The organism is Myxococcus dinghuensis, assembly GCF_024198235.1.
GTDB classification, from domain to species: Bacteria; Myxococcota; Myxococcia; order Myxococcales; family Myxococcaceae; genus Myxococcus; species Myxococcus dinghuensis.
In genome coordinates this window covers 113,383-171,053 of record NZ_JAKCFB010000009.1, presented here as the reverse complement: position 1 = coordinate 171,053, position 57,671 = coordinate 113,383, and the positions used below count along the sequence as shown (strand labels likewise).

The following is a 57,671-nucleotide window of genomic DNA, read 5'->3' as shown; positions in this document are numbered from 1 at the left end:
TCCACGGAGTGCCCCACCACCCCGTCCAGCGCGCCGCCCTCCGTGAACTCCACCGAGCCCGCGAGCGTGTAGAGCAACGCCACGCCCGCCAGGAGCAGCGTGGCGCCGCTCAGCGTGTAGCGCAGGTAGACGTTCCCGGCCCGCAGGGCCTCCGGCGTCCCGCGGTGGATGACCAGCGGGTACGTCGACAGCGTGAGCATCTCGTAGAACAGGAAGAAGGTGACGAGGTTGCCCGCCATCGCGATGCCCATCGTCGACGCGACACACAGCGAGAAGAAGCCGAAGAAGCGGCTGCGGTGCGGCGTGCCCTCCAGGTAGCCCACCGCGTAGATGGTGGTGACGAACCACAGCACCGCGGACAGGATGATGAAGAGCAGGCTGAAGGTGTCCGCGCGCAACACCAGGTCCGCCTTGGGCAGGAAGGGCAGGCGCGTCTCGTAGTGCCGCCCCCGGAACACGCCCCACGCCATGGCGGCGGTGAACAGCAGCTTCGTCCCCGCGGCGGTGAGGTTGAGCGTGGTGCGCAGGACGCGCTGCTCCTCGGCGAGCAGGAAGATGACCAGCCCCGGCAACAGCGAGCTGAGCAACACCGCCAGCGGCAGCCACGTGTTCATCGCGCCGTCCCCACCGCCAGCAGCTCCAGCGGAAACCACGGCACCAGCCCCAACACCAGCGCGATGAGCGCCAGCGCCAGGGGGGCCAGCTCGTTGCCCAGCGGGATGGAGCGGACCGTCACTCCCGGCGGCAACGGGAGGAACGAGCCCCGGAGGATGCGGAAGACATAGGCCGACGCCAGCAGCCCCCCCAACAGGAGCACCAGCCCCCACCACCACTGCCCCGTCCAGATGGACTCCTCCAGGAGGATCCACTTGGCGATGAACCCCCCGCTGGGCGGCATGCCGATGAGGCTGATGCCCCCCAACGCCATGGCGAGGAAGGTGAAGGGCATCCGGTACGCCAGCCCCTGCACGCCCCCCAGCTCGGTGATGCCCACCGCCTGGTGGATGTTGCCCACCGCCACGAACATGGAGGCCTTCGCGGCGGCGTGGGAGACGACCAGGTACACCGCCCCGGTGCGCGCCCCCAGCGTGGCCATGGGGAAGAGCAGGAACATGTAACCAATCTGCGCCACGCTCGAGTACGCGACGACGCGCTTGAGCTGCGACTGGCTCAGCGCCAGCAGGGAGCCCCACAGCACCGCCGCCGCGCCCAGCACGCCCAGGAACTGGCCCACCTGCCAGTCGAGGATGGGCGTGAAGACCTCCAGCCACAGCCTCAACAGCACGTAGTACGAGCCCTTGGAGATGAGCGCGGACAGGAGCGCCGTGACGGGCGTGGGCGCGCCCGTGTACGTCGGCGGCAACCAGACGTGGAGCGGGAACAGCGGCGTCTTGAGACACAGCCCCAGCGTCATGACGCCCGCCGCCACCCACGCCACCGGCCCCGGGGTGATGCGTTGCCCCAACAGCCCCAGGTCCAACGCGGAGTAGAGGCCATACAGGAGCGCCACGCCCAGCAGGTACAGCAGCGAGCCGGGCAGCGCGAAGAGCAGGTAGCGCAGCCCCGCGTCGAGCCCCGGCCGGTCGCGTCGCACCGCGATGAGGGCCACGGAGGCCAGCGTCACCAGCTCCAACGTGACGTAGAGGTTGAAGGCGTCCGCGGACAGCACCAGCGCGTTGAGCGCGCACCAGACGAAGAGCCACAGCGGCAGGAACTCGCGGTCCTCCCGGTCCCCCAGGTGGTCCAGGGCGTGGACGCTGATGAGCGGTCCCACCACGCCGATGGTGAGCAGCATCAGCACGGCCAGCCCGTCCGCGCGCCACTCGATGCCCAACGGCGGTCCCCAGCCCCCGATGGCCTGGCGGAGCACGCCTCGGGTGGCCACCTCCCAGGTGAGCACCGCGGACGCGGTGAACGTCGCCACCGACGCGACGCCGGCCACGACGCGCACGCCCTTGCGCCCCACCAGCAGCGCGAGCACCGCGCCCAGCAGGGGAAGGATGACCGGCCACGCCATCCAGGCCGTGGGGCTCATGCGGAGCCGCCTCCCGCCTCCGGGTCGGAGGCCCCGGTCGACTCCGCCTTCGCCGTCGCGTCGATGCGGGCAATCCTCCGGGCCAGGGCCACGCCCAGGGCCGTGGCGCTGACCGACACCACGATGCCCGTGAGCACCAGCGCGTGGGGCACCGGGTCCGGCGCGCCGGTGGGCTCCCGCCGCGCCAGCGCCACCAGCACCAGCAGCACGCCGGAGCCCGCGATGTTCGAGGCGAGGATGCGTTTGACCGGATGCTCGTGGGAGAACAGCCCCACCAGCCCGACGCTGAACATCGCCACGCCCGACAGCGCGTACACGGCCCACGGGTTCATGACGGCTCCTTCCCCGAGCGCTCCGCCCGCGCCGGCCGCATGCCGGGGAAGAACATCCACAGCACCATGGCGATGGAGACCGTCAGCGCCAGCTCGACGACGAAGATGACCGTGCCCGCCTGCGCCTCCCGGTACTCCAGCAGCGCCCTCCCGGAGAAGAGCGGGGCCACCGCCGCGCCGATGAACAGGAGGGGCCCGGTGAGCAGCGCCCACCGCACGCGCCACGAGGACATCCGGGGTGTCCCCAGCCGCGTGGTGAGCAGGGCCACCACGCCGCCCCCCGCCAGGATGGCGCCGGCCTGGAACGCGCCTCCCGGCCCGTGCTCGCCCACCCACACGAGGTAGCCGGCGACCAGCAGCAGCGCGGGGGTCATCATCCGGAACAGCTCTCCCGTCAGCGGGTCGCGCGAGGGCTCCGGCGTCGTCCGCTCGCTGCGCGGATTCACCGCGCGGGCCCCCAGCACCGCCACCAGCAGGACGGCGATCTCCAGCAACGTGTCGTAGCCCCGGTAGTTGAGGAGCACCGCGGTGACCGGGTGCTCCACCCCACTCTCCGCCAGGTGCGCGTCCACCTCGCGGGTGAGCCCCGGGTCGTCCGAGGGTAACGAGAGCACCGCCCAGCCCAGCATCCCCGTCAGCGCGGCCATCGCCACCACCGCCCAGGGCCTGTGCCGGGCGCGCGCGGCGACGTCCGGTGGCCGCTCGTCCGTCCAGCTCAGCGTGTGCATCAACAAGGCGCCGGTGAGGCCCGTGCCCACCGCCGCCTCGACCAACGAGATGTCGGGCGCGTCCAGCCGCGCCCACGCGAGCGCGGACAGCAGGCCCATCGCCACGAAGAGCACGACCGACTGGGACAGCGACTCCGTGCGCAGCACGAGCCACGCCAGCAGGGGCAGGCACAGGGCCAGGCACGCGTCGAGGAGGGCCGCCGTCATGGCTCGCGGCGCCCCGTCCACGGCGCGGCGCCACGGCGCAGCGCCGCGCGCGCGATGAGCTGGCAGGTGAAGGCGCTGGAGATGAGCACGAAGAGCCAGACGAGCAGCAGCTCGAGCGCCGTCGCCCAGGAGCCCGACTGGAGCGCCAGCCCCACCACCACCAACCCCAGGCCCAGGTTGTCCACCTTGGTGAGGGCGTGCAGCCGACAGTAGACGTCCGGGAAGCGCAGCACGCCCACCGTGCCCGCCAGGCAGAAGAAGGCCCCGGCGACCATGAACACCGCGCAGACCCCATCCCAGAGGCTCATCGCCGCTCCTGCTCCGGGGAGGGGCCGCTCCCCACCGCGAAGCGCACGAAGGCCACGACGGTGACGGGCGCCAGCAGCGCGAACACCAGCGCGACGTCGCGCAGCGCGGCCTGCCCTGGGTCCGCGGCGAGCAGCACGAGGACGCCCACCCCCGTCGTGCCGAACAACTGCGCCACGATGAAGCGGTCGGTGAGCGTGGGGCCCCGGACGACACGCACCAGCCCCGCGAGGATGTTGAGGAGCAGGAAGAACGCCAGCGCCATCCGCAGCTCAGGCATGGGCGGCCTCCCGGGGAGGCAGCCTCAGCCCGAACAGGCGCGAGACGCGCAGCTCCAGGTCGTCCAGCTCGCGATGGAGCCCCTCGCCCCGGTCCACCAGGGCGTGGACCACCAGCTCGTCCCCGAGCACGTCCGCGTTGAGCGTCCCGGGCATCAGGCTGAGGGTGATGCGGAACAACGTCTGCGGCGTCCCCGCCGGCAGCCGCATGCGGTAGCGGATGAAGACCGGGGAGATGGGCATGCTCGGCAGGAGCGCGCGCCGGGCCACGTCCACCCCGCCCTGCACCGAGCCGGAGAAGAAGAAGAGGGCGAAGCGCAGCACCTCCACCAGGGACCACCCGCCCTGGCGCGGGGGACTCAGGATGAAGCTCACCGTCGCCACCACCGCCACGACGGGCACGCCGAACACGTAGCTGGACGGGTCGCCGTCACACAGGGCCCACCACGCCAGCCCCAGGAGCACGACCCTCACCCACGCGCTCCGCCACGCCCCGGGCCTCGGCCCCGCCCCACCCTCTCGCGCTGTGCCGCGTTCCCGTTGTTCCACGCGCGAGGACCCTAGTGCCCGAGCGCCACCCCGGCCTCCGCGCCGTGCGGGCCCGCGTTCTTCAGCGGACGCTTGCCCGCCCCGCGCCGCGAGCGACGGTTGGATTCAAGGCGAACCTCCCTCGACTTGGGGAGGCGCATGGACCCCCACCGGGGGTTCAGCCGGCATGGCGCGCACCGCTACCTTGGCTCGGCACGCAGCACCTCACCTGGAGCCGAGGACCATGAGCATCGTCACGACCAAGGACGGCACGCGCATCTTCTACAAGGACTGGGGCTCCGGACAGCCCGTGGTCTTCAGCCACGGCTGGCCGCTGAGCTCGGACAGCTGGGACGAGCAGCTCTACTTCCTCGCCTCCCGGGGCTACCGCGCCATCGCCCACGACCGTCGCGGCCACGGCCGCTCCAGCCAGCCGTGGAACGGGCACGACATGGACACCTACGCGGACGACCTGGCCGCGGTGATGGACGCGCTGGACCTGAAGAACGCCGTGCTGGTCGGCTTCTCCACCGGCGGAGGCGAGGTGGCCCGCTACCTCGCCCGGCACGGCTCCAAGCGCGTGGCCAAGGCGGTGCTCGTGGGCGCCGTGACGCCGCTGATGCTCAAGACGGCGTCCAACCCCGGCGGCCTGCCCGTCGAGGTGTTCGACGGCATCCGCGCCGGCGTGCTGGCGGACCGCTCGCAGTTCTTCCAGGAGCTGACCACGCCCTTCTTCGGCGCCAACCGCGAGGGCGCGAAGGTGTCCCAGGGCGCCCGCGACGCGTTCTGGTACTCCGGCATGCAGGTGGGCCTGAAGGCCGCCTACGACTGCATCCAGGCCTTCTCCGCCACGGACCAGACGGAGGACCTGAAGAAGTTCGACGTCCCCACGCTCATCATCCACGGCGACGACGACCAGATCGTCCCCATCGGCGCCGCCGGCCAGCAGGCCGCGAAGCTCGTCAAGGACGCCACGCTGAAGGTGTACCCCGGCGCGCCGCACGGCCTCACCGTCACGCACCGCGAGCAGTTCAACGCGGACCTGCTCGCGTTCCTGAAGGCCTGAGCCGCCGCCGTCTCCGTCGTCAGGGCGCCCGCGCTCCAGGGGCGCCCACCGCGATGACCTGGGTCGTGGACGCGCTCACGCCCCGGGCATCCGTCGCGGTGAGCGTGACGGTGTAGCGCCCCGGGTCCAGGTAGCGGTGCTCCAGGTAGCCCGCCTCCACCGTCGTGCCGTCACCCAGGTCCCACCGGAAGCGTTGAATCCACCCACCCGGTTCGGTGGTGGTGCTGGTCGTCCCGTCGAGGAAGACGTCGTGCGGGGCCTGCTCCCCCACGAAGGGCCCGCCGGTGATGCGCGGCACCAGCCGGGAGCCCTCGCCCTCCGAGGGTCCGCGCAACAGCCGCACCGTCGAAGCGCCCTGGTCCACGACGAGCACGTCGCCGTTGGCGAGCGCGGCCACGCCCGTGGGCAGACTGAAGGTGGCCTGCTCCGCCGCGCCGTCCCTCGCGCCGTGCACACCCGCGCCCGCGTACGTGCGCACCTGTCCTCCGACGACGGCGCGGATGCGCTCGTTTCCCGTGTCCGCGACGAGCAGCCGCCCGTCGACATACGCCGCCCCCAGCACGGGCATGAAGAGCGCGCCGCCGCCGCTGCCATCCGAGGACCCGCCCGTCGTCCCGCCCGCCACCGTGGAGGTGGTGGAGGCCGCGTCCAGCGCCACCCGGCGGATGAGGCGGTTGCCCGTGTCCACCACCCACAGCGCCCCGCCGCCCGCCGCCACCGCCGTGGGCCGCTTGAGCCGCGCCTGGCTCGCCGGTCCGTTGGTGCTGCCCGCGCCGTTCGCGCCGATGAGCGTGGACACCTGCCCCTGCGGAGCGATGCGCGCCAGCCGGTGGTTGAACGTGTCCGCCACGTACAGGTCCGCCCCCTGGAAGGCGAGCCCCGAGGGCGTCTGGAAGCGCGCCGCCGTGCCCGCCCCGTCCGCCCGGCCCTGGCGCCCCTCCCGCGAGCCGGCGAACGTGGAGACGGTCCACCGTCCGTCCCGGGCGATGCGCACGACGCGGTGGTTGCCCGTGTCCGCCACGAAGAGGGTGCCGTCCGGCGCGATGGCGATTCCCTGCGGCGAGCGCAGCGGCGTCGTCGCGCCGGGCCCCTCGCCCACGCCCGCCGCGCCCGTCCCCGCGACGGTGGTGACGGTGCGCGCCGCGTCGTTGGCCATCATCCGCACCACGTGATTGCCCGTGTCGGTGATGAAGACGTTCCCCGCCGCGTCCACCGCCACGCCCACCGGCCGGCGGAACCGCGCGGCCGTCGCCGGCCCGTTCTGGAGTCCCTCCTGGAACGCGCGGCCCGCGATGGTGGAGACGCCGCCGGCCTGTCCCGCGCGGTCCACGGGGCGAGGCACCTCCGCCCCGAAGGTGTCGCCCGCGCCGGTCGGCGTCAGCCCCGCCTTCTTCATCACGTTGTCGGCGATGCGCTGCACGCGCAGGTCCGCGAACTGGGGGTGGGACAGGCCGAAGGACCAGGCGATGCCCCCGCTGGAGAACACGAACGCGCCGGAGGGCGCGGTGTACAGCCCCGCGGTGTGCCAGTTCGGCTCGCCCTTGTTGCTGATGGCCGGAGACTGCGCGAGCGCGACGAAGCCCGGAGGCGTGCGCCCGTTCGTCCACGCGCGGTCGATTTCATAGCCCACGATGGAGAGGAGGGAGTCCCCCTCCGCGAGCCCCGTCCCCTCGAAGGGCCAGGCGGTGGGGCTGCGCACCACGAAGGGCTGGTTGATGATGCCCCACGCGTCGGACATCACCCCGGCGAGCGCGTTCTCCGGCTCGTCCATCAGCGCGTTGCGCCAGCGCACCGTCATCAAGGGCGTGCCCGCGCGCGGGTCCTCCCGGGGCGCCTCGTCCTTGAAGCAGACCTGCCGCCGCCGCGCCGCGCCCGTCCCCGAGGACTCCAGCCGGATGAGCCAGCAGCTCGTGTCCCCCGCGAAGAACGCCAGGTTCACCCCCGACGCGAGCGCCGCCTCCACCGCGTCGCGCGCCGGGCGCGACCAGTACTCGTCATGGCCCACCGCGACGAACAGCTTCTGCCCCGTCAGCAGCGAGGGGTCGCGGTCCACGTCGACGTTGGTGACGTACGTCAGGTCGTAGCCCTTCGCCTCCGCCCACATCACGAAGTAGTGCGGGTAGTAGAAGTACTCGCCCGCGCCGTTGCCGTCCGAATAGGGCCGGTCGAACGAGACGACCTTCGCGTGCCCGCCGGACAGGCCCAGCGAGGTCGTGTAGAGGCTCTCCCCGCCCCAGTCGTTGTAGGCCTGGAAGGTGGTGACGGAGAGCTGCACCACCGCCACGCCCTTGCGCTCGTCGGCGCGCAACACGAAGAGCACGTAGGCCTGGCGCCCGTCGTCGCGAATCAGCTTCACCAGGTACACGCCGCTGGGCCACGACGCCTGCGTCGCGACGGTGAAGCTCGTGGGCCAGCGGCACTCCACCCGCCCCGTCGTCCGGTCCGCCACCGGCGTGGGCTGCGGCCCGATGGAGACGGGCCCTCCCGACGCCATCTTCCGGGAGCCCGTCCCGCCGTAGTAGCCCATGCGGTACAGCTCCCAACGCACGGGCCGGACGCTGTCCGTCCGCACGTGGATGTCGATGGACTCCCCGTGCTGGATGCTCGCCTGGCCGGCGTACCCTTCCAACTGGGGTGAGACCGCGGGCTGGCTCAACCGCCACTCGGACGTGCCCGGGTGTCCGTTCTCGCTCGCGACCGGGTTGGCGCCCATCATGCCCCGCCCCTCGTCAGGATGACCGACCTGCCCATGTGGATGTCCTCCCCGGACGTTGTCATGGACGGCGAGGCGACCTTCACCACGCGCCGGCACGAATTGGGCGGCGCTCGACAGACCCACGCCCACTCCGTGACGCAGGGAACACCCTCGATGTCGTCCATCGCCCGGTGCCTGGGCCGCGAGGCGCGCGGCGTCCTTCCACCCACGGGTTCTCCACGACAGCCCCGGGTCGGACACGGCCCGCGTGTGCGCGAGAGTGGTCCGGCGTGTGTGACGGATTCCGGTCGCTTCCCGGGCAGCCGGGCGGTTCGACTGATATCGCGTGGACGATGCACTAGACTCGGGGCTCACGTGGAGCAGTCGGGGGCGCACCACGCCATCGCGAGACCAAGTCATGACCCGGACGGTTCTCAACCGAAACAATGTGCAGGTCGTCGGCAACGGGGAGGACGTCCTCGTGCTCGCCCACGGCTTCGGCGCCAACCAGAAGGTGTGGAAGAACCAGGTGCGCGCGTTCGAGTCCACGCACCGCATCATCCTGTTCGACCACGTGGGCGCGACGGGCTCCGACCTGGAGTCCTACAGCCCCCACCGCTACGCGAGCCTGGAGAGCTACGCGCTGGACCTGGTCGAGGTGCTGGAGGCGGTCGACGCGCGGGACGTGTCCTATGTCGGGCACTCCATGAGCGCGATGATTGGCCTGGTCGCCGGCGTCCTGCGGCCGGAGCTGTTCCGCACGATGGTGTTCATCAGCGCCTCGCCCCGGTACATGAACGCCCCCAACTACCGGGGCGGCTTCGACCGGCACGAAATCGACGCGCTGTACGAGACGGTGGAGCAGCACTTCGAGGCCTGGGCGAGCGGCTTCGCCAAGGCGGCGGCGGGCCCGTCCGCCGCGCGTGAGCACGCGGACACCTTCGCCGAGTCGCTCATGGCCCTGCGGCCCGACATCGCCAGCGGGCTGGTGCGGATCCTCTTCGAGTCCGACTTCCGCGAGCAGGTCCCCCGGCTCACCGTCCCCACGTGCGTCGTCCAGCCCCTGGACGACTTCGCGGTCCCCACCAGCGTGGGCGAGTACCTGGCGAGGACGCTCCGCCACGGGAGCATCGAGTACGTGCCCAACCAGGGCCACCTGCCCCACGTGACGGCTCCGGACGAAATCAACGCTATCCTCGCCAGGGCACTCACGGCATCATGACGGCCTGGGAGACGGCGGGCTCGGAAGCCGACGGGCCCCCCGGACTGGCGTCCCAGACCTCCGCGATGACGGACTTGATGGTCTCCGTGGTACGGGCCCTCGCGGTCCGCGATGGCTCGCAACTGGAGCGCGTCCTGGAGGCCGTGCGCCGCCACTGTGGCGCGCAGCTCGCCGTCAGCCTGCGCCGCATCGACGCGGTCACCGTCATCGAACAGGCCGGCACCCCCGCCCAACGTCCCCACCTCGCCCACCTGGGCGAGGCGCTCTTCCGGGGCGCGCTGGGGGGCTCGGACTGGCGCTTCTTCGACCCCGAGCCACGCGGCGGCGAGCTGCCGGAGCTGCTCCGGGGCGCCGGGGCCCTCCTGCCCTGGCAGTCCATCGACGAGCGCCGGGGCGGCATCCTCCTCATCCGCGACGGCGCGCGCCCCTTCTCCCACGAGGAGCGCGTGGAGCTCCAGGCGCTCGCGGGGCTGCTCGTCACCACCGCCCGCGAGCGCGACCTGGAGGGCGCCACGGAGGTGCTGCGCGCCCGCGTGGACGCCATCTCCCATGCCCTGCCCTGCGGCCTCGTCTTCCTGGAGCAGAACCGCCTGGAGACGTGGGTGAACCGCCCGGGCGCGCTGCTGCTCGGCCTGCAGGAGGGACAGGTCCCCGCGCACCTCATGGCCCCGGCCATGGCCGCGTTGCGCGCCCGCGCGGTGAACCGCGAGCAGATCGAAGCCTGGCTGGCGCGGATGTTCGACGGGAACCCGCCGGAGCTGCGCGACATGCTCTGGCGCTTCGAGTCCCCCCACCGCGTCCTGTCCGTGTCGTGCGTGCCGGCGCGCAGGGGCGCGGCGCGCGGGAGGCTGTGGGCCTTCCTGGACGTCACCGAGGCCCAGGACGCGCAGGCCGCCCTGGAGGAGAAGAACTCGGCCCTGGCCGCCGCCCGCGCCGAGGCGGACGCCGCCAACGCGGCCAAGTCCAGCTTCCTGGCCAACATGAGCCACGAAATCCGCACGCCCATGAACGGCGTGCTCGGCATGGCGCAACTGCTGCGGGAGACGGGCCTCACCGAGGAGCAGCGCGAGTGCGTGGAGGTCATCCACACCAGCGGCGACGCGCTGCTGCGCCTCATCAACGACCTGCTCGACTTCTCCAAGATCGAAGCGGGTGCGTTCGAGCTCGACGACCAGCCCTTCTCCCTGCGCCAGATGCTCAAGGAGTGCCTGACGCTGCTGTCGCCCCAGGCGGTGGCGCGCGGGCTGTACCTCCAGCACCAGGTGGACGCGGACGTGCGCGACGCGCTGCTGGGCGACAAGATGCGCCTGCGGCAGGTGCTGGTGAACCTGGTGGGCAACGCCCTGAAGTTCACGCACGACGGCGGCGTCAGCGTCCAGGTGTCGCGCGGCGAGCCCCACGCCGGCCCGGGCGGCGCCGAGCCCCTGCGCATCCACATCCGCGACACCGGCATCGGCATCCCCGCGGAGCGGATGGACCGGCTGTTCCGCTCGTTCAGCCAGGTGGATGCCTCCACCAGTCGCCACTACGGCGGCACCGGCCTGGGGCTCGCCATCAGCCTGCGGCTGGCGCAGTTGATGGGCGGCACCATCCGCGTCGAGAGCACCGTGGGCCAGGGCAGCACCTTCACGCTGGAGGTGCGGCTCGCCGAGGGGCCCTCGCTCCAGGGCCACGTCATGCCGGAGCTGGACGTCACCCTGGGCTCGCGCCACCCGCTGCGCGTGCTGCTGGTGGAGGACAACCCCATCAACCAGAAGGTGGGTCTGCGCCTGTTCCGCAAGCTGGGCTACGAGGCCCACGTGGTGGGCAACGGCCTGGAGGCCTTGAACACCCTGGAGCGCGAGCCCCATGACGTCGTCTTCATGGACGTCCACATGCCCCACATGGACGGCCTGGAGGCCACCCGGCGCATCCGCGGCGACGGGCAGCGCTACGGCCAGCCCCGCATCATCGCGATGACGGCGAGCGCCATCCGCGAGGACCAGGAGCGCTGCCTCCAGGTGGGCATGGACGACTTCGTCACCAAGCCCGTGGACGCCTTCCTGCTCATGGCCGCGCTGGAGCGCGCCGCCGGCCACCGGGACGCGCGCGCGGCGCCCGCGCCGGAGGGGGCTCCCGCGGAGGCCCCACCCTCCACGCCCGTGCTGGACCGGGGCGCGCTCGAGAAGCTCGAGGTGCTCACCGGAGGCGAGCGACACGAGCTGGGCGCCCTGGTGCGCGACTTCCTGAAGAACACCGGCAAGCACCTGGACGCCTTCCAGGCCGCGGTGGAGACGGGGGACACGGCCGCGCTCGCGCGCCATGCCCACAGCCTGCGCTCCAGCGCCGCCCTCTTCGGCGCCAGCCGCCTGGCCCGCGCGTGCGCGCACCTGGAGGAGATGGCCCAGCGAGAACCCATGGAGCGGTTGACGGGGAAGGTGGCGTCCGCGACCAGGGACCACGAGGAGGCCCGGCTCGCGCTCGAGGCCGCCGTGCCGGAGGCGCTCGGCGCCGCCCCCGAGCCACCCCGGGACTGAAGGCCGCCGCTCCCCTCACCCCGCCACGCGCGCCTCCGGCCGGGACGCCAGCTCCCGGAGCAGCGAGAGGAAGTCGCGCGCCAGGTGCTCCACCTCCTCGCGGCCGAAGAGCGCGGACGCGTACTCGAAGGCCCCCCGGACACATCCGGGCTCCTCCCGCAGCAGCAGCGACAGGTCGAAGCGCGCGGCGCCGGGCAACGACGCATCCGGCGTGTCCGTCTCCAGCACGCAGGACAAGCCGGGGATGGACAGGTCGGGCGTGGCCGAGCGCTCGAACAGGCACGCGGCCTGGACCAGGGGCGCGCCCCCGGCCCACGTGCCCGTCACCCCGTCGACCACCTCGTCGAAAGGCAACCGCTGGTGCCCCAGGGCCTCCAACGTCGTGACGAGCTGGCGCGACAGGAGCTCGTGGAACGACGGGTTGCCGGACAGGTCACACCGCAGCGCCACCAGGTTGGAGAGCAGGCCCACCACGTCGCGCACCGCGCGCCGCTCGCGGTTGGCCACGCCCGCGCCCAGCACCAGGTCGGATTGACCGCAGCGGCGGTACAGCAGCGCGGCGAACACGGTCGACAGGACGACGAACAGCGTCGCGTCCGCGCGCGTCGCCACGGTCCGCGCGGCGGCGACCAGCTCCGCGGGCAGCTCGAAGCCGACCGTGCCTCCCTCGGGCGACGGGGCCGCGCGACCTCCCCGGGAGGACAGCGTCAGGGGCCGCGCGCCCACGAGGCGCCGACGCCAGTACGCGCGCTGCAGCGTCGCGGCCTCGCTCGCGAGCCAGGCTTGCTGGTGTCGGGCCACGTCGCCCGGCTGGCACCCGGGCGCGGCCAGGGGGGGAGGGATGCCCGCGCGGAAGACGCGGTACAGCAGCGCCACCTCCCGGGCGAACACCGCCCGCGACGTGTCGTCCGTGACGAGCCGGTGCTGCGTCACCAGGAGGACGTGCGCCTGCGCCCCCACGCGCACGAGCGTCGTGCGCAGGAGGGGCCCCCGCCGCGGGTCGAAGGGCGTTCGCGCCAGCGCCTCGTCCAGCCGGCGGAACGCCTCGGACGCGGGCGCGCCCCCGCTCCCGGCGGGGCGCAGGTCGACGAGCGGCACCTCGGGCTGGAGCGAGGGCGACACGCGCTGCACCAGGCGGCCCTCGCGCTCGTCGAAGGTCGTCCGTAGCGCCTCGTGGCGGCGGACGACCTCGTGGAGGGCGCGCCGCAGCGCCTCCACGTCGAGCGGGCCGTCGAAGCGCAGGCGGAAGTGGACATGGTGGAGCGCGCGCCCCGGGAACCGCTGCTCGGCGCGCCACAGCCGCCACTGCTCGCGCGACGCGGGCGGGTCCCCGTCACGTGGAAGCCCGCTCCACTCCTCCCGGGAGAGGGCCGCTGCGGACAGCAGGCCCCCCTCCACGGCCAGCCTCCGCGCCAGGGCGGAGATGGTGCGCTGGTGCCAGAGCGCGGCGGCGTCCAGCGACAGGCCCAGCCACTGCGCCAGGTCATGGGCCAGGGCCACCGCGCCCAGCGAGTCGAGCCCCTGCTCCACCAGGGGCCGGCGCGCGTCGATGGCGTGGGGCGGCCGTCGCCAGAAGTCCGCCAACCACTCCACCACCCACTCCTCGATGGCCTCGGGATGGGCGGGCATGCGCGCGTCGGACAGCGCCGACGTGAGGCGCGTCAGGCCCTCACCCGGTACGTCCCGCTCGTCGCGTTTGGAGTTCACGCCATCCGTCCCGGCACTCGAGCCCGTCCAGGGACGTAGTAGGTGTCCGCGGGGAATCGCGGCGTCAACGAAGGGGCCCGAGCCGCCCGCGCCCGGACGTGTACGGGACAACGCGCATGCCCGGACGCGGTCCGGCCGACGACGTTCGGGCTGGCCCCACGTCCGGGTCGGACGACGGCGGAAGGACACTTCAGGGGTTCAGCGGCACCATCCACAGCTGGTAGGCCACCGTGTCGTCGAAGGCCGTGAAGTACATCCGGTCCCCCACGCGCGTGTAGTGGAGGGGATAGGTGTTGGGCACGCCGGGGCGCAGGTCCCTCAAGAGGCGGGTGCCCGTCGTCGTCCCATCCGTCACCCAGGGCTCGACGCCCGTCTCGTCGGAGTGCGAGGCGAAGAACACGTACTGCTCGTCCGCGGCGACCAGCGGCGAGGCGTACTCGTCGGAGACGCTCAGGGGCCGGCGCAGCATCTTCGTCCCCGCCCCCGTGCCGTCCGTCACCCACAACTGCGTGTCGCGCGGCGTGGCGCCGGAGCTGCCGATGTACAACTCGAAGAAGAGCCGGGCGCCGGCGCGCGCCGTGGTGGCGATGAGCGGAGCGGCCTCGCCCATGCTCGCGTAGGGATTGGGCAGCGTGGCGACCTCGACCGGCGTGGACAGGCCATCCATGCGCAGCGTGTAGAGCGTCAGCAGCTGCGTCACCGGCTCGACGAGCGAGAAGTAGAGCTTGTCGCCCACCGCGGTCAGCAGCCGGGGCTGGCGGCCATCCGCGGGGAGGGTGAACAGGTTGCGCGTCCCGTCGCTGGAGCCATCCGTCCCCCAGATGGACGTCGTGCCCTCCGCGTCGAACATGCTGAAGAAGGCCATGTCCCCCGCCTCCCCCATCTCCATCGGGACGTAGCCGCCGTCCTCCGACGGGAAGGAGGCGACGACGCGCGTGCCCGTGAGGGTGCCGTCCGTGCGCCACGCCTGGACGCTCCCATCGGTGTCCACCACGAAGAAGAGCAGCCCCCCGCCCACCCGCACCGTGCGCCACTCCACGGCCCCACCCGGCACCAGGGGCACCACGCGCTGCGTCCCCGCCGTCGAGCCGTCGCTGCGCCACAGCTCCGTGTGGGCCACCTCCGGAGGCGCCGCGGGGATTTGACGGAAGAACACCAGCGAGTCTCCCAGGACGGTGAGGCCCGTCAGGTTGGAGCTCGCCGGCCCCGGCGTCAGGTCCGCCACCCGCCGGGTCCCCTCGCGGGTGCCGTCCGTCACCCACAGCTCGTTGCCCGCCGGCGCGTCCCCCGCGGTGAAGAACAATTGCGAGCCGGTGCTGGCCAACTGGGTCACCCGGGCATCCGCCCCGGGCAGTTGCCCCGCGGGGAAGGTCTTCAACGAGTACGTCCCCACGGACGTCCCGTCACTCGTCCAGATCGCCCGGGCGCCAATCTCGAAGTTGGCCGCGAAGAGCAGCCGCCCCTGGAAGGGCGTCAGCTCCGCGGGCCCCGGCGCGAGACGCGGCGGAAGCTGCGTCTGGGGAAAGAACGCCTTGACCCTGCGAGGCGACCCCGGCCGCAGCGCCGGATGCCCCGAGCGGGCCGGTCCCGCCTCCGGGTGCGGGGCCTCGTCCATGGGAGCCTCTCCACACCCCGCCACCAGCCCCCCCACCCACGCCATTGCCAGCCACGCCAGTCCCCGCATCAACATGCACCCCGCCGAAGAGCTTCGCGCCAGGGTAGGAAGCGCCTCCCTCGCGGACCACCCGCCCTGGGGGCCAGTGAGAGGGATGGCTGGACGGACAGCGGCGGACGCGCCCGGACGGGCCCTTCCGTCGCGTCGCCCGGGCATGATGGAGTCGCCCCATGCTCGAAATCGCCGCCGTCATCGCCCTCTTCAAGAAGCTCGCGGAGCTCGCGCAGCAGCGACAGCGCGGCCGCGGCTGGGCGGCGCTCGGCGTGGCGTTCTGGTTCTTCGGCGAGCTGACGGGCTCCGTCATGGGCTCGCTGTTCGAGCTGGGCTTCGGCGCCTACCTGCTCGGAATCGCCGTCGCGGGCACGGGCGCCTTCATGGCCTACGCCATCGTCCAGGCGCTCCCCATGGGACAGGTGGCGCCGCCACCTCCGCCCGCCGGCTGACCGCGCGGCGGCTCACGCGAACAGGAAGACGCCCCAGAAGCCGAGGGCCGCCAGCGCCACGAGGATGGCCACCACGTCCAGCCGCCGCGCCGCGCGGCCTCGCGACGCCCCCTTCGCCAGGTCGATGCCCGCCAGGACGATGGCCACCAGCGCCAGCGGCACGCACGCCAGGGACAGGAAGCCCAGGATGCCCGCGCCCACCGCCAGCCACGACCCGTCGCCCCGCGCCACCCGTCCCACGCAGTCCGGGCACAGCCACTGCCCCTCCCACGGCGACGCGCAGACCCCACAGGTGAACGTGCCACACCGCGGGCACGGCGCGCCCGCCGGGTTCCCGGGGTCGCGAGGGCACTGCACTTCGGGCGAGGACACGGTCAACGGGAGCACTCCAGTCCGGGCGGGTCGCGCCATGGTAGCCCGCCGCCCCCGTCCCCACATGCAGGGAGCCTCGTCTCGGGGCGCCGCGGGGCCCGGACAAGGCGTGTGTCCCGAGGCCCGCCCCGGCCGGGAGGAGGGACCCTCCGCACATGTTTGGCGTTGCACATATCCGCCGCCCGCTCGCATGCCGAGACGCGTCATGGGGCTCTGCTAGAGTGCCGGGCCTTCAGAGGTCTCCCCTGCGGACACGTTTCACGAGACACACCCTCGGAGCCCTGGGTTCGGCTGCCCTGCTCTTCCTGTTGCCCTGGGCCATCTACGCGGGCGCCATCTCCCATCACTATGGCCTGCGTGACGACTACTCCATCCTGCGCGAGGCGCGGGAGGAGCCGGGGAAGATCCTCCGCGTCTGTGGGGCCATGGGCCGCCCGCTGTACGGCTGGCTCCTGGAGCGCTCCACGCGCGAGGCGGAGGACATCCAGGGGCTGTCCGGCATGCGGGCGATGTCGGTGGCGGGCCTGGGGCTGCTGTCCGTGGCGGTGTTCCTGGTGCTGCGGCGCGAGGGCTGGCGGGGCCTGCCCGCCACGCTGCTCGCGGCGCTGCTGGGCGTGATTCCCTCCGCGCAGGTCGTCGCCAGTTGGAGCATCTGCTGGCCGCAGCCGGTGGCCATGCTGTGCGCCGTGGCCGCGTTCGCGCTCGCGCGGCGGGGCCTGGAGGCGGCGCCGGAGGAGGCCGCGTGGCGGCGCCGGGCGTGGTGCCTGGGCGGCGTGGTGGCGCTGGGCGCGTCCACGCTCATCTATCAGGCCAGCGCGCCGTTCTTCGTGGTGCTGCTGGCGGCGGCGCTGGTGGCGCGTGTGTTCCCGGACCCGCGCGCGGTGGCGCGCACGGGGCTGCGCTACCTCCTCGTCATGGGCGGCGGCCTGGGGCTCGCCTACGCCGTCACCCGGCTGACCTTCGCGCTGGGCGTGTTCACGCCCTCGCCGCGCATGGCGTTCGAGCGGCACCTGCTGGACAAGACGGACTGGTTCGTCACCCGCGTGCTGCCCAACGCGCTGGCGCTCATCGAGCTCAACGACACGGACGCGGCGCCCTCCGGCGGCTACTGGCCCATGGTGGGCTTCACGCTGCTGCTGGTGGCCGCGGGGCTCTTCGTCGAGTGGCGGCGCGCCGGGCGCGTGGGGCTCCTCACCTGGCTGGGGGCCCTGGGTGGACTGTCCGCCGCCGCCTTCTGCGTCAGCTTCCTCGCCGGGGAGCGCTGGCCCACCTACCGCACCCTCTACGCGCTCACCGGCGTGTGGTGCGTGTTCTTCGTCGCGGCGGCGGTGCGCCTGGGGGACACCTGGCCCCGGACCGGTCCCCGCGTGGCGGCGGTGCTGCTCACGTCGTTCGTGGCCCTGGGCGCGCTGCTGGCCCACCAGCAATCCCAGGAGCTGTTCGTCCAGCCGCAGCTGCGGGAGCTGGCGCTGATGCGCGAGGGCGCTGACGCCGTCGTCCCGTCCCGCCAGTCGCGCGTGTTCGTCCTCACCGCCCGGCAGGCGGACTCCTCCGCGTCCCAGCGCTACCTGGACGAGTTCGGCTCCGTCTCCGTGGACACGGAGTGGGTGGCCAAGGAGCTGTTCCAGGCCCTGGTGCGCGAGCGCTTCCCCCAGGAGCGGGACGTGCGCCGCTTCTACCGCTTCGCCGCCGGGCCCGTCCTGCCGGAGCGGCGCGCCTACGACGTGCTCGTCGACATGCGCCAGCAGCGGCCCGCCCCGTCACGCCCCATCCAGCTCGCCCGCTAGCACGCCGCGCGCGGGCAGGCTGTCACCCCGGGGGCGCTGAAACGGTGTTCCCCGTTGACGGCGGGGAGCAAGGCCGGGCATGCACTCGGTCCGTGCCATCCTACGCGAAGATTTTCGAGAACAATCGCCGCTGGGCCGCCGAGAAGACCCAAGGCGATCCCCGCTACTTCGAGCGCCTGTCCGCGGAGCACAACCCGGAGTACCTCTACATCGGCTGTTCGGACAGCCGGGTGCCCGCGAACGAAATCATGGGCGTGGAGCCCGGGGACGTCTTCGTCCACCGCAACGTGGCGAACCTGGTCAACAACGTCGACCTGAACGTCATGTCGGTCATCAACTACGCCGTGCGCCACCTCGCGGTGAAGCGCATCATCGTCTGCGGCCACTACGGCTGTCAGGGCGTGAAGGCCGCCATGCAGCCCCGGGACCTGGGCATCCTCAACCCGTGGCTGCGCAACGTGCGCGACGTGTACCGCCTGCACAAGGCGGAGCTGGACGCGCTCACGGACCCGGAGGCGCGCTACGCCCGGCTGGTGGAGCTCAACGTCACCGAGCAGTGCATCAGCATCATCAAGACGGCGGCCGTGCAGCGCAGCTACGTGGACAAGGGCTTCCCCACGGTGCACGGCTGGGTCTTCGACATGCGCACGGGCCTGCTCGAGGACCTGGAGCTGGACTTCCCCAAGCTGCTGCGCGACGTCCAGGAGGTCTACAACCTCACGGAGAAGGACTCCATCTTCTAGCGGGGCGCCCGCGCGCGTGGGCTCACTCCTGTCGCAGCGCGACGATGGGGTCCACGCGCGCCACGCGCAGCGCCGGCACGTAGCTGGCGACCAGCGCCACCGCGCCGAGCAGCGCCGCCACGCCCAGGTAGGTCAGCGGGTCGGACGGGACGATGCCGTACACCATGCCGGTCAGCATCCGGCTGACCCCGAGCGCCAGCACCAGCCCAATGACGAGCCCGTAGGACGTCAGCCGCAGGTACTGCCGCATCACCAGGAGCATCAGCTCCCCGGTGCGCGCGCCCAGCGCCATGCGGATGCCGAACTCGCGCGTGCGGTGGCTCACCGCGTGGGCGATGACGCCCGACAGCCCCACCGCCGCCAGCAAGAGCGCCAGCACCGCGAAGCTGGTGGTCACCAGCATGAAGAAGCGCGGCTGCGCCAGCGCCCCGCCCACCAGCGCCTCCAGGGTGCGCACGTTGCCCAGCGGCAGGCTCGAGTCCAGCGCCTTCACCTCCTCGCGCACCTGTCCGGCCAACCGCAGCGGGTCGTCCTGGGTGCGCAGCACCACCGTCATCCGGCTGCCGAGCGCCTGCGCGAAGGGCACGTAGACCTGGGGGAACGCGTCCTTCTCGATGCCCTCGTGGCGCACGTCGCCGACGATGCCGACGACGCGACCGCCGAAGCGGCCCTTGCCGTAGCTCGCGCTGATCTCCACCTCGCGCCCCAGCGGGTCCTCGCCGGGCCAGTAGCGCCGGGCCGCCTCCTCGCTGATGACCACGGCGCGGTGCCCCGGCGCGGCCGAGTCCCCCGCCTCCAGCAGCCGCCCGCGCACCAGCCGCATGCGCAGCGTCTGGGCGTAGCCGGGCGTGACGATGTGGACCTGGGACAGCCAGCCCTCGCCCAGCGCGGGCTCCGGCAGGGCCAGGTCGCGCAGGCCCGACGTCATGTTGCTGCCGCTCAGCGGCAACCCCTGGACGGCCCCCACCGCCTCCACGCCGGGCAGCGCGCCCAGCCGCTCCAGCAGGGTCGCGTAGAACTGCTCCGTCGCGGGTCCCGCCCACGGGTAGGTGGACTCCGGCAGCTCCAGCTCGAACGACAGCACCCCGTCCGCGCGGAAGCCCGGGTCCGAATCCTTCAGCTTCTGGAAGCTCTTGAGCAGCAGCCCGCCGCCCACGAGCAGCACCACCGCCAGCGCCGTCTCCGCGACGATGAGCACGTGGCGCGCGCGTCCGCCGCCGCGCGTGCTGCCCTTGGCGCCCACCTCGCGCAGGCTGGTGGCCGGGTTCTCCCGCGACGCCTGGAGCGCCGGCAGCAGGCCGAAGAGCAGCGCGGTGAAGAGCCCCAGCGCGCAGGTGAAGAGGAGCACGCGCCCGTCGATGGACACCCGCTCCAGGCCGGGGATGTTGCGCGGCGCCAGCGCCAGGAGCACGTCCAGCAGCCACCCGGCGAACAGCATGCCGAGCAGCGCCCCCAGCCCCGCGAGCACGCCACTCTCGACGAGCAACTGGCGCACGACCTGGCCCCGGCTGGCCCCCAGCGCCATGCGCACCGACAGCTCGCCCCGGCGCCCCACCGCGCGCGCCAGCAGCAGGTTGGACAGGTTGGCGCAGGCGATGAGCAGCACCAGCCCCACCGCCCCCAGCAGCACGAACAGCGCCGGGCGCACGTTGCCCACCAGCGCGTCCCGCAGCGGCACCAGGCTGGCGGAGACACCGGTGTTGGTGGTGGGGTGCTCGGCCTCCAACTGCCGGGCAACCGCCACCACGTCCGCGTACGCCGCCTCCAACGTCACGCCGGGCCGGAGCCGGGCGTAGGTGCGCCAGCCGTGGGCGCCACGGCTGTCCTCGCTGGAGAAGTCCGCGTCGATGACGACCGGCGCCCAGAGCTGGGAGCCCTGGGGGAAGTCGAAGCCCTCGCGCCCCACGCCCACCACGGTGCGGTTCTCGCCGCCCAGTTGGACGGTGCGGCCGAGGATGCCCGGGTCCGCGTCGAAGCGCCGCTGCCACAGGCCGTGGGACAGCACGATGACGCGCTCGGCGCCCGGCTGGGAGTCCGCTGGCGTCAGCCCCCGCCCCAGCCGCACCGGCGCGCCCAGCACCTCGAAGAACCCCGGCGTGGTCCACGCGCCCGACAGCCGCTCCGGCTCCACGCCGGGGCTGCCCAGGCTCTGCTGGTGGTGACGCACCGCCGTCATGCCGGAGAAGCTGCGGCTGCGCTCCTGGAAGTCCATGAAGTCCGGGGACGACGTGGGCATCTCCTTCGCCTCGCCCTCCGGGCTGTACAGCCGCACCAACCGCTCGGCGTCATCCATGGGCAGCGGGCGGAGGAGCACCGCGTCCACCACGCTGAAGATGGCGCTGTTCGCGCCCACCCCGAGCGCCAGCGTCAGCACGGCGACCAGGGTGAATCCCGGGCTGCCGCGCAGCTTGCGCAGCGCGAGGCGGAAGTCCTGAGCGAGACTCATCGTGTGGTCCTCCAGGCCGTCATCCCGTGACGGTGCCCGCGGGTGCACGGGCGCGGGGCTTCTTCGAGCAAGGTGGATGCCACGCCGCGCGGCCCCGCCCCCCACTCTGGAGAGCGCCCGCGACCCACGCCTGGACCCGCCCCGTCATTCCCACAACCGCGCAAGGCACGCCCGGAACTGGGATGCGCCGACCTCGAAACCACCGGACCCACGAGGGCGATGCCGACTCGCCCATGTCACGAGAAAACCCACACCCCCGAGAACCGCGCTGCTTCCGCCGTGCCTCTCCTCGGCACCGGGTCGGACTCGCCAGCGTCCTGACCTGTCGAGCGCCCGTGGCCCGAGCCAGCTCCGGCACGCTCGAAATCGAGGTGCCGCTCCAGCAGGCCCCCCCGGATTGCACGCGACGGCCGGCACCTGGGCACGCACCTCTCCCTCCTACCCAGGCCCCGGGGGGTAGGGGGCCGTTGGAGCTGGCTTCCCCGCGCGGAGCCTCGTCGAGGGCGCGGTGCCCGCCACGAGCTGGGTCGAAGCAGCGGCCACCCGCCTCACGACGGACCACCCCGACCCGACCACCGACTACTCGCGCGTCCGTCGAAGCCCCTCGAGCCGCGCCTTCTCCAGCTTCGCGGCCACGCCCACGCTGCGGCCCGCGAGGTTGGCCACGCTGTATTGCACGCTGCTGCCCAGCACCTGGGCGCACTCCGACAGGCCGAGCCCGTAGTCCTGCTCCAGCCACTGCGTCAGGCCGCTGGTCGCCAGGCGGAGCGCGTCGTCCAGCGAGCCCGCCTGCCCCAGCACCATGAGGTGCGTGGGGGACTCCACGCGCGGCATCGAGGGCGCCTTCCCGCGGATGACCTCCACGGTGAACTCCACCTCCAGCGACGTCTCCAGCGCGAACTGCGACGTCTCACCGTCCCCCTGCCCCGCATGCCCGTCGCCCAGGTAGAGCAGCGCTCCGGGCTGGCCCACGGGAAGGTAGACGGTGTTGCCCGCCACCACCTCGTTGAAGTCCATGTTGCCGCCGAAGCGGCCGGTGTCGCCGGTGGACATCGGCGGCATCCCGAAGTCCGGCGCCACCGCGAGTCCCCCCAGCATGGGCCTCAAGGGGATGGAGAAGCCCTTCAGCCGCTCGGAGGGTGACTCCGGGCTCGCCACCCCACGCGCCACGTCCAGCCTCCAGCGCACGGGCTTGCCCAGCTCCCCGGACCGCGACGCCAGCCGCGGCGTGAGCGCGCGTCCCACGATGGCGTCCAGGCTGTCCGCCGAGTCGCGGCTCAACCGCAGCCGCACCAGGCGGATGGCCAGCGTGTCCCCCACCCGCGCGTCCGCGATGAAGAAGGGCCCCGTCTGCGGGTTGCCGTAGAGCGCGCGCGTGACGCCCTTCTCGTCCATGCCGCCCGAATCCAGCGTCGTCGTGCGCACCGTGTCGCCCGACCACAGCGTGAGCACGGGCTCCCGATTCGCGGAGAACTCGTTCGAGTACGTGGTGGGCTTGAAGTCGAGGACGCGCGGCGGCCCGGACGGACGCGGCGGGACGCGCCGCGCGGTGAAGCCATGGCGCGCCCGCGCCTTCGCGTCGTTGGGGTCGGGCAGCTCCACCGTGCCCTTCAGCGTGTCCCCAGACCGTCGGCCGGTGAACACGGACGTCGCCTGTCTCGAGTCCGTGACGACGAAGCGCACCTCCGCGCCCTGGCGCTCCCCCTCGAGCCGGTCCCCCTCCAGCTCGCCCGACAGCTTCTTCCCCTCCTGGGTCCAGGAGAGGGACTGGTGGAGGAGGTTGCCCCACCGGTCGGTGGTCACCACCCACTGCTCCGGCGTGGCGGGCTGCGCGGACACCAGGGACGGAAGCACACAGAGGACGAGCGCGGCGAGTCGGTTCATGGAGGGGGCACGCGAAGGGGGACTGGGCCGGGAGGATGCCACCCGAGCCCCTACGCGGCAGCCCCCTTCCGATTGCCGCCTACGTGCCCGCGAGCTTCTGCCCCACCGCGTTCAACAGTTGCGTGAAGGAGTCCTCGAAGAGCTTCACGCCGTCGACGACGAGCCGGTCCGTGATGGACTTCAGCGAGATGCCCTGGGCATCCAACGTGCGCAGCGTGGCCTGCGCCCCGGCCACGTCCTCCACCAGGCTGGTGCGCACCTTGCCATGGTCCCGGAACGCCTCGAGGGTCGCCGGGGGCATGGTGTTGACGGTGTCCGGCCCGATGAGCTCCTCGATGTAGAGCACGTCGCGCAACTGGGGGTTCTTCGTGCTGGTGCTCGCCCACAACACCCGCTGGGGCTTCGCCCCCTTGGCCGCGAGCGCCTTCCACCGCGGGCTGGTGAACAGCTCCTGGTAGATGCGGTAGGCGAGCTTCGCGTTGGCGATGGCCACCTTGCCACCGAGAGACTCCAGCGCCTTCTTCTGCTCCGCGGTGACGCCCGCCTTCACCCGCTTCGCGACCTCCTGGTCCACCATCACGTCGATGCGGCTGACGAAGAACGACGCCACGCTCGCCACCCTGCCCAGGTCCCCGCCCTTGGAGGCCAGGCGCTCCAGGCCCGTCATGTACGCGTGGGCGATCTGCCGGTAGCGCTCCTGGCTGAAGAGCAGCGTCACGTTGATGTTGAGCCCCTCCGCCGTGAGCTGCTCGAAGGCGGAGACACCGGCCTCCGTCGCGGGGACCTTCACCATGACGTTGGGCCGGGCCAGCGTCGCCCACAGCCGCCGCGCCTCCTCCAGCGTGGCCTGCGTCTGGTGGGCGATTGCCGGCGACACCTCCAGCGACGCGAACCCGTCGCGCCCCTTCAGCGAGTCGAAGACGGGGCGCAGGATGTCCGCCGCGCCCTGCACGTCCCGCACCGCCAACTGCTCGTACACGTCTCCCGCGGACAGCCCCGTCCCCCGCGCGGCGTCGAAGAGGTCCTGGTAGTCCTCGCTGCCCGCCACCGCCTTCTGGAAGATGGTCGGGTTGGAGGTGAGGCCCCGGAGGCCATCCTCCTGGATGTACTTCTCGAGCGTGCCCTGGGTGATGTAGGCGCGCTGGAGGTTGTCCACCCAGACGGCCTGACCGAAGTCGGCGAGCTGACGCAGCGGATTCATCGGTGCTCCCTGGAGGTATGGCGTGGACCCTGGTGCCTCGGCCCTGCCCTCAAGGTGACCATGGACGCTCCCCCTGGAAGGAGCAGGCACCCGAGCGCCCGCCGTCACCGCCAGCGGGCGCGAGCGCCGGCACGCGTCCGGGGCAGCACCACCCGGCCGCCCTCCAGGCCGCCGAGCGGGGGCCGCCGCTTCTCTCGGATGTCGCCCATCAACACCCTTGGGGGACACGACCTCCCGGGAGAGCAACGATGGCAGACGCACTGGCAGAGCTCGCGGCCCAGCTTCGGGTCGACAGCATCCGCGCCACCACGGCGGCGGGCTCGGGACACCCGACCTCCTCCATGTCCGCGGCGGACATCATGGCGGTGCTGTTCCAGAAGTACCTGCGGTTCGACTTCGCGCATCCGCGGGCGCCGGACAACGACCGCTTCATCCTCTCCAAGGGCCACGCCTGCCCGGTCCTCTACGCGGCGTTCAAGGCCGCGGGGGCCATCGACGACGCGGAGCTGCTGTCACTGCGCAAGTTCGGCAGCCGGCTCGAGGGACACCCCAACCCGCATGTGCTGCCGCTCGTGGACGTGGCCACCGGCTCGCTCGGGCAGGGGCTCGCGGTGGGCGTGGGCATGGCGCTCACCGCCCGGCTGGACGAGCTGCCCTTCCGCACCTACGTGCTGATGGGTGACAGCGAGACGGCCGAGGGCTCCGTGTGGGAGGCCTTCGACAAGGCCAGCCACTACCAGCTCGACAACCTCTGCGCGCTCATCGACATGAACCGGCTGGGACAGAGCGGCCCCACGGAGCTGGGCTGGTACGCGGAGGCCTATGTCGCCCGCGCCCGGGCCTTCGGGTGGCACGCGCTCGCGCTGGATGGCCACGACCTGGGCGCCATCGACCGCGCCTTCGCGGAGGCCCAGGAGACGACGGGCAAGCCCACCTGCCTCATCTTCAAGACGGAGAAGGGGCGGGGCTACTCCGCCGTCGCCAACAAGGAAGGCTGGCACGGCAAGCCCTTCTCCGAGCAGCAGGCCCGCGAGGCCATCCGCGAGCTCGGTGGAGAGCGGAACCTCCGCATCCAGGTGCACAAGCCCCCGGCGCGCAAGCCCGCGGCCCCGGAGCGCACCACCCCCTGGAAGCCGCCGACCTACGCGGCCGACGAGCCGGTCGCCACGCGCAAGGCCTACGGCGACGCGCTCGCGGCGCTCGGCGACGCGTATCCGGACGTGGTGGCGCTGGACGCGGAGGTGTCCAACTCCACGTATTCGCAGGAGCTGCGCGAGCACCACCCCAAGCGGTTCTTCGAGATGTTCATCGCGGAGCAGAACATGGTCTCCAGCGGCGTGGGCATGGCGGTGCTGGGCAAGCGCGTCTTCCTCAGCACGTTCGCGGCCTTCCTCACGCGCGCCTATGACCAGTTGCGCATGGCCGCCGTCTCCAACGCGACGCTGCACGTCTGCGGCAGCCACGCGGGGTGCTCCATCGGCGAGGACGGCCCCTCCCAGATGGGCCTGGAGGACCTGGCCATGATGCGCGCGGTGAACGGCAGCACCGTGCTCTACCCGTGCGACGCGAACCAGACGGTGAAGCTCATGGCCCGGCTGGTGGACTGCCCGGGCGTCACCTACCTGCGCACCACGCGCGCGAAGACGCCGCTCATCTACTCCGCGAAGGAGGAGTTCCCCCTGGGCGGCAGCAAGGTGTTGCGCCGCTCGGAGCGGGACGTGGCCACGGTGGTGGCCGCCGGCATCACCCTGCACGAGGCGCTGAAGGCCCACGAGCGGCTGTTGGCGAAGGGCCTGCCGGTGCGGGTCATCGACCTCTACTCGGTGAAGCCCGTGGACGCGAAGACGCTGCGGCAGGCCGCGCGCGAGACGCAGGGGCGGCTCGTCGTCGTCGAGGACCACTGGGCCGAGGGCGGCCTCGCCGACGCGGTGCTCGAGGCCTTCTCCGCCGACGAGCGCCAGGCCCCGCCCCACGTGGTGCGGCTCGCGGTGCGCAAGCTCCCCGGCTCCGGCAAGCCCGGGGAGCTGATGAGCGCGGCGGGCATCGACGCGGAGCACATCGTCCAGGCCGTCACCGCCATGGACGCGGCGCTGCGCCCCGGGACGTGGAGCCCCGAGGAGGGCGGCGAGCGCGACTGGGAGCAGCACCCCAGCGTCTGACGCGTCCGGGCACACCGGGGTCGTGGAGGCGGTGCGCGCTTGCCGTCCTCCCACCTCCACGACCACGATGCGCGGGCCATGGCCCACGACCTCCACACCCTGACGCACCTGCCCACGCTCGAGGACCTGCTGCGCGACGAAGGCCTGGACGGGCTCCTCGCCGCCCTCGACGACGCGCTCGCGCGCCTGCCGGCCGAGGCCCGCGCGCGCGGCGGCGACGGCGACGGCCCCGAGGTGAGCCCCCGGACGCTGCGCATCCTGCGCACGGCCCTCCAGCGCGACGCCGGGCTGCTCCGCGACCATCCGGAGACGCTCTTCCAGGGCCTCTACAACCGGCTGCGCTGGTTCGACGCGCCGGACGCCGCCGCGCACTTCCAGGAGGAGCAAGGCCCCTGGAGCCGTCCGGACGCGCACCTGCACGCGCTCGCGGAGCACTGGCGCCGGGAGCGCGCGGCGCAGGGGACGGGCCGCCCCTGGCTGGAGTCGTTGCTGCCGCTCCGCGACGAGCTGGAGGGCGTGGAGCTGGCCCTGCGCCACGAGGCCCAGGTGCTCCAGGTCGCCTACAGCCCCACGGGGGACCGGCTGGCCACGGGGAGCTGGGCGGACGAGCGGAACGTCCTCGTGTGGGACGCGGCCACGGGCGAGCGGCTCCTGGCGCTGGACGGCCACGAGGGCGAAATCCGCGCCCTGGCCTGGAGCCCGGACGGCGCGCGGCTCGCCTCCGGCTCGAGGGACCACGACGCGCGCCTCTGGGACGCGCGCACGGGGGAGCTGCTGCACGCGATGACGGGGCAGGAGGGCCAGGTGACCGCGGTGGCCTTCAGCCCGGACGGGCAGGTGCTCGCCACCGGGAACCTCGGGTGGAAGGTGCGCCTGTTCGACGTGGCCTCCGGCGAGAAGGAGCGCACGTTCTCCGGACACATGCAGTCCGTGCTCACGCTGGCCTTCCATCCCTCCGGCCGCTGGCTGGCGAGTGGCTCCTCCGACAACACGGTGCGCGTCTGGGACGTGGAGACCGGCGCGGAGGTGGCGCGCCTGGAGGCGGAGACGTCCGTCGACTCCGTCGCCTTCAGCCCGGATGGCGAGTGGCTGGCGTTCACGGACTTCGACGGCATCGCGCTCGCGGAGACGCGGGGCTGGACGCGCCAGGGCCCGCTCCGGGGACAGGGCCGCTATTCCTCGGTGACGTGGCTCGATGCCCACCGCCTGGGCCTGCTGTCCTTCAACCGGGTCGAGGTCCTGGACGCGCGCGGCGGCGACGTCCTCCACACCCACCCCTACGAATCCGACAGCCATCAGCGCACCGCGAGCTTCCAACCGGGCGGCACGCGCTTCGCGCTCAGCGGCGCGGATGGTCGGGCCTGCGTGAGCGACCTCACCGCACCGCCGCCCCCCACGCTCCGCGCCGGCCAGCGGCGCGTCCAGGGCCTCTGGGGACACCCGGGAGGGCGCGTGGTGGTCGCGCGAGCACTCCGCGAGTCCGTCGCCATCGACAGCGGCGGACGGGTCCGCCCCTTCCCCGTGGACCCGGAGGAGGCCTTCGGCCAGCCGTGGCGCGACAGCCCGGACGGCGCGCGGATGGCCTATCCCACGCGCAAGTTCGGGCGCCCGCCCCTCCTGGGCGTGCGGGTGCTCGACATGGAGCAGCTCGTGCCCGCGCTCGACCTGACCGCGCCGCCGCTCGCCGCGTCGGGCACCGGCCACGCGCCGCCCCTGGACGAGCGGCCCGTGGCCTTCTCCCCGGATGGACGGCGGGTGGCCGCGGTCCTCGAGCCCGGCGCGGTGCGGGTGTGGCACCTTCCCGGCGGCGCGCTCGCGCACACGCTGCGCGGGCCCAGGGGCCCCATCGACCTGGTGGACTTCACGCCGGACGGCGCGCACGTGGTGGCGAGCTTCCCGGAGGAGTCGCGCCTGCTGGTGTTCTCCCTGGCGAGCGGCGCGCGCGTGCTCGACACCCATGTCATCAGCAACCCCACCCCCGCCTGGGCCGCGGCGCGCGCGGCGCCCCTCCTCGCGGTGGGCCAGGACGAAGGCGCGCTCGAGCTGTTCGACCTCTCCACCGGCCAGGGCCGCACGCTCCGCGGAGGGGACAGCCCCATCATCGGGCTCGGCTTCACCGACGACGGCACGCGCGTGGCCGCGTGCGCGATGGACTGGCGCGTGCGCGTCTTCGACACCCGCACGGGCGCGCTCCTGCACGAGCTGCCCCACCCCTCGCTCGCCTTCGCCGTGGCCCTGCGCGACGGCCTGCTGGTGACGCGGGCCAACGACCTCCACACCCGAATCTTCGACCTCGAGACCGGGGCGCTCCGGGCCGACCTGGACGGCGGCTCCGAACCGGACGACGTCACCCGCGGGCGCTTCTGGGAGCTGCTGAGCGACGGGCCCGTGAGCTTCCACTCGAAGCTCGACCCGACCACGCCGCTGACCTGGTTCGAGGACTCGCTGGAGGAGGTCCTCATCCTCCAGGACGGCCTCGTCGTGGGCCGTGGCCAGACGGTGAAGGACTTCCTCTACGTCCTGAGGCTCCACCCGGCCTGAGGCCTCATTCAGCGCGAGGGCCCCGCGCAGCCGATGCGGCGCGGGCCCACCGCCAGGTCGTCCAGCCACCAGTCCGTCGGCACCGACAGGCCCTGGTAGAGGAAGACCCCCACCTCCAGCACGGTGAAGTCGCGGCCCTTCTCCCGCACCACCGGCGCGGAGACGGGCGGGTCGGAGAAGACGAACCGGCGCGGCCACGCCAACTCCACCCCGTCCACCCAGACGCGCGGCTCCGCGGCCTGCGCCTCTCCGCCAGGGGCCGCGTCGAAGTGCCACTCCAGACAGGCCCACGCGTCGAGCACCACCGGCGTGTCCGACACCTGCACCCACTCCGGGAAGCCCGGCGGCTCCGGCGGATGCCAGATGGCCATGTAGCGCTCCTGGAACGAGGCCACCTCGTACCAGTCCAGCGTGTCGAAGGCGCCCCCCTCCCGCCCGGGCCGCGGATAACGCGCGTTGAAGAGCCCCGCGTGTGACATGGGCCTCGCCGGGGATGTGTAGACGAAGACCCGGCCCCACAGCACGGGCCCGAAGTTCACTGGAAGATTGAATCGCAGCGTCTTTTTCGGCCCACCCTGCAATCCCTCTCTTCCACCCAGCAACGCCTTGGCATGCAACGCGTAACGCCCACTGTGGGTGCGCGTGTCATCGACCTGGAGCTGGCCCTCGAACTCGTCGCGGTGCGGCGTCCATCCGGGCGGCACCCTCCCCTCCTCGAAGTCCCAGCACAGCGTCCCGGGTGATCCACAGTGGGACACCGCCTCCGAGGCGACACTCGACGGTGACGGAGATGACACGGACAGACACGAGGCGAGGAGCCACCCCGGAGTCACGGCGAGGATTCGGGCGCGCACCCACCGACTGTAGCAGCGGACATCACAAACCCGTCGGGTCACGTAACGGATTCCGCCACACATACTTCAAGTATGCCTGTGATTACGAGCCATCCAGACGTGGCCTGCTTCGTGCTCATCCGGGAGCGCCACCCTGGAATGCAAGACACCGCGCCATGGTGGAAACCCCTTAAAAGGAACACCCCATGTCAAAGAGAGGCACCCTCGGCGCCCGCACCACGCCATGGTTCGGGACCGCACTGCTCTGTCTGCTCGTAGCCACCCAGGCCGCCGCGGCGGCCAAGGCGCCCGCTCGCGGCGAGCCGCCCTACGTCGACCGGTGCGAGTGTGGCCCGCTCGACGTCGTGTTCGCCATCGACGACACCGGCAGCATGGGCGGGTCGCTGGCCTCCTTCCAGGCGGGCTTCAGCACGCTGCTGTCGCAGATCCAGATCTCCTCCAACGGCGACTACCGGCTGGGCCTCGTCACCTTCAAGGACGACGTCACGGTGGTTCACGACCTGGCCGCGGGCAACGACGTCGCGGTCTCCACCTCCATCTCCACGCTGTTCGCCAACGGCGGCTGGGGCGCGCCCGAGGCCTCCGACGAGGCGCTCAACACCGTCGTCAACAACCTGGGCGCGCGCGCGGGCCAGACGGGGAACTTCTTCGGCTACTGGCGCACGGGCGCCCGCCGCGTGGTCATCCTCATCACCGACAACCTGCCCGGCGGCTTCAACGACAACTACACCGGCCCGGCGCTGGCCAACGCGGTGGGCGCCGCCGCGGGCGCCAACGGCATCAAGATCCACGCCGTCTACGTCCCCACCTCCGGCACGCCGGACCCCACCGCGGTGAGCATCATGCAGGGCTACGCCACCGCGTCCAACGGCCTGTTCCGTCAGACGGCGCCCAACGGCTCCGACGCGGCCCTGGCCGTGCAGGACTTCCTGAGCGACTGCCGTCAGCCTTCCGACGTGTTCATTCGCGACACGCCCGCGGACAACGGCTACGAGCCCAGCACCGGCTCCATCTACATGAGCCCCGACATCAAGGTCTGCAACAACGTCAACGGCTGCGGCACGTCCACCAACCCTGTTTACGGCTCGCCGAACAACTACGTCTTCGTCACCCTGCGCAACTACGGCCCCAACCGCGCCACGGGCCCCATCGGTGGCACGCTGATGCTCTACTACCTGTCCGCGGGCGGCAACGTGGCCTGGGGCAGCGGGAGCTGGAACCTCATCAAGGCCGAGCACGGCATCTTCCTGGACGCCGGCGAGACGCGTGACATCCGCATCCCGTGGCCGAACGTCCCGGTGCCGGGCCACTACTGCCTCCTGGCGCGGTGGGTGTCTCCGGGCGACCCCATGACGTACCCCGAGCTCATCGGCTCCAACACCGTCACCAACACCCAGGCCAACAACAACATCGCCTGGCGCAACGTGGACGTCATCCGCATCCTGACGGGCGGCACGGGCACCACCACGTACGACGTGCGTCCTCCCATCGGCCGCGCGCTGACGCTGCACATCAAGCCGACCAAGACGGTGTTCCCGGGCGCCGTCGCCCTGGACCTGGGCGAGCGGCTCTACGCCCTCTGGAAGGCCGCGGGCGGCAAGGCCGAGGGCCTGGAGGGCGTCGAGGGCACCCGCCTGCGCTTCGGCGGCGGCGGCGGCTCGCTGACCTTCCGCACGCAGGAGAAGATGGACGAGCGGATCCACCTGACCTTCACGTCCAAGGGCGAGGCGGGTGAGTTCCCGGTGAACGTGTTCGAGACCGACGACAAGGGCCAGGAGCTGGGTGGCGTGCGCTACGACGTCAACGTCCTCAGCCCCGACACCGCGCCCTTCCCCGTGGACCTCGCGGCGCGGCTCGACCGTGAGGCCGGCGTGGTGGCGCTGACCTGGCCGCACGCGGTCCACCACAAGGCGTACCGCATCTACCGGACGGACAAGCTCGACGGCACCCGCGGCGAGGCCATCGGCGGGTTCGAGGTCGACGCGGCGACCACCGAGACGACGGCGCTGCGGTTCTTCGACAAGGACTCGGCGGCGGGCAAGCGCTTCTACTACTCGGTGGAGAGCATCAGCGGCGGCGGCTCGACGTTCAGTGACTTCGTGACGCCCGACTCGCTGGAGAACTAGCCGTCCCCAGACGTCGCTTCCAAGGCCTCACCCCCTCGGAAGCCCGGGGCCGGGAGCAGCTTCGCTCCCGGCCCCACCTTCGTCTTGCGAGTCGTCGTGGAATGCGCTGACATGCGGCACCGCCCGGTCGGGGGCCGCTGTGTCGAGACACCAAGCCATGCCACGCCCGCCCCGGACTCCCCCGCTGCTCCCGCCCTCTCGGCTCCTGGCCCCGTTGCTCGCGCTCCTGGCCCTGCCAGCCAGCGCACAGGAGACACCGCCCCCTGAAGCCACACCGAAGCCCCCGGGCTTCGCCGTGGGCGCCCGGCTGGCGTATGGCCTGCCCTTCGGCGACTCCGCCGCCGAGCGGCCCCTGCCCCTCGAGGTCGACGGAGCCATCGCGTCCCAGGTGGACGTGTCCTATTTCTTCACGCCCCACGCAGCCGTGGACCTCCAGGGCCAGTACGGCATCGCCCGGTATCCGCTCATCTGCGGCGACGAGACGTGCCGAGGTAGCGTCCTGCGGCTGGGAGTCGGTCTCAGCTACCACTTCCCCTCGAACTCCTTCTGGAACCATTGGCTGGGCGCGGGCGTGGGTGTCGAGCGGTTCGCGACCACGGAGGACAGCCCCCTCATCGGGAAATCGACCCAGGTCAATTGGGGGCTCGAGTTCCTCAACCTCCAGATGGGCATCGACTTCAAGGTCCTCGACGCCCTGCGGATCGGCCCCTACGTCGCGGGGACCCTGGGAACCTATCTCCAGCACTCGACGCATCTGGATGGCCAGGAGCCCAGCTCCACGAGCATCGACCAGAAGGCGGTGCACTTCTGGCTCCAGCCCGGCGTGCGGCTGCAGGTCCGGCTGTAACGCGTCCGCGAGTCGACGGGCGACGCCCGCGCTCGCGCTCATCCCCACGTCCATCTTGCGCACGGCCGTGGAATAGGCTCACATCCGGACTGCCTGGTCGGGGGCACCGTGTTGCGCAACCACAAACCATGACTGCCCTTCTCCCGAATCCCTCGCATCCGAGTCCCTTTCGTCTCCTGACTCCGCTGCTCGCGCTGCTGGCCCTGCCGGCCGCCGCCCAGGAGACACCTCTCCCAGAAACCGCGCCGAAGGCCACGGGCTTCGCCGTGGGCGCCCGGCTCGCGTACGGCATTGCCCGGGGTGATGCATTCAAGCAGAGCCCCATGGCCGGCCACACCGACGCCGTCATCGCGCCCCAGGTCGACCTCTCCTATTTCTTCACGCCCCGCCTCGCCTTGAACCTCCAGGGGCAATACGGCATCGGCCAGTACTCGGGGAGCGCCACCGAGGACACCCGCCGCGGGAGCGTCCTGCGGCTGGGGCTCGGCCTCAGCTATCACGCCCTCTCGGACTCCAACGGGTCCCCCTGGGTGGGCGCGGGCGTCGGCCTCGAGCGGTTGAAGACGACGACCGACGACCAGGCCGGGCGGCTCATCGCGACGGCCACGGGGTTCGAGCTCCTGAACCTCCAGGCGGGCATCGACTTCAAGCTCTTCGACGTCGTGCGGGTCGGCCCCTACTTCTCCGGGTCCGCGGGGAGGTTCCTCCGGGCCACGCTGGAGCGGAACGGCCAGGAGCTCCGCTCCGGGAGCATCGAGCAGAAGACGGTGCACTTCTGGTTCCAGCCCGGCGTGCGGGTCCAGGTCCGGCTCTAGCGGGCTGTCGAGACCCCCTCCGCGGGAGCGACATCCAGCACGCGCTGTCTCGCCCGCTCAGGGGTGTTTCGATGGAAGTGTTCGACACCGGCTCCAGGTGGGAAGCCCCTGCTCCGGGTGCGCGGGTCATTCGGGGCAAGGCAGCCGGACGCGCACGGGACGCGCGCTGGAGCTGTCTCGCCCCGTGCCCAACTGTCCCTCGGTGCCATCGCCCCAGCACCAGGCCGAGCCTTCGGTGGTGATGGCGCAGGTGAAGGCGTCTCCGGCGGTCAGCGCGATGGCCTGTCCCGGCAGACCGGACGCGCGCTGGGGGCTCCCGCTCTGCCCCTCCGTGTTCTCGCCCCAGCAGAAGACGTTCCCCGTCCCCCCTGCTTCGCCCGTGGTGCGCGCGCAGGTGTGGCGGAAGCCGAACACCACCTCCTCGATGGCGTGGCCCAGCTCCTTCATTGCCACCGGCACCTTCGCGAGCGCCTGAGAAGGCGTGTCCTTCAACAAATCTCCCGCGCACCAGAGCGAGCCATCCTTCTTCCAGACACAGGTCTTCTGGAAACCCGCCGCCACACGCACCACCTCGCTCATTCCGACGACGGGGGCGGGCGCGGAGCTGGCGTGGACGTCTCCCAGGCCCAGGGCGCCGTACTCGCTGCGCCCCCAACACCACAAGGAGCCATCGCGCAGGGCGGCGCACGCGTGGCTCGTCCCCGCGGCGACGGAGACCACCTCCCGTGGGAGCGTGGAGACCCGCACCGGTCCCGGATGTGGCGCGACATCTCCGGCGCCGAGCTGACCACTGGCGTTGGCGCCCCAGCACCACAGCGTCCCGTCCCGTCGGAGCGCACAGGTGAAATCGCCGCCCCTGGCCACCTGCGCCACGCCCGGAGCGGACTCCGCCCACCGGGTCGTGAGGGGTCCGTCGGAGGTCGGGGCGGGCGGCCCGAGCAGGCTCCAACACGTCAGCGCGCCATCTCTCACCCGAGCGCACTGCGCGCCATACAACTCCGCCGCGTCCTCCAGACGCTGGACTCGCACGGGATGTCCGCCCCGCGCCCCTGAGCCCGCCTCGGAGGCGTCCAGGTTGCCCCCCGCGCAGTACCCCGCGCCCGAGGAGGTCCTCATGCAAGCGATGCCGTGTTCCATGCCCAACTCGACGACGGCCCCCGTAAGCAGGCGCAACGGTGACGGCGAAGACCCGCTCGGGGCCTGGGAAGACTCCGCGGTGCCGGACGCTCCAGGTGGGTTGGAGCCCCAACACCAGGGCGTGCCGTCGTGGAGCAGCGCACAGGCCGCACGGCCCCCCGCGGCGATCCGGGACACGCAACCCCGTGCCTGCACGGGGGCCGCCGTGGTGGGCAACCCCAGGCGGTGCTTCAGGTGACCGCTGCGAATGCGAGACACGCCCGTGTCGTCCACGAGGTCCATCCACAGCTCCACCCGTTGCGGCGTCTCCAGGAGGGTCCACAGCTCCGCGTCCCCCGGGTTCTCCGTCGGCATCCTGACGACGCGCTTCAGGGAGAAGCGCTCGCGGAGTGTTTCGCCGGGCGCGAGGTTCGCGGGCCCATGGGGATGGAGGTTGTCGACATCGACGAGCGCGTCGACGGGGTAGCTGAAGACGCGTCCCTTGGAGGTGCGCACATGGAGCCGGATGAAGGCCGTCCAGTTCACGGTGCCGCAGACCTGGACGGGGAGCTGTTGGTGGGCGGAGGTCACGTTGTGTGCGACGGCCTCCAGCTCCAACTCGGTGGGAAGCGGCCCGCTGCTCGGGACGATGGCCAGCCCGAGCCGCACGCCCTTGACCGGGCTCCCCCACGTCACGTCATCCGCCGCCGCGGGGCCGGCGACCAGCAGGAGAAGGGACCCCAGCAGCCAGCTCACGAATGCTCTCGGCACGGAACTCCTCTCGAGGGACGGCGCGCTGGGACTGTACGCCTTGCCGCTTCCAGCACGCGGGAACTGCTCCGGCGGGATGGAACGGACGGAGGGGGCACCGGGGTCTATCAAGCTGTCGAGAACCCCCTCGGACGGCTCCGGAGGCTCGCGTGGCCTCCACACAGCCGCTCCGTGCCCACCGCCTCCCGCCGAAGCCGAGGGTGAGCTTGAAATCATCGAGGAGCCCGACCCCAAGCCCGAAGCCGATCCGCTGCTATTGAAATCGAAGTGCAAGTACCACTCGACATCGAAATTACCGAAATTCGACTTCCGACGAAGCCCGCGCCCGGAGCATCGTGGGGACCTCACATCTTCGAGGAGGTCCACCTTGCGACGGATTCACACACTCTCGGGCGTGTTGCTCGCCTGCGCGCTGGCCGGCTGTGGAGGGCCGGAGACCGGCATGCCGCACACGGCCCTGGGGCAGGGCGCGGAGGCGCTCGACGCGCTCATCAACGTGACGCTCAACAAGCCCGCCACGGCCAGCGTCACCCAGGCGCCCTTCCAGCCGGCCTACGCGGTGGACGGGAACATCACCTCCGACGACTCCCGCTGGTGCCCGGGCATCTACAACGAGTCGCGCCTGCTCGACATCGACCTGCAGGGGACGTTCGACCTGGTGCGCATGGAGCTCTACACGGGCTTCCGTGACGACCGCGCCATCAAGAGCTACGAGGTCTTCTACGACGACGGCACGGGCTGGAAGCTCATCCCCGGCGCCAGCCAGACGGGCAACACCAGCGTCGCGGTGTCGACGACCTTCACCCAGACGGTGACGGCGAAGAAGGTGCGGTTCTCCTGCAAGGACCCGCTGGCGGACAACTGCCGCGTGAAGGAGCTGTGGGTGTTCGGCACGGAGCACGGGAGCACGGCCAACATCCCCCCGGTGGCCAACGCCGGGCCGGACCAGGGCCTCACCCTCCCCACCCAGGCGACGACGTTCAGCGGGAGCGCGACGGACGCGGACGGGACCATCGTCTCCTTCGCCTGGACGCAGGTGGCCGGCCCCGCCGCCACGCTGAGCGGCGCCAACACGGCCACGCTGAGCGTGAGCAACCTCTCCCTGGGCACCTCCACCTTCCGGCTCACCGCCACCGACGACGACGGCGCCACCCACTCCGACGACGTGAGCGTGACGGTGGCCCCGGCCCCGGACGTGCTCACCAACGTGGCGCTCGGCAAGCCCGCCTCCGCCAGCTCGAGCAACGGCACCCTCCCGGCCTCGTTCGCGGTGGACGGCTCTCTCACCACCCGGTGGGAGTCCGCCTATGTCTACAACACGCACAGCTACCTCGACGTGGACCTCCAGGGCGCCTACGAGGTCCACGACGCGAAGCTGCACCTGTCCATCTCCGCGACGACCGCCTACGCCATGACGGCCTTCGAGCTGCAAGCGTGGGACGGCGGCTGCTGGAAGACGATTCCCGGCACGGTGGTGGAGGGCAACTCCACGAGCACCACCCAGAGGACCCTCACCTTCACCACGCCCGTCACCACCACCAAGGTCCGGGTGGTCTGCAAGGACAAGCCCTACTGCCGCCTGCGCGAGCTCGAGCTCACGGGCCGGCCCGCCCTGCTCCCCTCCGGCCCCACCAGTTGCGCCGCCGGTGAGCAGACGCTCGTGCGCAACCCACGCTACGACTACGCGCTGTTCCTGCCCACGGCCTACAACGCGGACCGCACCACCCGCTGGCCCCTCATCATCGCGCTGCACGGCCTGGGCGGCGCCACGCTCACCACCGACCGCACCGGGGTGTTGTCACAGCCGGAGGGCCTGGCCCGCCAGCTCACCTCGGCCAGCTTCCGGGCGACGATGCAGGCCATCGTCATCTCCCCCAACCAGCGCACGCCCTTCACCAATGAAGGCACGGGCTGGTTCCAGCCCGCCGCGCTGCTCGCGCTGCTGGACGACGTGAAGAAGGACTACCGCGTGGACACCGACCGCATCTACTTCACGGGCCTGAGCGGCGGGGCCAACGTGAGCCTGGAGCTGGCCATCGCCCAGCCGAACCTGATGGCCGCCATGGTCCCCATCGCGATGACGTCCACGCCCACCAACGACGCCAACGTCTGCAACCTCAAGCCCCTGCCCATCTGGGCCTTCCACGGCCAGTTGGATACGCCGGCCCGGCCCGCCAACCTGAAGACCTGGCTCGACACGAAGTGCGGCACGGGCGCGAGCGCCATGCTCCCCGTCACCGTCTACCCCAACGGCGGACACAACGGCGCGACGTGGGACACCGCCTACGCCACGCCGGCGATGTATGACTGGCTGCTCCAGCAGCGCATCAGCGACCGGCTGTAGCCGCCCCACGTGACGCGCGCCCCACCTCCCGGAGGCACTCCAGGCCCGGGAGGTGGGGAAGCGGACCGCACAGGCTACGACGCGCGTCGTGCCCCCGCCAAGCGGTGCTTCGCGAATGACAGACATCCGCGCGGACACGGGCCACGCCGGCTCCACCGCGCGTGGGCGCCTCTATGCTGGCCGGCCCCCCCGGCGCCCCGTCCGCACGAGGAGCCGCCCTCGTCAGGAGCCACACCCTCATGGTCATCGCGTCTCCGCGTCTCCGCGCGCTGCTCCTCACCCTTCCCCTGCTCGGAGCCGGCTGCTCCGACTCCAACGACGACGTCGAGGAGGAGGCCTGGGACGGGACGTACACGCCCCTGGTCGACCCGACGGACTGGGTGGACCGGGGCCCCTACGCGACCTGCACCCTCACCGTCCCCGTGGGCACCGTCGTGGACGACTGCGGCGCGCCCTCGCTCTTCGACCTGACGTCGTGTGACGGCGCGGCGCTCGCCTCACTGGAGGACCACGGCATCTACCAGGCGCTGATGCGCCCCGACACGGCCAACTACCTCGACTTCGCCGGCATCCGCGTCCCCGAGGACGGCACGCCCGGCACGCTCAACAACCGTCCCTTGACGCGACAGCAGCTCGCGGAGGGCTTCATCCTCTCCTCCCGGTACACCCAGGCCAACACGCCCCGGCAGACGACGCTCGTCGGCTGTGACGCGCCTTCGTCCGGACTGGTGACGGGGTGCTACCTGCGCTGCAACAACGGCAAGGTCACCGCCACCGGCACGTTCGAGGCCGCGCGCATGAAGTGGGGACGCGGCGAGGGCGAGTCCTCCGGCGGGCTGGACCTGCTGTCGGAGAACGCCGTCGACCTGGGCCTGCCCGCGGACCTCTACGTGACGCGGGGCCACGCCTACGTCGTCTCCGTGGAGCTGGGCGCGCGCTCGCCGGGCGGCCTGTCCGTGTTCGACGTGAGCAACCCGCGCAAGCCCGTCCTGCGCAAGCAGGTCACCCTCCCGGGGGACGGCTACTGGAACGCCGCGTGGTCCAAGGACGACGCGCTCTACATTGCCAGCGGCGAGGCGGGCGTCCACGTCTTCGACATCACCCGCCCCGCGGACCCCACCTACGTGCGCAGCGTCCCCGGCGGCGCCCCGCTCAACGTCCACACGCTCTTCGTGGACGGCGACCGGCTCTACGCCGTGTCCCCCGCCCCCGTCGGCGACACGCTCATCTTCGACATCTCCAAGCCGCTCGAGCCGGTCCTCCTCAACCGCTTCGTCGTCAGGGACACGGTCTCCGGCTATCCCTCGCCGCACGACTCCTTCGCGTACGAGGGCCGGCTGTACCTCAACCAGTTCTCCACGGGCTACGTCGTGCTCGACGTGAAGGACCCGATGAACGTCCAGGAGCTGGGGCGCTACACGTTCGGCACGGAGGCCAACGGCCCGCTCAGCCACGCGAGCGCGGTGGGCACCTTCGCGGGGAAGACCCTCGCCTTCGAGGGTGGAGAGGGCCCTGGCACCCACCTGCGCGTGCTCGACGTCACCGACCCCACGAACATCCCGCTCATCGGCCGGTACCAACTGCGCGAGCACACCTCCATCCACAACATGGTGCTCCGGGGGACCCGGCTCTACCTCTCGTACTACCAGGAAGGCGTGCGCGTACTGGACGTGTCCGTCCCCACGCGCCCTCGAGAGCTCGCTTACTTCAACACCTTCCGTGAGTCGGACCCGTTCCGGAGCGACTTCATCACCGACGGCGCCATCGGCATCCGCGTGCCGGGGGATGGCCGCGTCTATGTCGTGGACACCTCCCGGGGCCTGCTCATCTTCGACGAGCCCTGAGACGCCCCCTCCTGGACAGAAGGGGGATGCAATCACCCACCCCGCATGTCGTACACCTCCACGACATGTCCCCCCATCCAGGAGAAGGTCGTATGCAGAGGACACTGGCCCGGCTCGGCGTCGTATTCGGGCTCATGGCGTGCGCGCTGGCCTCCGCCGCCAGCGCCGCGCCGAGCAAGGCCGCGATGGACAAGCTGGCCGCGCAGTACCACAAGCTCCGCCAGTTCAACGGCACGGTGCTGGTGGCCAACGAGGGCGGCATCGTCCTCGAGAAGGCCTACGGTTCGGCGAACTTCGAGTGGCAGGTGCCCAACACACCCGACACGAAGTTCCGCATCGGCTCCATCACCAAGCAGTTCACGGCCATGGTCATCCTGCAGTTGGTGGCGGAGGGGAAGCTGGAGCTCGATGCCCCCGTCACCCGCTACCTGCCGGACTACCGCAAGGACACCGGGGACCGCGTCACCCTCACGCACCTGCTGAACCACACCTCCGGCATCCCCAGCTACACGTCGCATCCCGACTTCAACGACAAGGTGGCGCGCAACCCGTACACCGTCTCCGACTTCGTCCGGCAGCACGCCAGCGGCGACCTGGCCTTCGAGCCGGGGACCCAGTTCTCCTACAACAACTCCGGCTACTTCCTGCTGGGCGCCATCATCGAGAAGGTCACCGGGAAGAGCTACGCGAAGGCGCTCCAGGAGCGCATCTTCACGCCCGTGGGAATGAAGGACTCCGGCTACGACGTGTCGGCGACGGTGCTCCCCAAGCGCGCGAGCGGCTACGTGCTCCGGCCGACGGGCTACCTCAACGCGCCCTATATCGACATGGGCCTGCCCTACGCCGCCGGCTCGCTCTACTCCACGGTGGGGGACCTGTATCGCTGGGACCGCGCCCTCTCCCAGGGCAAGCTGCTGCCCAAGCCGCTCGAGGAGCGCATGTTCACCCCCGGCCTGCGCAACTACGCGTTCGGCTGGAGCGTGAAGTCCCTCAAGCTGGATGACGGCAAGACGGAGGTGGCGACGCAGAGCCACGGCGGCGGCATCAACGGCTTCAACACGTTCCTGGTCCGCGTCCCCGCGAGCAAGGAGGTCGTCATCGTCCTCGACAACACCTCGCGCGGCGACAAGGTCGAGGAGCTGGCCCGGGGCCTGCTGAGCATCCTCCACGGGGTGACGCCCCGCGCCCCCCGGCCCCCCATCGGCGAGGTGGTGCTGGAGCGACTGGCGAAGGCCCCCGTCGCCGACGTCGTCGCGATGTATCGCGACCTCAAGGCGAACAAGGCCACGCAGTACGACTTCTCCCCCGGACAGCTCAACACCGTCGGCTACATCCTGCTGCGCGACCAGCGCATGGCGGACGCCCTCGAGGTGTTCAAGCTGAACGCGGAGTCCTATCCCCAGGACTCCAACGCGCACGACAGCCTGGGCGAGGCCTACCTGGCCAGCGGTGACGAGGCGAAGGCCCTGGCCAGCTATCGCCGCTCGCTGGAGCTGGACCCGGACAACCGCAACGCCGTTGAGGTCATCGAGCGGCTGGAGAAGAAGGCGCCGAAGGCGCCCTGAGCCCGCGGACCGGCAGGGTCGGCCATCTCATTGCCGGGTGGCCGTCCCTCCACTGCGTCTCGCCATGGATCAAGGGACGTCCACCGGGTGGGTGCTGCTGTCGGGAATCGCCGTCGTCGCCGTGGCGTTCGGCGTCCTGTTCTTCATCCGCAGCCCCCTCGACTCCCGGTGGTTCCTCGTCGAGGTCCCCCGCCTCCTCGCCTCGGGAGAGAGGGCGGAGGCCGAGCTCCTGGAGCGCCAGGTCACGGGGCTGCGGGTGAACAACCCGCAGGCAGGGCGATGGAAAACCCTAAGCAGGACGCGCTGTTACCCGCTATCGCCTTGAATTTCCTCAGGTTGTTCATCCCGCCCCGTCCCACGTTGTTTCCCCAGGTGCCACCTCAAACCTCGCTGGAGGGGCACACTGGGGGCACACGGCGGCATGGTCCCTAACTCACCAACTCACCTGCTTCAGGGGTGGTCAGGCTTCCTCGTCCGGCAGGAGCATCCGGAGAAGCTCGTCGTCAGGTCCGAGAGGGCGCCAGCCGGTCGGCGGGGGGTTGGAGAGAAGCTCATTCCCTGCCCGGTCAACCCGCTCCCGGTGGGGTATAGGCGAACCACGACCCAAGCCCCATCGCAACCTCTCCACGGGCTGCATCGTCCCGCACGTCCGGCCAGCCATTCGAAAACCTCTCGGCCAACTCGCGCACGAGGACGTCACGTACCAAGCGCGTTACCTGCTTGCGCTGCTCCGCCTCGTTCATCAAGCCGCTTAGAATCTGCACAGCCGCAACGTCGAAGCCCAGTTCGTCGGCAAGGACGTAGAGCGGAACGGCAGGGCGTGCTTCGGCAAAGGCGAGGAGTGAGGCGAAGCCGCGTTCACGAACCCGCTCGGACAGGCGTGCCTTGATGTCGCCCCGCCATGTCTCTCCACCACTCATCGTCCCCTCCCAAAAGTGAAGTTCATAGGGATTCGATAGTCCCGCATATGCCTCGCGACCTCCCTCAAGATCCCATCCCGCGTCAACATCCGGCCGGCTTTCGTCTCAGCCTGGAGTAGGGCGTCCATGATCATCCGATTCCACCCAAGGTGGTGGACAAGGGCGAGTACGGCCCGGGCCTGCTCGCGCACGTTGTCGTCTCCAAGTGCGCGGACGCCATGCCCTTGCACCGGCTGGCGCAGCGGTTGGAGCGAGGCGGCGTCCCCATGAGTCGCAGCACGCTGACGGACCTCTTCCACCACTCGGCCTCGGTGCTGCTGCCTCTGTCGACGCACCTGCTGCAATGCATCGCGTCCGCCGAAGTCGTGCTGGCGGACGAGACACCGCTGCGGGTGCTGGACGTGAAGAAGACGCGCCGGGGTTACCTCTGGACGTTTCTCACCCAGACACGCGAGGGCGCGTGGCTCATCGGCTACCGCTTCAGCCTGGGCCGCGCGGGAAAGACGCCCAAGGACGTGCTGGGCGGCACCACGGGTGCGCTCGTGGTGGACGGGTACACGGGCTACAACGTGGTGACGTTGCCGGAGGGCCGCACGCGCGTCGGCTGCTGGGCCTGACCGGCATGGAAACGCCGCGCCGACACGAGGAAACTGCAATCATCGCCTTTGCGTGAATGACCGCTCCCCACATCCCATCAGGAACTCGCCATGACGAAGACATTTCCCCTCGCGCTGATTCTTGCGGTCCTCGCCCTGGCCTCGCTGGCCCAGGCCCAGCCGCGCTTCACGCCCACTCCGCTTCCCCAGACTCCGGAGGAGGTTCGAGCCAAGCTTTCTTTCTCGACGACACCCGGACGCCTGTTTCCGGGTTGGCCGATGGTCGTCACGGTCTACCTGCGCCTCCTTCCCAGTGCGGAGGATGAAGCGAAGCCAGGAGTCGCAAGGAGCCTCGTCGTCACCTCCCGCACAGACAACCTGAGTCCACTGGTCCGGTTCGAGCTCGCTCGCTTCAACGAGACCCTCAAGCGCCGGGTGGTGACCCCCCTGCGTCTTCGCTACCTAGGAGGCTCCCCGCGGCAGGTCTCCCTGCAGCCTGGTGCTGCTCGCATCCTCATAGGCCACTTCGGGTTGACAGAGCAGGAGACGGCGGCCCTTGCCCTCGTTCCAGGCTCCTACATCTTCCGCGCGCATTTTGACTCACGCTCCGACACCCAGGAAGGGAGCTGGAAGGGCACGGCATTTGTGGGCGAGGAACTCCAAGTCAACGCTCAACCTTCCGAACTGGATGCCAACCTGGAATGCGAGAAGGTGCTCGCGACACGCGAGTACCTCCGTGCGACCGGAGCAGCACGAGAAGCCATTGATGTCCTGGATTCGTTTCTTGCGCGGACGCCTGAAACACTCGCGATGCTCTGCTGGGCCGAGCGGGCAGCACTCTATGAACAGGCGGGGAATACGGTGGCCTCGATGGAGGCCTATTGCAAGGCAGCGCGGGCCGAGGGCGTGCTGATTGATGAAGCTGTTCAGCGGAACCAGATGAACGGCAACAGGGCAACCATCAGCGAACCTCAGTACGAACCGCGCTGCCATCAACTCAAGCGAGAACTCACGAAGAGAGCGCCGCCCGCGAAGAGTCCCTAGCTGCCACCACCAGCGCGCCATTGCCAGCCATGCATTGTCACCCGTCCTGTACACGATGACGGGCACCTGGATTCATAGGTGCCCGTCATTGTGGTCCTCACCTCAGGGCCCCCGCAGTCGTGGTTGTGTCCCTATAAGTGTGTAGTCGGCGAACAGGGACGAGCGGGAAAGAGGGAAGCTCCTCGGTGAAACCAACCGAGACGGTCTCCCCCTGGCAGGCAGGGCACCCGCACCATAGATGATCAGAATCATTAGGAAGTCGAGGTCGAGGGTAGGCATCAGTCGCGAGCAAGGGCTCATCGGATGGCACGATCTACGCCATACCTACGGCAGCCATCTCGCCATGCGCGGGATCCCTCTGAAGGTCATCCAGGAACTCATGGGACACGCGACCATCGCCATGACCGAGCGATACGCCCATCTGTCGCCGGAAACGCGCGCGAACGCGGTTCAGCAGCTCGACAGGCCCAACCCCTTCCCTCCGTCCGCTTCGGGGTCCGTCACCGAAGGGGCACACTGAGGGCACACGACAGGGGCGAAGACACCCGCTAGTGAAGTAAGCAACTGAACTTGCTGGTTTATCAGTAGAAGCAGCGGGGGGTGAACAACCTCCAGGTCACGTCCTTGCCCGTCCGGGTCTGGCGACATGGACACGACACCTACGAGGCGAAGACCCGCGCCCTGCTCCCCGCCCTCATCCTCGCGGGCAAGGCAGACGTGGGGTCCACCCTGGATGTGGTCATCGACCCCAGGGACCCTCGCCGCGTGGCGGTCATGCACCCCACCCCGCCCCTCACGCCCGAGAACTCCTGACCGCCGCCGCGCGGCCCGGAGTCGCCGCGGGGGCGCGCCCGCTCGGACAGACGGACCAGGTCGCGCTGTCCTGCAACAGCGGACTCGGCACGCGACCGGAGCGATTACACGTTCCGGAACGTGGTGGGATCCGCGCCGGGGACGATTCGGGCCGACAGCACCTCGTATTGGAAGCCGGCCATCGCGCGGAGCTGAGGACGCATTTCGTAGACGTGCAGGCGGTCGCGGGCCCACCCGGGTGCGAGCGCCTCGAAGCTCGCGGGATCGACGATCTCGGTCTCGACGACGCCGTGATTGAGGATGAGCTGCCCAGCGCGAGCATATCCGTCCAACGCCCCGATGACCTCGAACCCCACGGGCGAAACACCGACGATGCGCCGGAGCGTCGCCACGTCGGCGTCGCCGTCGTCGTCGAGGAAATAGAAGACGTTCCCTGCATCGGCCGCGTAGTACTCACCCAACACGGTGAAGGAGCGCGGGTCCGCGTCGATCCGGGAGAGCGTGTTCGTGTCGGTGTGTTTCCCGCCGGAGTGAAGATGGTAGACGCCGTTGCGATCGACGACGAAACACCGGCCGCGAAGCTCGATGGAGGACGCCTCGAGGCGCGCTTCGACGACACCATTGTTGTAGACCACACCTGCGCGCGGCGCGCGGCCGAGTGCGAGCCCGATCTCCTCGAAGTCACGGGGGTCCGCGCCAGAGACCTCGACAGCTTCGTAGCAGTCGTAGGTGTAGCGGATGCAGAAGACTCCACGACGATCGGCGACGTATCTCCTACCGAACGCGACGAAGCTCGGCGCATCCCAAGCATCCGTCTCCTCCGGCGTCCCCCGTGAAAACACCGTCGCCGCATCCTTCGCGTACCCGTGACGGAGGACGACGAACGACGCCGCGTCCGCGTCGATGTCCTCGCCGTCGTACAGCACGCGCGTAGCGTCCTTGGCGTAGCCATCCCCCAGCTCGCTCCACGTCTTCGAATCCAAGGTCGTCTCGACGACGACCTCCGCTCCGAAGCCTGAGAGGGTGCAGACCACGGCGCCATCGCGCTCGGTGTAACGACTCATGCTCGTCCGCTGCATCTCGTCATCCATGGGTTCGACGGAACATACCGCTCACGGCACATTCGCCGTTGATTCCTCAACAGCGTCGGACACCGACTGACACGTTTCCGGGCGAGTTTCGATACCGGCGCGACCGCGTCTTGAACGAGGAAACGATGTTCACCGAGAACCAGGAACTGGAATGGAGTGAGATTCCCTTCGAGGACGCGAGCGCGAAGTACGAGCTCAACGGCATCAGCGAGGACGGCCTCGGAGAGGTCTTCCCCGAGGACCCTCCGCACTACCTCGTCCGCCAGGGCGACGTGGTCATCGACGGACCCGTGAACTTCGGTGCGGCCGACGAAGGGGACGTCACGCTGCATGTCATCGACGGTGACCTCACCGTCAACGGTCCGCTCTTCTTCATCCAGGGCGACTTCTATGGTGCGCTCCTCGTGACAGGATCGATCTTCTGTCAGCAGGCCTTCGTCGACATGGACGCGATGCTCGATGTCGGCAAGTCGATGAATGTCGAGGGGATGCCCTTCACCCATCTCAGCAAGCCCGCGCACTTCGCCGTCAAGGAGGCGCTGGTCGCCGGGAGCTGGCTCGAGGCTTCGGGGGATGGCCTCTTCGAGATTGGCCAGAAGCCCCAGGCGCGGCTGCTCCGCGTCGAGAAGAGCAGTTACCACGCGTTCTCGAAGTACGCGGAGGAGGCGGAGAAGCGGGCCCAGGAAGAGGGTACGGAAGTGAAGAAGCCGAGCTATTTCGGCTTCTCACCGAAGGAAGCGAGTTCGGTCAGGGGCATCCTCCATCCCTCGCTCATCAAGGGTGAAGAAGGCATCGACGCGCGTGCCATCCGCGAAGCCATGGAGGAGGGTAGACCGCTCTTTGCCTGACCGGGCGGTTCGGGCCGAGGATGGCAGGTGCCCGCGCTGGACAGCCTGAGCAGGCAGGTTTGCTGGCAGGCTGTCCAGAACCCCCGCGCGGGGATCGACACCCTCAGCGGCGCCGACGACCGCATCGTCCAGCAGACGCCCTGGTCGCAGCCCGCCTTCCAGGGCCCCCACCTCCTCCACTGTCGGGTGGAGGGGGCCGCGCACTTCCTGTGGGTCGAGCGCCCGGATGACACCTCATCCCTGATTGTTACACCCACGCGCTCAATCCCTGACATGTGACGGAGAGCGTCATCCGCTTGAGGGGGGATGACTCAGGGCATCCTCGACAGCGCGTCGCCTCTCGTTGCAAGGTGCGCCGCCTCACACGACGTGAGGCATCTCCTCGCTGAACAGGAGTTGACATCATGCGTCGCATCCTCGTGCTGGCCTCACTGCTCGGACTGACCGCGTGTGGTGGAAGCGAAGACATCACCCCTGGTGCCCCCGGAGCGCTGTCGCAGGTGGAGCAGGAAGCCATTTGTGGGAGCGCCAATGCCTGGGAGTGCTTCTGCGCGTCGCAGAAGACGGAGGACGCGTGCCGCCAGGCGACGTCCACCAATGGCTGGCACTGCTATTGGCAGTCGCTGACCCTCAGCACGGGCCGCTGCCTGCCGACGTACGAGTAGTCCCCGCGAGAATGTCTGTCGATGTGCCGTGGGAGTCATCATTCCGATGACTCCTCTTGTCGTCATGGAGGTCTCACCATGCATCGAAGTCTCACCCTTGCCGCCTTGATGTTCACCCTCTCCGCCTGTGGCGGAGGCGCGGAGTCCACCACCCTGTCTCCGGAGTCGCCGGAGGTCCGCGAGGAGGCCATCTGCACCGGCGACGCCTGGGCCTGCGCCTGCGCGGTCCACACCACGCGCGAGGCCTGCAACGCGTCCCAGCGCTGCTACTGGACCGGCCCGAGCATCGCGGCGGGCACCACCGAGGCCCTCAGCCTCAACTACTGCAAGCCGACCTACGAGGTCCGCGAGGTCGAGGCGGAGTCGTTCGTACACTGAGGCTCGGACACGTCTGACGTGAGCGCGGCGGGCGTGGACGCATCGTCACCCACACCCCACAAAGCCTTCCCTCCGCCGCCCTCTCCTGCCCACGGTCGCTGTCTCCGTGGGCAGGTTTCCCGCCTGGACAGGAGCGGGACGCTCAGTCGCTGAGCGCCTCGATGGCGGGCGGGATGTACCGACCGCGCAGGGCCTCCTCCTTCGGCCCATAGATGCGCAGGACGACATAGAAGCGCCCATCCGGGACGGGCAGCCAGTTCTCCATGCGCCGCGCCTCCGGCGCCTCCTGCTGGAGGAACAGCGACAGCGAGCCATCCTCCGACTTCTTCAGCTCGCGCGAGCGGTCCCCCAGCGAATAGCGCTGGAGGGGGTTCTCCACCAGCATCCGGGTCCGGGTGTCGTACGCGGTCACCGACCAGAAGAACCGCGCGGGCGGCAGTGCCTCACGGGGGAAGCGCAGCACGTAGCGCCCCGTGCTCCCGTCCAGGGGCTGGTCCGCCGCGTCGCGGTGGGTGATGGGGTAGATGGCCTCCTCGGGGGAGTTCGCGTACAGGTAGTTCCAGGCGACGTGCGCGCGCAGCAGGTAGTCATCGCCGTACGCGCCCACCTTCGGGTCCGGCAGCTCCCAGCCCTGGTACAGCGTCGGCGTGCGGCGGATGTCGTCCCGGGCGACCTTCACGCCCTCGAGCATCGCGGCGCGGACGTCGGAGGGCAGGGCCTTCGCGTCGAACCGCTCGCCGGCCCGCACGCCGATGCGCGCGAAGCGCTCCAGCACGGGCTGGGCGGAGTCCAGGAAGCGGTGCCACTGCATCATGAAGTTGACGTACTCGAAGGCCCGGAGCGTCTCGTCCTTCTTCGGGTCGAAGTAGGGCGGCCACGCGATATCGGGCAGTCGCTGCGCGCCTCCTTCGGAGAAGTCGCTGAAGGACAGGAGGCGGAAGCGCTGCTGGAGCGCCGCGACGACGGGCACGTCCTGGGGGCCGTCGACGCCGATGCGCAGCAGGGCCAGCACGAAGCGCGACGCGGAGTGGATGACGGGGACCCCATGGAGGTTGCCCGGCATGGTGCCCTTCCAATCCGGCCCCACGACGACGAAGCGCCCGGGAGACGTGCCCGTGGCCCGAGTGCCGATGTACGGGAGGTTGTTGGTCGTGATGTCGACCAACTGGATGCAGAAGTAGCGCCCGTCGAGCTCCGGCGTCTCGATGATGACCGGCGCGCCGCGCAGGTCGAGACAGGCCTCCGAATAGAGCGTGTCGCTGTTCGGCGTGACGACGTCGCGGTCCTCGGGCGTGACGAGCCGCGAGACGTGGCGCCAGGTGTTGGAGGGACGGAAGTGGGGTGAGTCCGGCAGGTGGTCCAGGGCGAACAGCCGGTAGTTCTCCACGAGCGGCAGCCCGAAGACATAGGCCTCGCGCGCGATGACTCGCGCCTCCTGCGCCGTCAGCCCCGACGCGGCTTGCTCCAACATGTGGCACCTCCCCAGTGCGTGGACGGTCGAGCATCCGCGCGACCCGGCCCCCGTCACCGCCAAGCTGGGACGATGCCGCCACCACCGCAACATCCAGGGACGCAAGGAGGAAGGGCCCGCTGCGCATGGCGCCCTTCGCGCGGTCCCGCCCGCCCCTCCCTCCCGGACGAGGCCGTGCGCGCTCAGGAGGCGCGCTGGCGCTGCCCCGGCCACAGGAGGACGACCAGCGTCGCCGCCCCCACCACACGAGCGCCCAGAAGGCGGACATCAGCCCCCAGCCGAGCGCCGAGGGCTCGGCCCATCCGCCGGCCTCCGCGCGCGAGAAGACGGGCAGCCCCGACGCGGTCATCACCATGAGCGGCAGGTAGACCCTCACCCGCGTCAAGCCGCTCCCGCCCCGCCTGTCCCGCCCCGCGCGCGGGCGCATTCGTAAGGACCTCCACATTGCGGCCGGGCGGGCTCGTCGGGTCGGGCCGGGAGCTGCTACACCGGAGACATCGGCCGGCGGAGCCAGGAGGTCCAGGCCCCGCCGCGCGGCCCACCCACGCGGAAGCGGAGGAGACGGCGTGACGACACAGGCGCTGCTGGGAGCCAGGCTGTTCACCGGGGAGCAGCAGCTCGACGGACATGCGCTGGTGCTCGAGGACGGACGCATCGCCGACGTCGTGCCGGAGAGCGTGTTGCCCGCGGGCGTGGAGACGCGCCGGCTACCGGAGAACACGCTGCTGGCGCCGGGCTTCATCGACCTCCAGGTCAACGGCGCGGGCGGCGTGCTCTTCAACGAGACGCCCACCCCGGACGCGGCGCTCGCCATCGCCTCCACCCTGCGCCGCTTCGGCACCACGGCCCTGCTGCCCACGTTCATCACCGACGACCCGCGGCGCGCCCTCCAGGCCCAGGCGGCGGCGCTGGAGGCCACCGCGCGTCCCGAGGCGGGCGTGCTCGGCCTGCACCTGGAGGGCCCCTTCATCAGCCCCGAGCGCGCGGGCGTCCACGACGCGCGCTTCATCCGCGCCCCCGACGACGGCGCCGTCGAGTCGCTCGTCGCGCTCGCGGAGCAGTTGGACCGGCTGGGTGGACGGCTGCTCGTGACGCTGGCGCCGGAGCACGTCGCGGACGACGTCCTCCAGCGGCTCGCGGCGGGTGGCGTGGTGTTGTCCGTGGGCCACACGGCCGCGAGCCACGAGCGCACGCTCCAGGCCGTGAAGGCGGGCGTGCGCGGCTTCACGCACCTGTTCAACGCCATGCCCCCCATCACCGGCCGCCAGCCCGGCCCCGTGCTCGCGGGCTTCGAGGCGGACGAGGCGTGGTGCGGCATCATCGTGGACGGCCACCACGTCCACCCCGCCAACCTCCGGCTGCTCCTCAAGACCAAGCCCCGGGGCAAGGTGTTGCTCGTCAGCGACGCCATGCCCCCGGTGGGCACCCAGGCCACCTCCTTCACCCTCTACGGCAAGCACATCCTCCGGCACGACGGACGGCTGATGACCGAGAACGGCACCCTCGCGGGCGCGGACATCGACCAGGCCACCGCGGTGGGCAACGCCGTCCGGCTGCTCGACGTGTCGCTCGACGAGGCGCTGCGCATGGCCTCCCTCTACCCCGCTCACGCGCTCGGCCTGGAGGACTCGCGGGGCAGGCTCGCGCCGGGCCTGCGCGCGGACCTCGCCCTCCTGGCCGAGGACCTCACCGTCCTGGCCACCTGGGTCGGTGGAAATGAACAGTGGCATTGATGTCCATGCCACGGATTCCACCTTCCGCGGGACCCCGTGTGAGGCATTGACCCGGAATTCCCGGACGCTCCCTCTCTAGGCCTGTGAGCCCCTGGTGTCGCCAGGGCTCCCATCCTGCTCAGCGAGGAGAGCACACATGCATCGCAGCAAGTGGTTCATCGGGTTGATGGTCACCACCCTGTCCCTGGGCGGGTGTGGCCAGGAGCCGTCGTCGGCGCACGCCGGAGGCCCTGGGAGCGTGATGAGGGCCCCGCTCGCCGCGGCGTGGGCGGTGGGCGTCTATTACACGCCGGGCACGCAGGTCACCTACGACGGGCGCCTCTACGAGTGCCGCCAGGCGCACACCTCCCAGGCGGACTGGACACCTCCCGCCGTGGCGGCGTTGTGGCTGGACCTGGGGCCCGCCGGTGGTGGCGACACCACCGCGCCCACCGTCACCTTCGGCGCGAGCGCCACCCGCCTCACCGCGCCGGGCTCGCTCACCCTCACCGGCACCGCGACGGACAACGTGGGCGTCACGCGCGTGGAGGTGCTGGAGAACGGCACCGTCGTCTCCACCAGCGTCAGCTACACGCGCAGCTTCTCCGGCGCCGCGCAGAACGGCACGTACACCTACGTCTTCCGCGCCTATGACCAGGCCGGCAACGTGGGCAGCCAGCAGGTGAGCGTCACGGTGGCCATCCCCGGCACCGGCGACACCACCGCGCCCACCGTCACCTTCGGCGCCAACGCCACCCGCATCACCGCGCCCGGGTCGCTCACCCTCAGCGGCACCGCCTCCGACAACGTGGGCGTCACCCGCGTGGAGCTGCTGGAGAACGGGGCGGTCGTCGCCAACGCCACCAGCTACACGCGCAGCTTCTCCAGCGCCGCGCAGAACGGCACGTACACCTATGTCCTCCGGGCCTACGACCAGGCCGGCAACGTGGGCTCCCAGCAGGTGAGCGTGACGGTGGCCATCCCGGGCAGCTCCACGAGCAAGCGCATCGTGGCGTACTTCACGCAGTGGGGCATCTACGGCCGCAACTACCAGGTGGCGAACATCCCGGCCGCCAAGCTGACCCACGTCAACTACGCGTTCTCCAACGTCTCCGCGGACGGCAAGTGCGTGCTCGGGGACCTCTTCGCGGACATCGACAAGGGCGGCGGCTGGCCGGGGGAGTGGGACCCGGGGCAACTGCGCGGCAACTTCCGCGCGCTCAAGGAGCTGAAGAAGACGCAGCCGCACCTCAAGGTGCTCATCTCCGTGGGCGGGTGGACGTGGTCCACGTACTTCTCCCGGGCGGCGGCCTCCGCCGCCTCGCGCACCGCGTTCGTGAAGTCGTGCGTGGACCTGTTCATCAGGGGCCAGTTCCCCGGCGTGACGCCCGTCAACGGCGAGGGGGTCTTCGACGGCATCGACATCGACTGGGAGTACCCGGTGGGCGGCGGCCTGCCGGGCAACACCAACAGCCCCGCGGACAAGCAGAACTACACGCTGCTGATGGCCGAGTTCCGCAGCCAGCTCAACGCGGTGACGGCGCAGACGGGCAAACCCTATCTGCTCACCATCGCCACGGGCGCGTCGCCCGACCTGCTCGCGAACAAGCAGGAGACGAAGAACCTGTCCAACGTCCTCGATTGGATCAACGTGATGAGCTACGACTATCACGGCGCCTTCGAGAGCACGGTGAACTTCCACTCCGCGCTCAACCGCGTGACGGGAGACCCGGCGGCGAGCACCGGCTTCTACACGGACGGCTCCGTCGCGAAGATGCTCGAATTGGGCGTGGCGCCGGAGAAGATCGTCGTGGGGGTCCCCTTCTACGGACGCGGCTGGGGCGGTGTGCCCAACGTGAACAACGGCCTGTTCCAGAGCGGCGTCCCCACCAAGGGCACGTGGGACGACGGCCAGTCCGGGCTGACGGGCGTGTTCGACTACAAGGACATCAAGGCCAACTACGAGCGCGCCGGCTCCGGCTACTCCAAGTTCGTCCACCCGGAGGCCCGCCAGGCCTACGTCTACAGCCCGTCCACCGGCGTGTGGATTGCCTATGACGACCCGTCGACCCTCAACGCCAAGGCCGACTACATCCTGAACAAGGGCCTGGGCGGCGCGATGTTCTGGGAGCTGAGCGGGGACGACGGCACCCTCGCCGACACCCTCTACCAGCGCCTGCGCTGAGCGCGCGTCGACGTCCCTCGAGGAAGGGACGGCCCGGATGCCACCGTCCGGGTCGTCCTCCTCACGTCGGGGGACTTCGGGGCTCCCCGCTCAGCAGGACGTGCACACGGGACGGATGAGGTGCCAGCTATCGCAGCTCGACCCCGTGCAGCAGCGCTTGTAGAGCGTCCCCGCGCGGCCGTAGGAGCCGTTCACCCACGAGCCGTCGCCGCCGACCTCGCGACACGCCGCGCACGTGGAGCCCCACTCCACCATCTCGTCCAGGTAACCATCGATGGGACAGTTGGGCGTGACGCCAATCCCCTGCTCCACCTGGGTGGACTCGGCGGCCGGCGGCGTGGCCTCCGGCTCCGCGCTCGGGCCACAGGCGGAGAGGACGCCCACCGAGAGGCTCATCAGGACCAGGGTGCGAATCATGTTGCGCATTCGGGATGTCTCCAGACACACGGGGAGCCCCAATGCTCCCCACGTCAGTCCGACAGAGCCCGATTGCACATGCAAGTGATATACAGATGCCCCGGCCATGGGGACCACGGAGCAACGACTCCGGACGGCGCCGCGGACCCCGTCGACACGGCCTTGGGGGAATGACGACCCACGGGGGCACCTCACGCCCTCGCGGTAACATTCGCATCGGAGTGGGCGGGCTGGAGGGCGCGCGGCCGGCCGGGCGGATGGCCTCTTCTCGACAATGGCAGGCGCGTCAACAGCATGAAGGGGCCGTCTCGTGCGAGGCGGACATCCCATCCTGTCCGTGAAAGGACCTGACATGCGCTCCCCATCCGTATCCCTGGTGCTGCTCGGCGCGGTGTTGTTCGGTGGTGTCTCCCTGGCCCAGGAGGACGTGGCCCCCGCCGAGGAGGAAGGTACCCTCGTCCCCTCCGTGAGCACGGAGGCGCGCGCCGCTCTGGGGCTGGGCACGTCCGCGCTGGCCGCGTGCGACGACGTGGCCACGTGGGACCCGGCCTGGGCGGGCTTCGAGGCGGAGGTGCTGACGCTGGTCAACCAGCACCGCGTGGCGGGCGCCGTGTGTGGGGGCGTGACGAAGGCCCCCGCCCCCGCGCTGGTGCTCGACACGAAGCTGCAATGCGCGGCCCGCAGACACTCGAAGGACATGGGCACCAACAACTTCATGAGCCACACGGGCTCCAACGGCTCCACGCCGTGGCAGCGCATCACCGACGCGGGCTACGCCTACCGGCGCGCGGCGGAGAACGTCGCCGCGGGATATTCCACGCCGGCGGCGGTGGTGGCCGGCTGGATGGCGAGCAGCGGGCACTGCACCAACATCATGAACCCGCAGCTCGTCCACCTGGGCGTCGGCTACTTCCACGCGCCCAACAGCACCTACCGGCACTACTGGACCCAGGACTTCGGCGCGCTCTGAGTCTACTTGTTGGGGTCGTCCACGCCGGTGTTGGTCCACACGTAGCGCTGGAGCCAATCCCCGCCGACGCCCAGCCCCGTCTCGCGCTTGCGGTCACCGATGAGCGCGGGCGGCAGGCCCTGCTCCTGGAACGTGGCGGGCACGCGCGTGCCGGACTCGAAGTGGGAGCTGTTCTCCACCGAGTACTCCAGGTTCGGCTTGCCCGTCTTCTCGTCGATGCCGGTGCACTTCACCTGCGTGCGGTACGAGCCGATGAACCACTCCAGCGAGGTGTACGTGTCCTTCTTGTTCGCCTCGTCCGTGCCCGGCCCCGTGAAGCGGTAGAGCGCCGCGTCCTGCTGCTCGGCGGTGGCGTTGGCCGGCGGGAAGACGTCGCCCGGCTTGGGGTTCGGGTACATCTTGAAGAACTCCTCCGTCACCTGCTGCTGGTGCGGGCGGCCGGCCAGGTCCTCCGTGTACGCGTTGTCCCGCACCGTGACGCGGTCGGTGCCGTCGGCCGTCTTGTCCCAGGTGCCCAGGTCCTGGGGCTTCTCCTCCAGGAGCCACGTGCTCCACAGCTTCGGCCAGTCACCCTTCAACTGCTGGCCCGTCACCGGGTCCTTGGTGCGGGTGATGCCCTCGAGGTCCACCTTGCCCAGCGTCTTCAGGCCCTGCGTCAGCTTCGAGTCCTTGCCGGTGAGCAGCTCGGACGTCTTCGCCAGCACGTCCACGCCGCCCTCGGCCGCCTTCAGCAGCTGGTCCGCCGCACCACTGGGCAGCAGCTTCTCCGCGCCGTGGTAGGCCACCCGCAGGCCCGTCTGGAACGTGTCGCGCACCAGGTCCTTCGGGTCCGTGATGGCCTTCTTGAAGGCGTCCGTCACGGGGTTGTGCTTCACCACCTCGAAGGTGTCCTTCGTCGTGTCGACGACGGCCTTCTTCACGTCCTGCGCCTTGTCGACGACCGTGTCCTTCACGTCCTTGGCGGTGTGCGTCACCGCTTTCTTCACGTCGTTGAAGCTCGGGATGCGGAAACCCATGACTGGCCTCTAGGGGGTGTGGGGGGCCGGCAGCAAAAAACCTACAAATGGGTTATCGACGTTCGCCGTCCATGGTTTCTTGGAGATTGAGATTGCGGGCCTGACCTGCCCCGCGGCGGACGGTGCGGGGTGGAATCGGGCGGGGCTGGCCTCCTCGACACCCTGGGAGGGCTCTGCTACGGGCCCGCCCGGTGGGCACCCCGGGCCGCTCGAAGCCTCTGTCACGCGCCTCGGGGCTGCCCTGGTGGCCGCTGCTCCTCATCGCCGTGGCGGCGTGGGGGCTTCGCGTCGCGGGCTTCCTCCATCGCCACGGGGCGCTCGGCCCGCCCGTGGACTACGACGAGGGCGTGTACTTCAGCGCCGCCGCGCTGCTGTCGCATGGCCTGCTGCCCTACCGCGACTACTTCTTCGCCCATCCGCCCGGCATCGCCCTCCTGTGGGCGCCGCTGGCCGCGCTGGCGCGGGGTGTCGACGTGGCCACGGCCTTCGCCGTGGTGCGCTGGTGCGTGCCGGTGCTGGGCGCGCTGAGCGCCGCGCTGAGCGGTCGCATCGCCCAGGAGCGGTGGGGCACGCGCGCGGGCGTCGTGGCCGCGCTCGCGTATGCCCTGTATCCGGAGGCGCTGAACGCCGAGCGCGGCATCTTCCTCGAGCCCTGGCTGAACCTCGTCTGCCTGTCGTTCGCGTGGGTGTGGCTGCGCCCCTCCGAGGGCATCGCGGCGCGGCGTCGGGACATCGCCGCCGGCGCGCTGCTCGCCACCGCGTGCGCCCTCAAGCTGACCGCGGGGGTGTGGGTGGTCGCGGCCGTGGTCGCGTGTGGAGTCGTGGGCGCGTGGCGGCGCGTCGCGAGGACGGTGGGGACCGCGGGCGTCGTGGGCCTCGTCATCGTGGGCCCCTTCCTCGCGCTGGCGCCCGGGCCGGTGGTCGACGGACTGCTGCGCTTCCAGTTGCTGCGCCCGCCGGATGGAGAGCTGTCCGCTTCACGCCGGATGGTGTCGATGCTGGCGGAGGGCCACGCGGGCGTGGCGGCGCTGGGCCTCCTGGGGCTGGTGGTGGCCCTGGTGCGCTGGCGGCGCGACGAGGCCCTCGCGGAGCGGCTCTTCGGGGCGGCGTGGCTGCTCACCGTCGCCACGTTCCTCTCCGCTCGCAGCTACTGGGTCCACTACAACGCGAGCCTCGCGCCGACGACGGCGCTGCTCGCGGGGCTCGGGGCGTCGGTGGTGCGCTCGTGGGCGTCCGCCCGCCCCCGCTGGGTGGGCTGGGGCGCCACCGCGCTGGTGGGCCTCGCCGTGCTCGCCACGCTGCCCGACGCGCTCCGACAGGGGCGGACGGAGGCCCCCTGGCTCGTCGAGATGGGACGGGCGGTGAGGGCCTCGGTGCCGGAGACCGCCGCGCTCTGCGCCTTCGAGCCGGCCTGGGGCATCGCGGGAGGGCGGCTCCCCGGGGTGCCCGTCGGGACGCCGGCGCTCGTCGACCCGTACGGCCTCATGCTCCATGACGCGCTCGGAGCCACCGAGCGGTTCGCGACGGCCACCGCCGCCTTCGAACACGAAGGGACGCAGCGCACCATCCGCCCCCTGCTGGAGCGCTGCGACGCCCTGGTCCTCCAATGGCGAGGCGAGTGGCAACTGTCCGACACCAGCGAGCACTGGGTCCGGGAGCACTTCACCCAGGAGGGACCCCTGTGGCGGCGCACCCTGGGCTCCGAGGTGAGACACAGCCCCCCTTGAGGAAGCCGGCTATCATCGCGCTCCGAGCAACGCACGCCGTTCTCGTCCAGGGGGAGCCATGTCGGAGAGCAGGGAGGCCATCGTCCTCGTCCACGGGCTGGGCAGCAAGGAGCGGGACTCCGCGCGCGAGCAGCTTTTGCAGGGCCTGCTCCAGGTGCCGGAGAACGCCACCGTCACACAGGAGGGACCGGCGACGGTCCAGGGGGTGGAGGGCCTGCGGCTGCTCGTCACCCACGCCGAGGACGGCGTGCAGCGACAGGTCGACCTCTACGAGGCGTTCTGGAGCGACCTCGCGCCCTCGCTGGCACAGGCGGACATCAAGACGCGCATGTTCGGCGGCCTGGAGCTGCTCCCCTACTGGATTCTCTCCGGGGTGTGGCGGGGCATCGCCCAGCGCAAGGCGCTGACCACGAGCATGCTGGTGGGCATGGTCCTCCTGCTGGCCTGGTACTGGAGCACGCTGGCTCTGTTCTTCACGGCCGTGGGCCAGGACCCGAGCCTGCTGTCCACGAGCGCTCCTGCGAGCATGCAGGTCCCCACCTCCACTGGCACCATGGCGGGAGACCTCCTCAAGCAGGTGACGACGTGGATGGGCATCGTGGGGGGCTGGATGGGCGGCTGGAAGGTGTGGGTCGGCGTCTCCCTCGTCGTGGGCTTCCTTCCTG

General features: G+C 70.9%; 47 protein-coding genes and 2 pseudogenes (2 of these 49 only partly in view). 28 read left to right on the top strand and 21 right to left on the bottom strand.

The window, feature by feature from the left end:
• The 7 genes in view from LZ198_RS15385 to LZ198_RS15355 are tightly spaced (each overlapping or abutting the next) and all read right to left on the bottom strand, a layout consistent with a single transcriptional unit that may run on beyond the window.
• A protein-coding gene (locus LZ198_RS15385; protein WP_253972711.1) for a monovalent cation/H+ antiporter subunit D family protein crosses the window boundary here: on the bottom strand, positions 1–614 show its 5' portion. The gene continues 871 nt to the left of window position 1, outside the view; 614 of the gene's 1,485 nt are visible here — the first part of the coding sequence; the start codon lies at positions 612–614; the stop codon falls past the left edge of the window.
• On the bottom strand, positions 611–2,035 hold the full coding sequence (locus LZ198_RS15380) for a complex I subunit 5 family protein (protein WP_253972710.1): 1,425 nt from the start codon (positions 2,033–2,035) through the stop codon (positions 611–613). Before LZ198_RS15380 ends, LZ198_RS15385 begins: the two co-directional genes overlap by 4 nt.
• Positions 2,032–2,367, bottom strand: a complete 336-nt coding sequence (locus tag LZ198_RS15375; protein WP_253972709.1) for a cation:proton antiporter subunit C — start codon at positions 2,365–2,367, stop codon at positions 2,032–2,034. The genes LZ198_RS15380 and LZ198_RS15375 overlap by 4 nt, the downstream gene beginning before the upstream one ends.
• The gene (locus LZ198_RS15370; protein ID WP_253972708.1) at positions 2,364–3,302 is read right to left on the bottom strand and encodes a hydrogenase subunit MbhD domain-containing protein; all 939 of its coding nucleotides are present in this window, start codon (positions 3,300–3,302) and stop codon (positions 2,364–2,366) included. The genes LZ198_RS15375 and LZ198_RS15370 overlap by 4 nt, the downstream gene beginning before the upstream one ends.
• A complete protein-coding gene (mnhG, locus tag LZ198_RS15365; RefSeq protein WP_253972707.1) occupies positions 3,299–3,610 on the bottom strand; it encodes a monovalent cation/H(+) antiporter subunit G in 312 nt (103 codons plus the stop codon). Before mnhG ends, LZ198_RS15370 begins: the two co-directional genes overlap by 4 nt.
• Positions 3,607–3,888 (bottom strand): monovalent cation/H+ antiporter complex subunit F, encoded by a 282-nt coding sequence (locus tag LZ198_RS15360; protein ID WP_253972706.1) that lies wholly within the window; start codon positions 3,886–3,888, stop codon positions 3,607–3,609. The genes mnhG and LZ198_RS15360 overlap by 4 nt, the downstream gene beginning before the upstream one ends.
• A complete protein-coding gene (locus LZ198_RS15355) occupies positions 3,881–4,360 on the bottom strand; it encodes a Na+/H+ antiporter subunit E (protein ID WP_253972705.1) in 480 nt (159 codons plus the stop codon). Before LZ198_RS15355 ends, LZ198_RS15360 begins: the two co-directional genes overlap by 8 nt.
• 298 nt (positions 4,361–4,658) lie before the next feature.
• Here LZ198_RS15355 and LZ198_RS15350 point away from each other — a divergent pair, with 298 nt between their 5' ends.
• Positions 4,659–5,480: an alpha/beta fold hydrolase gene (locus LZ198_RS15350; protein WP_253972704.1), complete on the top strand. Its 822-nt coding sequence runs from the start codon at positions 4,659–4,661 to the stop codon at positions 5,478–5,480.
• A 19-nt stretch (positions 5,481–5,499) separates the two neighbouring features.
• Here LZ198_RS15350 and LZ198_RS15345 read toward each other — a convergent pair whose 3' ends face one another.
• Positions 5,500–8,196 carry a N,N-dimethylformamidase beta subunit family domain-containing protein gene (locus LZ198_RS15345; protein WP_253972703.1) on the bottom strand — a complete coding sequence of 899 codons (2,697 nt, stop codon included), beginning with the start codon at positions 8,194–8,196 and terminating at the stop codon, positions 5,500–5,502.
• Between the two features lie 397 nt (positions 8,197–8,593).
• Between LZ198_RS15345 and LZ198_RS15340 the strand changes: the two genes are divergently transcribed.
• Together LZ198_RS15340 and LZ198_RS15335 are read left to right on the top strand one after the other, a co-directional pair.
• Complete coding sequence (locus tag LZ198_RS15340; RefSeq protein ID WP_253972702.1) at positions 8,594–9,397, top strand: alpha/beta fold hydrolase; 804 nt, start codon at positions 8,594–8,596, stop codon at positions 9,395–9,397.
• On the top strand, positions 9,394–11,913 hold the full coding sequence (locus tag LZ198_RS15335; protein ID WP_253972701.1) for a hybrid sensor histidine kinase/response regulator: 2,520 nt from the start codon (positions 9,394–9,396) through the stop codon (positions 11,911–11,913). The genes LZ198_RS15340 and LZ198_RS15335 overlap by 4 nt, the downstream gene beginning before the upstream one ends.
• 15 nt (positions 11,914–11,928) lie before the next feature.
• Here the strand turns inward: LZ198_RS15335 and LZ198_RS15330 are convergent, their stop codons facing one another.
• Positions 11,929–13,620 carry a condensation domain-containing protein gene (locus tag LZ198_RS15330; RefSeq protein WP_253972700.1) on the bottom strand — a complete coding sequence of 564 codons (1,692 nt, stop codon included), beginning with the start codon at positions 13,618–13,620 and terminating at the stop codon, positions 11,929–11,931.
• 190 nt (positions 13,621–13,810) lie between these two features.
• Positions 13,811–15,235: a hypothetical protein gene (locus tag LZ198_RS15325; protein ID WP_253972699.1), complete on the bottom strand. Its 1,425-nt coding sequence runs from the start codon at positions 15,233–15,235 to the stop codon at positions 13,811–13,813.
• Between the two features lie 230 nt (positions 15,236–15,465).
• Here LZ198_RS15325 and LZ198_RS15320 point away from each other — a divergent pair, with 230 nt between their 5' ends.
• The gene (locus tag LZ198_RS15320) at positions 15,466–15,738 is read left to right on the top strand and encodes a hypothetical protein (protein ID WP_253972698.1); all 273 of its coding nucleotides are present in this window, start codon (positions 15,466–15,468) and stop codon (positions 15,736–15,738) included.
• 12 nt (positions 15,739–15,750) lie between these two features.
• Here LZ198_RS15320 and LZ198_RS15315 read toward each other — a convergent pair whose 3' ends face one another.
• A complete protein-coding gene (locus LZ198_RS15315; protein WP_253972697.1) occupies positions 15,751–16,110 on the bottom strand; it encodes an Rcat domain-containing protein in 360 nt (119 codons plus the stop codon).
• A gap of 308 nt (positions 16,111–16,418) precedes the next feature.
• Here LZ198_RS15315 and LZ198_RS15310 point away from each other — a divergent pair, with 308 nt between their 5' ends.
• Both LZ198_RS15310 and LZ198_RS15305 read left to right on the top strand, forming a co-directional pair.
• Positions 16,419–17,897 (top strand): glucosyltransferase domain-containing protein, encoded by a 1,479-nt coding sequence (locus LZ198_RS15310; RefSeq protein WP_253972696.1) that lies wholly within the window; start codon positions 16,419–16,421, stop codon positions 17,895–17,897.
• Positions 17,898–17,989: 92 nt separating this feature from the next.
• Complete coding sequence (locus LZ198_RS15305; protein ID WP_253972695.1) at positions 17,990–18,640, top strand: carbonic anhydrase; 651 nt, start codon at positions 17,990–17,992, stop codon at positions 18,638–18,640.
• 22 nt (positions 18,641–18,662) lie between these two features.
• On the opposite strand, the gene LZ198_RS15300 is transcribed toward LZ198_RS15305, so the two are convergent.
• The 3 genes from LZ198_RS15300 to tal all read right to left on the bottom strand — a co-directional run bounded on the left by LZ198_RS15300 (position 18,663) and on the right by tal (position 24,171).
• Positions 18,663–21,086, bottom strand: a complete 2,424-nt coding sequence (locus LZ198_RS15300) for an ABC transporter permease (protein ID WP_253972694.1) — start codon at positions 21,084–21,086, stop codon at positions 18,663–18,665.
• A gap of 579 nt (positions 21,087–21,665) precedes the next feature.
• Positions 21,666–22,970: an acetamidase/formamidase family protein gene (locus LZ198_RS15295; RefSeq protein WP_253972693.1), complete on the bottom strand. Its 1,305-nt coding sequence runs from the start codon at positions 22,968–22,970 to the stop codon at positions 21,666–21,668.
• 79 nt (positions 22,971–23,049) lie between these two features.
• Positions 23,050–24,171, bottom strand: coding sequence for a transaldolase (tal, locus tag LZ198_RS15290; protein ID WP_253972692.1), 1,122 nt, complete (start codon positions 24,169–24,171; stop codon positions 23,050–23,052).
• A 248-nt stretch (positions 24,172–24,419) separates the two neighbouring features.
• Here tal and LZ198_RS15285 point away from each other — a divergent pair, with 248 nt between their 5' ends.
• Both LZ198_RS15285 and LZ198_RS15280 read left to right on the top strand, forming a co-directional pair.
• Positions 24,420–26,330 (top strand): transketolase, encoded by a 1,911-nt coding sequence (locus LZ198_RS15285; RefSeq protein WP_253972691.1) that lies wholly within the window; start codon positions 24,420–24,422, stop codon positions 26,328–26,330.
• A 78-nt stretch (positions 26,331–26,408) separates the two neighbouring features.
• Positions 26,409–28,871 carry a WD40 repeat domain-containing protein gene (locus LZ198_RS15280; RefSeq protein ID WP_253972690.1) on the top strand — a complete coding sequence of 821 codons (2,463 nt, stop codon included), beginning with the start codon at positions 26,409–26,411 and terminating at the stop codon, positions 28,869–28,871.
• Positions 28,872–28,879: 8 nt separating this feature from the next.
• Here LZ198_RS15280 and LZ198_RS15275 read toward each other — a convergent pair whose 3' ends face one another.
• Positions 28,880–29,575 (bottom strand): hypothetical protein, encoded by a 696-nt coding sequence (locus tag LZ198_RS15275; RefSeq protein ID WP_253972689.1) that lies wholly within the window; start codon positions 29,573–29,575, stop codon positions 28,880–28,882.
• A gap of 335 nt (positions 29,576–29,910) precedes the next feature.
• On the opposite strand from LZ198_RS15275, the gene LZ198_RS15270 reads away from it, so the two are divergent.
• From LZ198_RS15270 to LZ198_RS15260, 3 genes are all read left to right on the top strand, one after another.
• Positions 29,911–31,851 carry a vWA domain-containing protein gene (locus tag LZ198_RS15270; protein WP_253972688.1) on the top strand — a complete coding sequence of 647 codons (1,941 nt, stop codon included), beginning with the start codon at positions 29,911–29,913 and terminating at the stop codon, positions 31,849–31,851.
• Positions 31,852–32,008: 157 nt separating this feature from the next.
• Complete coding sequence (locus tag LZ198_RS15265) at positions 32,009–32,698, top strand: hypothetical protein (protein WP_253972687.1); 690 nt, start codon at positions 32,009–32,011, stop codon at positions 32,696–32,698.
• 128 nt (positions 32,699–32,826) lie between these two features.
• The gene (locus LZ198_RS15260) at positions 32,827–33,513 is read left to right on the top strand and encodes an outer membrane beta-barrel protein (RefSeq protein WP_253972686.1); all 687 of its coding nucleotides are present in this window, start codon (positions 32,827–32,829) and stop codon (positions 33,511–33,513) included.
• Positions 33,514–33,639: 126 nt separating this feature from the next.
• On the opposite strand, the gene LZ198_RS43435 is transcribed toward LZ198_RS15260, so the two are convergent.
• Positions 33,640–35,400, bottom strand: coding sequence for an RCC1 domain-containing protein (locus LZ198_RS43435; RefSeq protein ID WP_253972685.1), 1,761 nt, complete (start codon positions 35,398–35,400; stop codon positions 33,640–33,642).
• Positions 35,401–35,767: 367 nt separating this feature from the next.
• On the opposite strand from LZ198_RS43435, the gene LZ198_RS15250 reads away from it, so the two are divergent.
• The 4 genes from LZ198_RS15250 (at position 35,768) to LZ198_RS15235 (ending at position 41,478) form a co-directional block, all read left to right on the top strand.
• Positions 35,768–37,744: a discoidin domain-containing protein gene (locus LZ198_RS15250; protein WP_253972684.1), complete on the top strand. Its 1,977-nt coding sequence runs from the start codon at positions 35,768–35,770 to the stop codon at positions 37,742–37,744.
• Between the two features lie 239 nt (positions 37,745–37,983).
• The gene (locus tag LZ198_RS15245; protein WP_253972683.1) at positions 37,984–39,588 is read left to right on the top strand and encodes an LVIVD repeat-containing protein; all 1,605 of its coding nucleotides are present in this window, start codon (positions 37,984–37,986) and stop codon (positions 39,586–39,588) included.
• A 92-nt stretch (positions 39,589–39,680) separates the two neighbouring features.
• Positions 39,681–41,153, top strand: a complete 1,473-nt coding sequence (locus LZ198_RS15240; protein WP_253972682.1) for a serine hydrolase — start codon at positions 39,681–39,683, stop codon at positions 41,151–41,153.
• Between the two features lie 91 nt (positions 41,154–41,244).
• Positions 41,245–41,478: a hypothetical protein gene (locus tag LZ198_RS15235; protein WP_253972681.1), complete on the top strand. Its 234-nt coding sequence runs from the start codon at positions 41,245–41,247 to the stop codon at positions 41,476–41,478.
• Positions 41,479–41,613: 135 nt separating this feature from the next.
• On the opposite strand, the pseudogene LZ198_RS15230 reads toward LZ198_RS15235, so the two are convergent.
• Positions 41,614–42,073: pseudogene (locus LZ198_RS15230) on the bottom strand (NUDIX hydrolase).
• Between the two features lie 149 nt (positions 42,074–42,222).
• Here LZ198_RS15230 and LZ198_RS15220 point away from each other — a divergent pair.
• The 4 genes and pseudogenes from LZ198_RS15220 (at position 42,223) to LZ198_RS15205 (ending at position 44,526) form a co-directional block, all read left to right on the top strand.
• Positions 42,223–42,690, top strand: coding sequence for an IS66 family transposase (locus tag LZ198_RS15220; RefSeq protein WP_253972680.1), 468 nt, complete (start codon positions 42,223–42,225; stop codon positions 42,688–42,690).
• 90 nt (positions 42,691–42,780) lie between these two features.
• Positions 42,781–43,713, top strand: coding sequence for a hypothetical protein (locus LZ198_RS15215; protein WP_253972679.1), 933 nt, complete (start codon positions 42,781–42,783; stop codon positions 43,711–43,713).
• Between the two features lie 250 nt (positions 43,714–43,963).
• A pseudogene (locus LZ198_RS15210) lies at positions 43,964–44,233 on the top strand (tyrosine-type recombinase/integrase); the annotation flags it as partial.
• Between the two features lie 80 nt (positions 44,234–44,313).
• Entirely contained in the window at positions 44,314–44,526 is a 213-nt protein-coding gene (locus LZ198_RS15205; RefSeq protein WP_253972678.1) for a hypothetical protein, read from the top strand.
• Between the two features lie 104 nt (positions 44,527–44,630).
• Here LZ198_RS15205 and LZ198_RS15200 read toward each other — a convergent pair whose 3' ends face one another.
• Entirely contained in the window at positions 44,631–45,617 is a 987-nt protein-coding gene (locus LZ198_RS15200) for a DKNYY domain-containing protein (RefSeq protein WP_253972677.1), read from the bottom strand.
• Between the two features lie 38 nt (positions 45,618–45,655).
• Between LZ198_RS15200 and LZ198_RS15195 the strand changes: the two genes are divergently transcribed.
• From LZ198_RS15195 to LZ198_RS15185, 3 genes are all read left to right on the top strand, one after another.
• A complete protein-coding gene (locus tag LZ198_RS15195) occupies positions 45,656–46,465 on the top strand; it encodes a hypothetical protein (protein WP_253972676.1) in 810 nt (269 codons plus the stop codon).
• Positions 46,466–46,869: 404 nt separating this feature from the next.
• On the top strand, positions 46,870–47,130 hold the full coding sequence (locus tag LZ198_RS15190; protein ID WP_253972675.1) for a hypothetical protein: 261 nt from the start codon (positions 46,870–46,872) through the stop codon (positions 47,128–47,130).
• A gap of 78 nt (positions 47,131–47,208) precedes the next feature.
• The gene (locus LZ198_RS15185; RefSeq protein WP_253972674.1) at positions 47,209–47,508 is read left to right on the top strand and encodes a hypothetical protein; all 300 of its coding nucleotides are present in this window, start codon (positions 47,209–47,211) and stop codon (positions 47,506–47,508) included.
• 142 nt (positions 47,509–47,650) lie between these two features.
• Here the strand turns inward: LZ198_RS15185 and LZ198_RS15180 are convergent, their stop codons facing one another.
• Entirely contained in the window at positions 47,651–48,979 is a 1,329-nt protein-coding gene (locus LZ198_RS15180; RefSeq protein WP_253972673.1) for a DUF1254 domain-containing protein, read from the bottom strand.
• 125 nt (positions 48,980–49,104) lie between these two features.
• On the opposite strand from LZ198_RS15180, the gene LZ198_RS15175 reads away from it, so the two are divergent.
• The 3 genes from LZ198_RS15175 to LZ198_RS15165 all read left to right on the top strand — a co-directional run bounded on the left by LZ198_RS15175 (position 49,105) and on the right by LZ198_RS15165 (position 52,876).
• Positions 49,105–49,347, top strand: coding sequence for a hypothetical protein (locus LZ198_RS15175; protein WP_253972672.1), 243 nt, complete (start codon positions 49,105–49,107; stop codon positions 49,345–49,347).
• Positions 49,348–49,545: 198 nt separating this feature from the next.
• On the top strand, positions 49,546–50,712 hold the full coding sequence (nagA, locus tag LZ198_RS15170) for an N-acetylglucosamine-6-phosphate deacetylase (protein ID WP_253972671.1): 1,167 nt from the start codon (positions 49,546–49,548) through the stop codon (positions 50,710–50,712).
• Between the two features lie 136 nt (positions 50,713–50,848).
• Positions 50,849–52,876, top strand: coding sequence for a glycosyl hydrolase family 18 protein (locus tag LZ198_RS15165; RefSeq protein WP_253972670.1), 2,028 nt, complete (start codon positions 50,849–50,851; stop codon positions 52,874–52,876).
• A 90-nt stretch (positions 52,877–52,966) separates the two neighbouring features.
• Here LZ198_RS15165 and LZ198_RS15160 read toward each other — a convergent pair whose 3' ends face one another.
• A complete protein-coding gene (locus tag LZ198_RS15160; RefSeq protein ID WP_253972669.1) occupies positions 52,967–53,302 on the bottom strand; it encodes a hypothetical protein in 336 nt (111 codons plus the stop codon).
• Between the two features lie 343 nt (positions 53,303–53,645).
• On the opposite strand from LZ198_RS15160, the gene LZ198_RS15155 reads away from it, so the two are divergent.
• Positions 53,646–54,263, top strand: a complete 618-nt coding sequence (locus LZ198_RS15155; RefSeq protein WP_253972668.1) for a CAP domain-containing protein — start codon at positions 53,646–53,648, stop codon at positions 54,261–54,263.
• Between the two features lie 2 nt (positions 54,264–54,265).
• Here the strand turns inward: LZ198_RS15155 and LZ198_RS15150 are convergent, their stop codons facing one another.
• A complete protein-coding gene (locus LZ198_RS15150) occupies positions 54,266–55,279 on the bottom strand; it encodes a hypothetical protein (protein ID WP_253972667.1) in 1,014 nt (337 codons plus the stop codon).
• A gap of 191 nt (positions 55,280–55,470) precedes the next feature.
• Here LZ198_RS15150 and LZ198_RS15145 point away from each other — a divergent pair, with 191 nt between their 5' ends.
• Positions 55,471–57,006 carry a hypothetical protein gene (locus tag LZ198_RS15145; protein WP_253972666.1) on the top strand — a complete coding sequence of 512 codons (1,536 nt, stop codon included), beginning with the start codon at positions 55,471–55,473 and terminating at the stop codon, positions 57,004–57,006.
• Between the two features lie 58 nt (positions 57,007–57,064).
• On the top strand, positions 57,065–57,671 hold the 5' portion of the coding sequence (locus tag LZ198_RS15140) for a lipase family protein (protein ID WP_253972665.1). Its footprint extends 566 nt past the window's final position; 607 of the gene's 1,173 nt are visible here — the first part of the coding sequence; the start codon lies at positions 57,065–57,067; its stop codon lies off the right edge, out of view.

Coding starts and splice junctions, on each gene's coding strand:
- LZ198_RS15320 (WP_253972698.1), top strand. CDS start 15,466: ATGCTCGAAATCGCCGCCGTCATCGCCCTCTTCAAGAAGCTCGCGGAG.
- mnhG (WP_253972707.1), bottom strand. CDS start 3,610: ATGAGCCTCTGGGATGGGGTCTGCGCGGTGTTCATGGTCGCCGGGGCC.
- LZ198_RS15280 (WP_253972690.1), top strand. CDS start 26,409: ATGGCCCACGACCTCCACACCCTGACGCACCTGCCCACGCTCGAGGAC.
- LZ198_RS15345 (WP_253972703.1), bottom strand. CDS start 8,196: ATGATGGGCGCCAACCCGGTCGCGAGCGAGAACGGACACCCGGGCACG.
- LZ198_RS15185 (WP_253972674.1), top strand. CDS start 47,209: ATGCATCGAAGTCTCACCCTTGCCGCCTTGATGTTCACCCTCTCCGCC.
- LZ198_RS15245 (WP_253972683.1), top strand. CDS start 37,984: ATGGTCATCGCGTCTCCGCGTCTCCGCGCGCTGCTCCTCACCCTTCCC.
- LZ198_RS15240 (WP_253972682.1), top strand. CDS start 39,681: ATGCAGAGGACACTGGCCCGGCTCGGCGTCGTATTCGGGCTCATGGCG.
- LZ198_RS15200 (WP_253972677.1), bottom strand. CDS start 45,617: ATGGATGACGAGATGCAGCGGACGAGCATGAGTCGTTACACCGAGCGC.
- LZ198_RS15380 (WP_253972710.1), bottom strand. CDS start 2,035: ATGAGCCCCACGGCCTGGATGGCGTGGCCGGTCATCCTTCCCCTGCTG.
- LZ198_RS15190 (WP_253972675.1), top strand. CDS start 46,870: ATGCGTCGCATCCTCGTGCTGGCCTCACTGCTCGGACTGACCGCGTGT.
- tal (WP_253972692.1), bottom strand. CDS start 24,171: ATGAATCCGCTGCGTCAGCTCGCCGACTTCGGTCAGGCCGTCTGGGTG.
- LZ198_RS15180 (WP_253972673.1), bottom strand. CDS start 48,979: ATGTTGGAGCAAGCCGCGTCGGGGCTGACGGCGCAGGAGGCGCGAGTC.
- LZ198_RS15155 (WP_253972668.1), top strand. CDS start 53,646: ATGCGCTCCCCATCCGTATCCCTGGTGCTGCTCGGCGCGGTGTTGTTC.
- LZ198_RS15260 (WP_253972686.1), top strand. CDS start 32,827: ATGACTGCCCTTCTCCCGAATCCCTCGCATCCGAGTCCCTTTCGTCTC.
- LZ198_RS15285 (WP_253972691.1), top strand. CDS start 24,420: ATGGCAGACGCACTGGCAGAGCTCGCGGCCCAGCTTCGGGTCGACAGC.
- LZ198_RS15270 (WP_253972688.1), top strand. CDS start 29,911: ATGTCAAAGAGAGGCACCCTCGGCGCCCGCACCACGCCATGGTTCGGG.
- LZ198_RS15350 (WP_253972704.1), top strand. CDS start 4,659: ATGAGCATCGTCACGACCAAGGACGGCACGCGCATCTTCTACAAGGAC.
- LZ198_RS15165 (WP_253972670.1), top strand. CDS start 50,849: ATGCATCGCAGCAAGTGGTTCATCGGGTTGATGGTCACCACCCTGTCC.
- LZ198_RS15265 (WP_253972687.1), top strand. CDS start 32,009: ATGCCACGCCCGCCCCGGACTCCCCCGCTGCTCCCGCCCTCTCGGCTC.
- LZ198_RS15360 (WP_253972706.1), bottom strand. CDS start 3,888: ATGCCTGAGCTGCGGATGGCGCTGGCGTTCTTCCTGCTCCTCAACATC.
- LZ198_RS15340 (WP_253972702.1), top strand. CDS start 8,594: ATGACCCGGACGGTTCTCAACCGAAACAATGTGCAGGTCGTCGGCAAC.
- LZ198_RS15175 (WP_253972672.1), top strand. CDS start 49,105: ATGGCGCCCTTCGCGCGGTCCCGCCCGCCCCTCCCTCCCGGACGAGGC.
- LZ198_RS15150 (WP_253972667.1), bottom strand. CDS start 55,279: ATGGGTTTCCGCATCCCGAGCTTCAACGACGTGAAGAAAGCGGTGACG.
- LZ198_RS15295 (WP_253972693.1), bottom strand. CDS start 22,970: ATGAACCGACTCGCCGCGCTCGTCCTCTGTGTGCTTCCGTCCCTGGTG.
- LZ198_RS15335 (WP_253972701.1), top strand. CDS start 9,394: ATGACGGCCTGGGAGACGGCGGGCTCGGAAGCCGACGGGCCCCCCGGA.
- LZ198_RS15375 (WP_253972709.1), bottom strand. CDS start 2,367: ATGAACCCGTGGGCCGTGTACGCGCTGTCGGGCGTGGCGATGTTCAGC.
- LZ198_RS15370 (WP_253972708.1), bottom strand. CDS start 3,302: ATGACGGCGGCCCTCCTCGACGCGTGCCTGGCCCTGTGCCTGCCCCTG.
- LZ198_RS15160 (WP_253972669.1), bottom strand. CDS start 53,302: ATGCGCAACATGATTCGCACCCTGGTCCTGATGAGCCTCTCGGTGGGC.
- LZ198_RS15325 (WP_253972699.1), bottom strand. CDS start 15,235: ATGGACGAGGCCCCGCACCCGGAGGCGGGACCGGCCCGCTCGGGGCAT.
- LZ198_RS15215 (WP_253972679.1), top strand. CDS start 42,781: ATGACGAAGACATTTCCCCTCGCGCTGATTCTTGCGGTCCTCGCCCTG.
- LZ198_RS15300 (WP_253972694.1), bottom strand. CDS start 21,086: ATGAGTCTCGCTCAGGACTTCCGCCTCGCGCTGCGCAAGCTGCGCGGC.